This window comes from Sphingobium yanoikuyae (assembly GCF_013001025.1).
Classification (GTDB): domain Bacteria; phylum Pseudomonadota; class Alphaproteobacteria; order Sphingomonadales; family Sphingomonadaceae; genus Sphingobium; species Sphingobium yanoikuyae_A.
This window is the reverse complement of the sequence record NZ_CP053021.1, coordinates 5077062-5132413: the sequence shown is the minus strand read 5'-3', so window position 1 is coordinate 5132413 and position 55352 is coordinate 5077062. Positions and strand designations below refer to the sequence as shown.

The following is a 55352-nucleotide window of genomic DNA, read 5'->3' as shown; positions in this document are numbered from 1 at the left end:
CGTCGGCGGGCTATTTCGTGGCCCATGGCGGCGACGCCGGGGTGCAGTTGCGCGGAGTGATGACCGACTATGCGCTCAAGGTCGAGATGCATGAGAGCGTCGGCAAGGACGGCATGATGTCGATGCAGCCGATCGAGAGCGTCGATGTGCCGGCCAAGGGCACGGTGGCCTTCGCGCCGGGCGGCAAGCATTTGATGATCTGGGGCGTCAACGATACCGCGATCAGCCGGGGCAAGATGCAACTGACCTTCCTGATGTCGAACGGCGACCGGTTGCTGGTCGATGCGGTGATCCGCAAGCCCGACGGCAGCGCACCGACGGCGCCTGCAGCGGGCAATGCGACGGAAGAGCATAAGGCGCATTGACCAGCCGTCCGCTGACCGTAGAGGAGGCCGCGCTCGCCCGGACGATGTTCGGCGACGCGATCGCCTATGACCGGGTGCGCGTCCACAACCGGAAATGGTGGCCCTTCCAGCCGCGCGCGGTGACCATGGCGCCCGATGGCGATCTGTGGTTTCATCCCGAAGGCGGGTTGTTCTGCGACGATTTCTGCGCCAGCCCGCTCAACCTGCAGGGCCTGTTCATCCATGAGATGACCCATGTCTGGCAGGCGCAGCGGTCGGGCAAATATTGGCTGCCGCTGATGCGTCACCCCTTCTGCCGCTATGATTATGCGATCGAGCCGGGCAAGCCGTTCGCCCGATATGGCATCGAGCAGCAGGCCGAGATCGTCCGCCATGCCTTCATCCTGCGCCAGGGTGGCCGGGTGGAAGGCAAGCCGGGGATCGCGGTTTATGAGGCGCTGTTACCGTTTGCCGTGACCTGATCGCTTCCCTCATCCCCCATGGCAGCTGCGACAGCCGTCGGGGACGACGCTGCGGCTGAGCGAGGCGGTGGAGAAGATATCGGCTTCGGGCAGGCTGTGGCTGTAGGTGAGGACCGCGCTGGTCAGCCGCTCCGTCGCGTCGTCATTGGCGTCATGGATCGTCGCCGCGATGATCGCGCCGTCGTCGAGCACATCATAGGTGCGCAGATTGCCGTCATCGGCCACCGCGATGCGGGATACAGGGCCATAGCGACCGCCGGTCTCCCGCCCCAGAAACTCCTTGGCGACCAGCTTGCGGTTGGCATCGACGCCACAGGCGGCCGCCGCGAGTGACGGCGAAGTTGACACTTCACCAGTGCGCACGTCGAGATGCTGCGCCTCCCCGGTCGCGCAATTGGCGACGATGCGGTCGCGCGGGGTTTCGACCCGGTGACGGTCGCCCTGATGATATTCGGCCGCCCATTCCTTGAGCTGCACTTCCTCGCTGGGCGTCACCACATTCCAGGTGCAGACCGCATATGTCGCTTTCGTTGTCCGCGTCAGCGCCAGCACCGCGTCCACATCTTGGGGCGGAGCCGCAGCCGTCAGCAGCAAGGGCAGCAGGATCATCCCCTGACGTCCAACAGGTTTCCGCATCGCCGGCACCTCCTTGATCGATCGGCACCCAAGCTAGAGCCTGATCGCGCGCTGGCAATGGGCAAAGAAAAAGGGCGGACCAGATGGCCCGCCCTCTTCAGATTTCCGGCATGATGCCAGCGGCTTAGTATACGCGCGCCTTCGGCTTGATATACTCGGCCTCGTCGGTCATCGTGTAGTCGTGGACCGGACGATAATCGAGCGTCACCTTGCCGCCCGAACCACCCCAGCCTTCGAACCAGCTGATGGTGTGCTTCATCCAGTTTTCGTCGTCGCGGTTCGGGAAATCCTCATGGGCATGGGCGCCGCGCGATTCCTTGCGGGCCTCGGCGCCTTCCATCGTGCAGATGGCCTGGCTCATGAGATTGTCCAGTTCCAGCGTCTCGATCAGGTCGGTGTTCCAGATCAGCGAACGGTCGGCGATCTTGACGTCCTGCAGGCGCTTGTTGACCGCCTGCATCTTGACGACGCCGTCGGCCAGCAATTCGCTGTCGCGGAACACGGCAGCATGCTTCTGCATCGTGCGCTGCATGTCCATGCGGATGTCCGCCGTCGAGGTGGTGCCGTTGGCGTTGCGGTAGTGATCGAGGCGCGACAGCGCCAGATCGGCCGCATTGGCCGGCAGCGGCTTGTGCGGGGTGTTGGGCTTGAGGTTGTCCTTGAGGAACAGGCCGGTTGCGCGGCCGAACACGACAAGGTCGATCAGCGAGTTGGAGCCCAGGCGGTTCGCGCCATGGACCGACACGCAGGCCGCTTCGCCGACCGCGAACAGGCCCGGCACCACGACTTCCGGATCGTCACCGACCTTCGTCACCACCTGGCCATGATAGTTACAGGGGATGCCGCCCATATTGTAATGGACCGTCGGGGTCACGGGCAGCGGCTGGCGGGTCAGGTCGACACCGGCAAAGATCTTGCCGCTTTCGGTGATGCCCGGCAGGCGCTCAGCTAGAACCTTGGGGTCGATATGGTCGAGGTGCAGGAAGATATGATCCTTGTGCTCGCCGACGCCACGGCCCTCGCGCATTTCCATCGCCATCGAGCGCGACACGACGTCACGCGACGCCAGATCCTTCGCCGACGGGGCATAGCGTTCCATGAAACGCTCGCCTTCGGAATTGGTGAGGTAGCCGCCTTCGCCGCGCGCGCCTTCGGTGATCAGCACGCCCGCGCCGTAGATGCCGGTCGGATGGAACTGGACGAACTCCAGATCCTGCAGCGGCAGGCCGGCGCGCAGCACCATGCCGCCGCCGTCGCCGGTGCAGCTATGGGCCGAGGTGGCCGAGAAATAGGCGCGGCCATAGCCACCGGTCGCCAGCACGACGGCGTGGCTGCGGAAGCGGTGGATGCTGCCATCTTCCATGCAGATGGCGATGACGCCGCGGCACTCCTTGCCGTTCGGGCCATCTTCCATGATCAGGTCGATGGCGAAATATTCGATGTAGAAGTCGGCGTCATACTTCAGGCTCTGCTGATAGAGAGCGTGCAGCATGGCGTGACCGGTACGGTCGGCGGCGGCGCAGGTGCGCTGCACCGGCGGGCCGGCGCCCATATTCTGCATGTGGCCGCCGAAGGGACGCTGATAGATGGTGCCGTCCTGGTTGCGGCTGAACGGCACGCCGGCATGTTCCAGCTCGATCACCGCCGCCGGCGCTTCGCGCACCATATATTCGATCGCGTCCTGGTCACCCAGCCAGTCCGACCCCTTGACGGTGTCGTACATGTGCCAGGTCCAGTGGTCGGGGCTGTTGTTGCCGAGCGAAGCGGCGATGCCGCCCTGCGCCGCCACGGTGTGGCTGCGGGTCGGGAACAGCTTGGTGATGCAGGCGGTCTTGAGACCCGCTTCGGCGCTGCCCATGGTGGCGCGCAGGCCCGAGCCGCCAGCACCCACGACGACCGTGTCGTAGGTATGGTCGATGATCTTGTAGGCTTCGCTCATTACTTGACGACCCCGATGAAGGCGATCTTGGCGATCGCGAAGACGCCCGCGGCAGCGCCGGCATAGGCATAGAAGTTCAGCAGCAGCATCGAGAAGAAGGCCAGGCCCTTGTCGTGGACATAGTCCTCCAGCATGACCTGCATGCCCAGACGCAGATGCATGAAGATGCTGACGACCATCAGCATCAGCGGCACGGCGACCAGCGGATTGTGGATCCAGTTGACCACGCTCTCATAATCGAGGCCGGGCAGCGCGATCAGGCTGAAGAGCAGCCACAGAACCAGCAGCAGATTGCCGATGGCGGTGTAGCGCTGTGCCAGCCAGTGGTGCGCGCCATGCTTGGCCGAGCCAAGACCGCGGACGCGGCCGATTCCGGTTCCGGTACCCATCAGAATTTCCCCAGGCAGATCGCGGCCCAGAAGGCGGCGGTAGCGATCGTCGACAGCACGAAGGTCAGGATCGACCAGGTCTTGCTGGTCTTCAGGTCATAACCCGCACCCATGTCGAGCACGAAGTGACGCAGACCCGAGAAGAGGTGCTGGAAGAAGAACCAGGACAGGCCCGCCATGACCAGATAGCCGATCGGCGAGGTCGCGCAGGTGACGAAGGTGGCATAGGCTTCCGGGCCGGTCGCGGCGGCCATCAGCCACCAGATGAGGCCAAGAGCACCAGCGGTGGCCAGGCCATTGCCCGTCACGCGGTGAATGATGGAGACGGCCATTGCCGGCCCCCATTTCCAGATCGTCAAATGCGGCGAGAGCGGCCGGCTTGTGGTTCGCGCCATGTCTACCCAGGTCCCTGCTATGTCCTTTGAGTCCGCTCCCCTTAGGAGCGAAGACGCCGAAGGGCAAGCCGCGCGGACCATGTCGATGCGCGCGCCCAAATAAGAAGTGATTAACCAAATGGCGCTATCACCGCCTGGTTCGTCCTGACACCTATTTGGGGTTCTGCAATCCATGACTTCCGCCACCACGCCCAGGAACGCCATCGCCCAGATGCTGGCCGAAGTGGACCCCCGCGGTGATCTGGCCCGTGGCATGGCCGAAATCGAGCAGCTGGTTGCCGACGATGCGGTGATTGCCGCGCGCACCTTCTTCTCCACCTATATGGACAGTTCGGGCCTGCGAAACCGGTTGCAGCCCACGACGCTGGCGAAGATCGAGACCGCCGCGCATGAATATGTCCGCCAGAAGCTGCGCCATTACAGCGCCGGCGATTGGGCGCTGTCCTCCACCGCCTGCGTCCGCCACGCCCGCAAGCACGGCATTTCCGTGCGCGGCGTGCTGCTGCCCGTCGCCGCGGCCAACGAGAAACTGACCGATATCATCTGGGAACGCGCAGCCGACGACGCCACCCGGCGCCGGCTGGTCGACATCATGGCGCAGGTCGGCATGGTCGATGCCGGGCTGATGGCCAATGTGATCGCGATCGACGATGCCGAAAGCCAGCGCAATGCGCGCCAGCAGTTCGGCGTCCTGTTCGAGCAGCGCATCATGGGCGAGATCGACGGCGCGTCGCAGCTGGGCGAATCGCTGCGCGAACAGGCCAAGGATGCCTCCGCCGCGACCCGCGGCATGCTGGGCAAGGCGTCGGAAGTCGCCGCCGCCGCCGAACAATCCGCCCTTGCGATGCGCGAGGCCGCCCGCACCTCGGCCGGCCTGATCCGCGCGATCGAGGACGCGCGCACCGAGGTCGAAAGCGCCGCCGAAGTGGCGCAGCGCGCCGCGTCGCAATCGGGCGACGCCGTTTCCATGTCGGCCACCCTGTCGGACCATGCCAAGTCGATCGAATCGATCCTGGGCCTGATCCGCGACATTGCCGGCCAGACCAACCTGCTGGCGCTCAATGCCACGATCGAGGCCGCCCGTGCCGGTGACGCCGGGCGCGGCTTTGCCGTGGTGGCGCAGGAAGTGAAGAGCCTGGCCAACCAGACCGCCCGTGCCACCGACGAGATTGCCGGCAAGATCGCCGCCATCCAGGCATCGACCCGCCAGTCGGTGGAGACCAACGAGCGCATCCGCGACACCGTCGGCGAAGTGCAGGCCAGTGCCCAGCGCATCCGCCACGCCATGGACGCCCAGGCCCAGACCGTGACGATGATCACCGCCGCCGTCGACGAGACCGCGCTGGCGGCCGACTCGATGTCGACCACCATTTCGGCGATCCGCCAGGACACCGAAGTGGTCGCATCGGAAATCGACCAGCTGGAACGCGGCTTCATGAGCGTCGAGGGCAAGCTGTCCAGCCTGCGGCATGCCTCCAGCGACTTCGGCCGCCAGGTCGCCTGACCCTTTTCCTGCCGCTGCCGCTGGTCTAAAGGCGGCGGCATGAATGATGTCGCTGCGCCAGCCGCCCAGAGCTGGAAAGTCACCCTGCCCTGCACCCGCGCCGAAGCGGAGGCGCTGGACGGGGACATCGCCGCCTTCGCCCTGATGGAGCATCCGCCGGTGCTGATGACCAGCGAGGCGGAGCCGGACGACGAGAATAAGTGGCAGCTCGACGCTTATTTCGAGGGCAAGCCGAGCCCGGCGGCGATCAAGCTGCTCAAGACCCTGGTGCCCAGCGCATCGGGCATCAAGCCGCAGGTGGAAGCGCTGCCCGACGAGGATTGGGTGACGATGAGCCAGCAGGGGCTGGAACCCGTCACCGCCGGCCGCTTCCATGTGCGCAATGTCGCCAGCGATCCCGAACAGCCCGGCCATGTCAATTTCCTGATCGAGGCGAGTCGCGCCTTTGGCACCGGCCAGCATGAGACCACCGCCGGCTGCCTGGCGATGATCGACCGGATGCGCAGCGTCGGCATGCGCTTTCGCAATGTCGCCGATATCGGCACCGGCACCGGCCTGCTCGCCTTTGCCGCGATGACATTGTGGCCGCGCGCCCATGCGATTGCTTCCGACATCGATCCGGTGGCGGTCGACATCAGCCGCGAGAATGCCGTGGCGAACGGCATTGCCCTGGGCGGGGGCGCCGGCCAGCTGGCGCTCTGCACCGCCGCCGGCGTGGATCATCCCGCGCTGGTCGGTCGCGCGCCCTATGACCTGCTGATCGCCAATATCCTGGCCGGGCCGCTGATCGAACTGGCGCCTTCGCTCTGCGCTTTGGTGGAGGATGGCGGCACGATCGTGCTCGCCGGCCTGCTCAACGAACAGGCCGATGCGGTGATCGCCGCCTATCGCGCGCAGGGCATGCGCCTCGCCGAACGCAGCGATCGCGGCCATTGGCCGACTTTGCGCCTGCGCAAGCGCCCGCAAATCGGCTGGAAACGCCCCCGCCGTATCAATGCCGCCGCGCGTGGCGAAGCCCCCGGCTTCGGCAGCATCTGACTTTTCGACTTATCCACAGGAGACGCTTTCATGGTCCTCACCCGCCAGACGATCATCCATGACGGTCCGGGCGGCGCGTTTGAAAGCGTCGCCGTGGTCGACGATGCCGCCGCTGGCCCGCTGCCGGGCATCCTGCTGGTGCCCAACGTCCTGGGCACCAAGGAAGCCGACTTCCTCTATGCGGAGAAGGTCGCGGCGCTGGGCTATGCGGTGCTGGTCGCCGACGTCTTTGGGCAGGGCAAGCGCACCACCCGCGAGGATCCCGATGCCGGGCGCTACATGAACGAACTCAACGCCGACCGCGCGCTGCTGCGTGACCGGATGCTGGGCGCCCACGCGCTGCTCAAGGATATGCCGGCGGTCGACGCCGCCCGCACGGCCGCGATCGGCTTCTGCTTCGGCGGCAAAAGCGTGCTCGACCTGGCCCGCGCGGGCGCAGACATTGCCGGCGGCGTCAGCTTCCACGGTGTCTATGAGGCACCGCCCTTCCCCAACGCCACGATCACCGCGAAGCTGCTGATCTGCCATGGCTGGGAAGATCCGATCGCGCCGCCCGAGGCGACCGTCGGTCTGGCGAAGGAACTGACCGAGGCGGGCTGCGACTGGCAGATTCATGCCTATGGCCACACCGGCCACGCCTTCACCGACGAAAGCGTCCATATGCCCGAAAAGGGGCTGGCCTACAGTCCCGACGCCGACCGGCGCAGTTTCCGCGCGATGGTGAATTTCCTCGACGAACTGTTCGGCTAAACCGCCAGCAGCTTTTCCACCGCTGCCGCGATCGCGAACAGGCGCTGGTCCTGCCCGGCCCGCGCCATCAGCATCAGGCCGACCGGCAGGCCGCCCTCGCGCGGCAGCGGCAGGGAAATGGCGCATAGGTCGAAGCTGTTGCCGAGGCCAGTATTGCGCAGCAGCAGCCGGTTGCGGGCGACGAAGGCGTCGGCATTCTCCACCTCTGCCTGGGTCGGCGCGACGATCGGCGTGGTCGGCAGCACCAATATGTCCAGTCCGGTCAGGCGCGCGTCCATCGACCGCACCAGCGCGGCGCGCTCCGCCAGCATCTGCTTATGGCGTTCGGGCGTCACGTCACGGCCTGCCTGCATCCGCGCCAGCACGATCGGATCAAAATCCTGCGCACGGGTCGCGATTCGCTCGCGATGGATGGCATAGGCCTCGACCGAGGCGATCGGCACCGGCGACTGGAGCGCCTGCATCGCATCGAATTGCGGGAAGACTTCGTCGCTGAGCGTCATGCCCGCCTTGCCCAGTCGCGCCAGCGCATCGGCGAAACGCGCCGCGACGGTCGCGTCAAGATCGGCCAGCGGCAGGCCCTGCGGAATAGCGGCGCGCAGCCCCTTGAGCGGCGCGCGGTCGAGCCGGCGGGGCGCCTCGCCCGCCAAGATCGCATCGGTGCGGAAACAGGCGTCGACACTGGTCGCGATCGGCCCGATCGAATCGAGCGTGGGCGACAAAGGGAAGGCGCCGTCGGTCGGCACCCGTGCCTTGGTTGGCTTGTAGCCGACGACGCCGCACAGCGCGGCAGGGATGCGGCAGGAGCCACCGGTATCGGTGCCGATAGCAATTTCGCACATCTGATCGGCCACCGCGACGCCGCCGCCGCTGGTCGATCCACCCGGCACGCGGGCCCGGTCGGCCGGATTGCCCGGCGTGCCATAATGGGGATTCACGCCGACGCCGGAAAAGGCGAATTCGACCATGTTGGTCTTGCCGACGATCACCGCGCCGGCCTGCTTCAGCCGGGCAACGACCGGCGCATCCATGGTAGCGGGCGGGGCATCGGCCAGGATCAGCGAACCGGCGCGGGTCGGTTCACCCGCGACATCGAACAGATCCTTGATGCTGACGATCGCGCCGTCGATCGGCGAGAGCGGCGAAGCGGCGCGGGCATCGGCCGCGTCCGCCGCCGCCCGCGCGCTGTCCGCATGGAGGGTGAGATAGGTGCGCCCGCCCTCCCCCGCCGGGTCGGCGATGCGCGCGAGCGCGGCTTCCAGACGCTCGCGCGACGGGCGGGATTTGGCAATGGCCGGCGCGCCGACAGTGCCGAGCGCCATGGCGCCACCGGCGCCGTGCAGGATCGTCCGTCGCGTCACGCCGCCATGCTCCATCTATTGCCCCCCGATCAGCCCGGTCAGATATCCTCGATCATCTCCGCCAGCACCGCCAGGCAATCCTTGCCAAGTTGTGCCGAACGGGCCGGCGACCAGCCGAAATCGGCGTCGGGCAGATCGTCATTATCCTTGAACGGCATTTCCAGCGTCATCGCGACCGCGCCGAAGCGTTCGGCCAGCTGGTTGGTCGACATGGCGAGATTGGCCTTGCCGCCGCTCGCCACCGGATAACCGAGGCGCGTCTGGAAATCGGGCGTGCGGGCCGCCAGCGTGTCGCGATAGCGATGATAGAGCGAGAGCTGTCGGTCGGTGATCGAGGGAATGCCCTCGAAGCCGGCCAGGAACACCGCCGGGATCGCCTCGTCGCCATGCACGTCCATGGCGAAATCAACGCCGGTCTCGTCCATCGCGGCGCGCACCAGATAGACTTCCGGACTCTTGTCCATCGACGGCTCATGCCATTCGCGGTTGAGATTGATGCCCGCCGCATTGGTGCGGAGATGACCGCGCCGGCTGCCGTCCGGATTCATGTTGGGGACGATGTGGAAGGTCGCCTTCTGGCGCAGATAGCGCGCCACCGCATCCTCGTCGTCGGTCAAGCGCTCCAGCGCGCCTTCCATCCACCACTCGGCCATGCTTTCGCCGGGATGCTGGCGGGCATAAAGCCAGACATTCTTGGGGCCTTCGCCGACGCTCAGCATGTCGAGCGGCTGGCCATCCAGCGTCAGGCCCAGTTCGCGATGCTCGACGCCCGGCTGGCAGGCGGCCCAGGCGACCAGATCATGATGGCGCTCCATCGAATAGGGCGCGAAATAGGCGAGCCAGACGGCATTGCTGTCGGGCGAGAGGCGGATCGTCAGCGTGCCGTCGGCATAGTCGGTATCGGCCTGAAGCCAATTCTCGCGATCCTCGCTCATCCGCGCCTTGTAGCCCGGCCAGCCGTCGGGATAGGCCGAGCCCGCGCAGTTCACGATCACCAGTTCCACTTCACGTCCGACGGCGCCCGCCAGACGGAAATGGAACCATTGATAGAAGTCGCTGTCCTTGTCCTTGACGATTTCCAGCTCGGCGCGGACGCCGTCGGGAGTGTCGGTGATGGAAAGAACGCGGATGTTGCCGCTGTCGAAGGCGCTCGAAATGGAGATGGTCATTTGACCGTTATAGTGCGCCCGGATTCGCCCGGATAGCCCCCGAGGAGGGCGGCAGCGAGCTTTTGCGCGACGGCGCGCGGCTGCGACTCGGGCGTGCCTTCACGCGATTCGGTCGAGGCGCGGCCTTCCCAGATGGCGGCCTGATCGCTGCGACGGCGAATCTGGATCTGCAATTCGGTGGAAACGATATCCTTGGGCTTGCCCGACAGATTGATGCCGACGCCCAGACCGAGGCCGGAATAGCCGCCGCTGCCCAGCGCCCCGCCGACGCCTACGCTGACCGGCTTGTCATTGCGCGCGGTTCCGGTCGGGCGGAAGCTGCGGCGGAAGCCGACCAGCGCGACATAGTCGCTGCCCGCATCGCCCGCATTGGTGAAGCCGACGCGCTGCAGCTCCTGGCTCACCGCCCCGGCATAGGTGCGGAATTCGAGGCCAACGTCCGGATTGCCGGGGATTTCCTGTACCGCGATCGATCCAGTCTGTGCCGGGCTGCCATTGTGGAATCGCGTCACCTCCACCGACGGCACCGTCGCGCAGGCGGCGAGCGACAGGGCAAGACAGGAGGAGAGGATGATCTGTTTCAACATGCGATTGCACTCCAACGGGACTATGTCCAACACGCCGCCGACATAGCATTCCCTTCCAACGGGTGAAGCCATGACTTGGCTGCATGCAGGATGAACGGTGGCAAAAGGCGGTGGCCTGCGCTTGACTTTCGGCCGCCTCCCCCATAGGGGCTGCGCTTCGATTTTTCCAATCAGACATGATTCCAGAAGGCTGACAATGAAGATCCGCAACTCGCTCAAGTCGCTCAAGGGCCGCCACCGGGACAACCGCGTGATCCGTCGTCGTGGCCGGACCTACGTCATCAACAAGACCAACCGTCGCTTCAAGGCCCGCCAGGGCTAAAAGCGCGGACGGATCGGCTCGCCGATCCTCCGGACCTTCCAAAGGTCTTATTGAGCGCCCGATCCCATGGATCGGGCGCTCAACGTGTTGGCGCGGCATTTTCACGCGAATCGATTCGCGGCCATGAAAAAAAGCGCGGCCGCCCGAATGGGGCGGCCGCGCCGAATCGATCATGCCAAAGCCGTCAGGCCGGCAGGCTGGGTGTCTCGTCGCGCCCCTTCAGCTCGTCGCCGCGCACGGTCGCCACATGCAGCACATTGGTCGAACCGGGCGTGCCGAAGGGCACGCCGGCCAGCACCACGATCTTGCCGCCCTTGGCGCTCATGTCGTGGCGCAACGCCATGCGGCGCGCCTTGCCGATCATTTCCTCGAAATTGCCGATATCCTTGGTGCGGATCGCATGGACGCCCCAGGTCAGGCCCAGCTTGCGCGCGGTATCGGATCGCGGCGTCAGCGCCAGGATCGGTGCAGACGGCCGCTCGCGCGCCACGCGGCGCACGGTGCTGCCCGATGAGGTGAAGCAGGTGATGACGCTGGCGCCGACGACCGGCACGATGCCGGCGGCAGCCTCCGCCAGGGCGTCGGCGGTGGTCGGGTCGGGCCGCGTTTCGGTGAAGTGCAGACGGGCGAAATAGCCCGGATCGCGCTCCACGCTATGGGCGATGCTGTCCATCATCGACACTGCCTCGACCGGCCAGTCGCCCGCCGCCGTTTCGGCCGACAACATGATCGCGTCGGCGCCGTCATAGACCGCGGTCGCCACGTCCGACACTTCGGCGCGGGTCGGGGTCGGCGCCTTGATCATCGATTCGAGCATCTGGGTCGCAACCACCACCGGACGGCCCATGCGGCGCGCTGTCGCGACGATCTGCTTCTGCAGCGGCGGCACCGCCTGCGGCGGCAGTTCCACGCCCAGATCGCCACGCGCGACCATCACGCCGTCGGCCATCTCGATAATCTCCTCCAGCCGCTGCACGGCCGAAGGCTTCTCGATCTTGGCCATCAGAGCGCCATGGCCACCCATCAGCTTGCGCGCCTCGGCCAGATCCTCGGGCCGCTGGACGAAGCTCAGGGCGATCCAGTCGCAGCCCTGATCGACCGCGAAGCTGAGGTCACGGCGATCCTTGTCGGTCAGCGCCGGCACCGGCACGACCACGTCGGGCACATTCACGCCCTTGCGGTTCGACAGCGTCCCGCCGATTTCCACGATGGTATCGATTCGCGTGTCCGTGACCGCCTTCACCCGCAGCACCAGCTTGCCGTCATCCAGCAGCAGCCGGGTCTCGGGAACCAGCGCGGCGTAGATTTCGGGGTGCGGCAGGTTCACGCGCTCGACGGTGCCCGGCGTGTCATCCCGATCGAGGACGAAGGCCGCTCCGGTTTCCAGCACCACCAGCCCCTTCTCGAACGTGCCCACGCGCAGCTTGGGGCCCTGAAGGTCGGCCAGAATCGTGGTCGGCCGGGAAAATTCCTTTTCCAGCTCGCGGATCGTGGCGATGCGGGCGGCATGATCCTCATGCGCGCCATGGCTCATATTGACTCGAAAGGCGTCGGCACCCGCGACAAACAATGCGCGGATCATCTCTGCGCTCTCGCTGGCGGGACCGAGGGTCGCGAGGATGCGAACCTTGCGCGAGCGGGGCGATAGTCGTGTCATGTCTTCTCCTGGCCGTATTGATCGCCTCTGGCTTGCCAGGGCGTCGTTATCGATTATCCGTGCTGCACGACAGGATGATGTAGATTAAGCGAAAGGTTCCGCCTGTGTCCGCTACCATACTCAGTGACGCCGTCGCTGCAACCGCCTTCCGTCGGCTGATCGCGCATTTGCAGCATCGGACCGACGTGCAGAATATCGATCTGATGGGCACGGCCGGCTTCTGCCGCAACTGTCTGGCCGACTGGATTGCAGAGGCCGACGGCGATCTGACCCGCGACGACGCCCGCGCAATCGTCCACGGCATGCCCTTTGCCGAATGGAAGGCCCGCCATCAGGGCGAGGCGACGCCGCAGCAGATCGCAAAGATGCAGGAGAGCGTGGCGAAGAACGCGGACAACCATTAAGCGTTCGGCAGATCCTGCCGGACCGGCGCCGCGCGCCAAACGCAGTCCGAATTTCCCGAATGGAGCCTGATTCACGGTATCGGCGGACGCGCAAAGCGCTTCCACCTCGCCCGATCAGGCTCTAGGAGCGTCCACCAACCGATTCACACTGACACGGAGATTCCCATGAGCGAGGGCAATATCGCAGCCGACCAGCTGCGCCTTCTGATCGAGCGCATCGAGCGCCTGGAAGAAGAAAAGAAGGGCATCGGCGACGACATCAAGGACGTCTATCTGGAAGCCAAGGCGACCGGTTACGACCCCAAGATCATGCGCCAGATCATCCGCCTGCGTAAGATGCAGCCGCATGACCGCCAGGAAATGGAAGCGATCCTGCAGACCTATCTGTCCGCGCTGGGCATGGAATAAGGCGGTCCACGCTTTATTCCCGACCGGTGCATGCCACCGGACCTTGCCGAGGGGTGCTGTCGACCTACATCTGGTCCAGCCCCCTCGCGCCAGGGGCGCCACCAAAATGAGAGGACGTCCCTTATGACCGACATCATCGTCAGCACCACCAGCCGCCTGGAAGGCCGTCCCGCCCAGGATTATCTGGGCATCGTCACCGGCGAAGTGATTGTCGGCGCCAACCTCTTCCGCGACCTGTTCGCCAGTGTGCGCGACATCGTCGGCGGCCGATCGGGCGCCTATGAGGATGTGCTGCAACGCGCCCGCAGCGAAGCGATCGAGGAGATGCAGGGCAATGCCCGCAAGCTGGGCGCCAATGCCGTGGTCGGCGTCGACCTCGACTATGAGGTGATCGGCGCCAATGGATCGATGCTGATGGTCTCCGCCTCGGGCACCGCGATCCGCTACTGATCGCCGCGCCTCCGCCATCCTCTAGCGTTGCAGGATGGCGACGCGCTCGCTAGAGAGCGCGCTTCGGTTTCACAGAAAATGTCAGGAGAAGGCCGTGGCCGGCCATTCCAAATTCAAGAACATCATGCATCGCAAGGGTGCGCAGGACAAGAAGCGCTCGTCGATGTTCTCCAAGCTGTCGCGCGAAATCACCGTCGCGGCCAAGATGGGCATGCCCGATCCGGACATGAACCCGCGCCTGCGCCTGGCGGTCAACGCCGCCAAGGCCCAGTCGATGCCCAAGGACAATATCCAGCGCGCGATCGACAAGGCGATCGGCGGCGACATGGAGAATTACGAGGAAATCCGCTATGAGGGCTATGGCCCCGGCGGCGTCGCCATCATCGTCGAGGCACTGACCGACAATCGCAACCGCACCGCGACCAATGTCCGCACCGCCTTTGCCAAGAATGGCGGCAACCTGGGCGCGTCGGGCGCGGTGAGCCATGGCTTCGACCGCCTGGGCCTCATCACCTATCCCGCCAGCGCCGGCGATGCCGACGCCGTCTTCGAAGCCGCGCTGGAAGCGGGGGCGGACGATGTCTCGTCGAACGAAGACGAGCATGAGATCTGGACCGCGATGGACGCGCTGCACGAAGTCGCCAAGGCGCTGGAAGCCAAGCTGGGTCCGGCAGAGGGCGCCAAGCTTGCCTGGAAGCCGCAGACCACGCTGGAAGTCGACGAAGCCAATGCCGCAACGCTGTTGAAGCTGGTCGACACGCTGGAAGATGATGACGACGTCCAGACCGTCTGGGGCAATTATGAAGTCTCCGACGCTGTGATGGAGAAGCTGGGCTAAGATGCCCGGCTCCCGTTCGCTTCGGGCGAGATCGCGCAGCGCCGATGCGCGCCGGTCTTGCCCGATGCGGACGATCCTGCACCCATGATCATACTTGGCCTCGACCCCGGCCTCGGCACCACAGGCTGGGGCCTGATTGCCGCCGACGGCAATCGCCTGACCCATGTCGGCAACGGCCAGATCAAGACCGACAGCGCGATGTCGCTGGCGACGCGGCTGATGGCGCTCGATCTGGCGCTGACCGACCTGATCCTCGAACATCGGCCCGATGGCGCCGCGGTCGAGGAGGTGTTCGTCAACGTCAATCCGCAATCGACGCTGAAGCTGGGCCAGGCGCGCGGCGTCATCCTGCTGAATGCCGCGCGCTCCGGCATGGAAGTGGGCGAATATGCCGCCCGCCTCGTCAAGAAATCGGTCGTCGGCGTCGGCAACGCATCGAAGGACCAGGTCCATGCCATGGTCCAGCGGCTGCTGCCCGGCGCCAAGATCGTCGGGTCGGACGCGGCCGACGCCCTTGCGGTGGCGATCACCCATGCCCATCATCTGGCAAGCGCCCGGCGGATGCCCGCGCGCTGACCTGCCATCGGAGACCATCGCGACCATGACCGACCTGCCCCACGCCCGCTACATCATCGTCCCGCATGACGGAGCGTGGAAGATCAACCTCAACAACAGCTATTATGGCCCCTTCGCGACGCAGCAGGCGGCGATCGACAGCGCCACCGAAACGGCGAAGAAGGCAGCGGCAGGCGGCTATCCCGCATCGGTCCTGCTGATGAACGGCACCGCGTTCGACACGGCCTGGACCAGCATCGAAAACGACGACACCTGATTTTTACATATTTCGGGAACTCTTCGTCCCTTTCCGCATTTATCGACACCAGCATAAGCGGGCGCAGGGATGAGCAAGAAGATTCTGATCGTCGAGGACGAGATTTTCGTCGCGTTGGAAATCGAACAGATTGTGCAGGATGCCGGCTTCGATGTCGGCGGCATCGCGGCCGACCGCGAGGCGGCGATGGCCGCCGCCGAATCCTGCGACATCGCCCTGGTCGACCTCAATCTGCGTGATGGCCCCACTGGTCCTGCCATCGGCATGGAATTGGCCAGCCGCTTCGGCATCAAGGTCATCTATGTGACCGCCAATCCGGCGCAGATCGGCACGGCGTCCGTTGCGGCGCTGGGCGTCGTCACCAAGCCCTTCCGCGCGCAGAGCATTGCCCAGACCGTGCGCCTGGCGGCCACCGAAGCAGCCGACCTCGCCACGGCGGAAATTGCCGGCTTTACGCCCTTCCCGCCGCAGCGCGGTGCATCGAGCGTCGCGGTATCCGCAGGCTGAGCCGAAGCCCTTCGGGGCACCATTGCCGTTCGAGTTGACCACCCAGCTGACGCTCGACGCTAAGCGCGATCAGGCGACTGCCAAAGCCTTCGCTGGCGATCGGCGCCACACTCGGTCCGCCCTCTTCGCGCCAGTCGAGCCGGATATCCTCATCCTGCGTCACCACATGCAGCGCGATAAAGCCATTAGGCGTCGATAGCGCGCCATATTTGGCGGCATTGGTCGCCAGTTCATGAAACAGCAGCGCCAGCGGCGTCGCCGAGCGATCATCGATCGGCGGATTGTCGCCCGACAATTGCAGTCGTTCCCGGCCACCATAGGGCGCAAAAATCTCCTCCAGCACGCCATGAAGCGACGCCTGCTCCTCCGCCATGCTGACGCCGCCGCCATGGGTGCGGACGAAGTCATGCGCCCGCCCCAGCGCCAAGATACGGTCGCGCAGGTCGTCCGCCCCTTCCTGCATGCCCGGACGCTCGCGCGCTGACAGGCCAATGAGGCCGGCAATGACGGAAAAGATATTCTTGATCCGATGCGACAACTCATGCGCGATCATCTCGCGCTCTTCGAGCATCAGCTTCTGTTCGTGAATCTCGGTGCAGGTGCCGATCCAGCGGATGATCTGCCCCTGCGCGTCACGGATTGGCAGGGCGCGCCCCAGCGTCCAGCGATAGAGGCCGTCGCGGTGCCGCAGCCGATATTCGATTTCATAGGGATCGCCGCTCGCCAGCGAATGGCGCCATTTCTCCCAGGCCTTGGGCTGGTCATCGACATGGAACATGCCGTTCCAGGCATCGCCATCGGTCGATCCGGCCTGCACGCCGGTATATTCATACCAGCGCGCATTATAATAATCATGATAGCCGTCGGGCAGGGTCGACCAGACCATTTGCGGCATGGTGTCGGCCAGGGTACGGAACATGCGATCGCTGTCCGCCACCGCTGCCGCGTCGAGCCGCTGCTGGGCGATCACGTCGCGATCGCGGCGGCGTCCTTCCAGTTCCACCATCACCTGCCGCGCCAGCAGCGACAGCCCCTGGCGCTGCAGCGGGGTCAGGTCATCGCGCGGCACCGTATCGATGACGCAGAGCGCACCCAGCGGCTCGCCATCGCCGCCGACCAGCGGCGCCCCGGCATAGAAACGGATATGCGGCGCACCGGTGACCAGCGCATTGTCGATGAAGCGCGCATCCTGGGTCGCGTCGGGCACGACGAAGATATTGTCGCCCAGCATGGCAAGGGCGCAGAAGGAGACGTCACGCGGCGTCTCCTCCGCATCCAGCCCGACCCGCGCCAGAAAGCGCTGCCTTACATCCTCGACAATGCTGACGAGCGCGATCGGCGCCCCGCATAGTTGCGCGGCGAAGCTGGTGATATCGTCAAGGGTACGGAAACCGCCGGCGTCGAGATCATAAAGCGCCAGCAGCGCCGCCCGATCCGTTGCCAGGCCGCGTCCGTCAGCCATCGCTGACCCGCTCGATGTCGGCGCCGACGGCCGAGAGCTTTTCCTCCAGCCGCTCATAACCGCGATCGAGATGATAGACGCGGCTGACGATGGTCTCGCCTTCGGCGGCAAGGCCGGCCAGGATCAGGCTCATCGAGGCGCGCAGATCGGTCGCCATCACCGGCGCACCGACCAGCTTGTCGACGCCGCGTACGACCGCAGTGCGGCCGTTGACGCTGATGTCGGCACCCATGCGCGCCAGTTCAGGCACATGCATGTAGCGATTTTCAAAGATCGTCTCGGTCAGGACCGATGCGCCCTCCGCCTTGGTCAGCATCGCCATGAACTGCGCCTGCATGTCGGTCGGGAAGGCCGGGAAAGGCGCGGTCGACAGGGTCAGCGGCTTGAGCTTGCCGTCGGACGAAACGCGGATGCCGTCGCGATGCTCGTCGACCTGCACGCCCGCGTCGCGCAGCGCGGCCAGGATGGCGTGCATGTCGTCGGCATTGGCGCCGATCAGGTCGAGCGAACCGCCGGTGATCGCCGCAGCACAGGCATAGCTGCCCGCCTCGATACGGTCGGGCATGACACTGTAGGTCGCGCCGTGGAGACGATCGCGGCCATGGATCACCAGCTTGTCGGTGCCCACGCCCTCGATATCGGCGCCCATCGCGATCAGCAGCTTGCAGAGATCAACAATCTCCGGCTCGCGCGCGGCATTTTCCAGGATGCAGGTGCCCTTGGCAAGCGAGGCCGCCATCAGCGCATTTTCGGTCGCACCGACCGACACCACCGGGAAGGTATAGATGCCGCCGGGCAGGCCGCCATCGGGCAGGCTGGCGCGGACATAGCCGGCCGCGATCTCGATGATCGCGCCAAAGGCTTCGAGTGCCTTGAGGTGCAGGTCGATCGGCCGGTTGCCGATCGCGCAGCCGCCGGGCAGCGACACCCGTGCCTCGCCGGCGCGGGCGAGCAGCGGGCCGAGCACCAGGATCGACGCGCGCATCTTGCGCACGATGTCATAGGGCGCCTCGGTCCAAGTCACGCGACCGGCGCGCATCGTCATGACGCGGCCGAAATCCTCCGGACGGGCGCCCTCGATCATGGTCGACACGCCAAGCTGGTTGAGCAGATGGCCGAAGCTGTCGACGTCGGCCAGGCGCGGCAGATTGCGCAGCGCGACGGGCTCGTCGGTCAGCAACGCGCACGGCAGCAGCGTCAGGGCAGCGTTCTTAGCGCCGGAGATGGGAAGGCGGCCACTGAGTTGCTTGCCGCCGCGAATGTGAATGCGGTCCATTGGCTAGGTTTCATAGCGTCTATTGCGCGCCGTGCAAGGCGCGCGCGCGGTCGTTCGGCGTGAAAAACGGGCGGAGCCGGGCGTAGCGGAAGACTATTTTCGCGGATCGCCACAACCTTGATCGAGTTTAGTGCGCCTTGCCGAAATGCAGCCAAAAGGAGGTTGGGGCGTTCTGCCATCGTAACAACAATTTCAAGAAGAAGGTGTATTGGTGGCGACGAGCTGTTTCGCGGAAAGACTGGCCAAGACGGTTCCCCTGTCCGACGCAGAAAAAGCAGCATTGGCTCGGCTGGAAGAAAATCCCCGCAAGATCAAGCGCGGGGCCATGATCCAGCGCGTCAACGAGACGATCACTGAGTTGTTCGTGCTGCGCGAAGGTCGGGTCATGAGCTATGTCATCCTGCCCGATGGCAGCCGCCAGATATTGCGCGTCTACTTCCCCGGCGATTTCATCGGTTCGGCCAGCACCATCTACAGCAAGGCCCCGGAATCCCTGGTCGCCCTGTCGGACGCTATCGTCTGCCCGTTCGACAAGCATGCGCTGCGCCGGTTGCTGGAGGAATATCCCCGCGTCGCCGCCCTGCTGTTCCTGCTGTCCAATGCGGAACGGGTGGCGATGACCGATCGGCTTGCCTCGCTGGGCCGCACATCCGCCAGGGCGCGGGTCGCCTCCTTCCTGCTCGACATGTTCGACCGGCTGCGCGTGACCGACGACAGCATCACCGACAGTTTCGACCTGAAGCTGACGCAGGAGGAGATTGGCGACGCGATCGGCCTGACATCCGTCCATGTGAACCGGATGATCCGGCAGATGGAGCAGGAAAAGCTGATCAGCCGCGCCAATGGCCGGATCACGCTGGTCGACATGGCCCGGCTGGAAGAGATCGGCCATTATACCAATCGGCACAAGCATATGGACCTGGACTGGCTGCCCGCGATGGGCTGACGCGCCGCGCGTCAGGCCAGCAGTTCGACATCCCAATAGAGCCAGTCGTGCCAGCTTTCGTGGAGATAGCCGGGCGGAAAGGCGCGACCATGTTCCTGCAGCTGCCAGCTGGTCGGCCGGATCGGCTGGACATGCAGTTGCATACCCGCTTCGCGCGGGGTGCGCCCGCCCTTCTTGAGATTGCAGGGCGAACAGGCGGTCGCGACATTTTCCCAGGTGGTGCGGCCACCCGCGCGGCGCGGCACGACATGGTCGAAGGTCAGATCCTGCGTCGTGCCGCAATATTGGCAGCTGAAACGATCGCGCAGGAACAGGTTGAACCGGGTGAAGGCCGGATGCTCCGAGGGCCGCACATATTGCTTGAGCGCGATGACCGAGGGGATGCGCATCTGCAGGCTGGGGCTGTGGACTTCCCGCTCATAGGAAGAGACGATGTCCACCCGCTCCAGAAAAATCGCCTTGATGGCAGTCTGCCAGGGCCACAGGCTCAGGGGATAATAGCTGAGCGGTGTATAGTCCGCATTCAAAACCAGCGCCGGGCAGTTTTCCGGATGCCGTATCAGGTCGGGATGGTACATAGTCGCCTCTACCCCCTTGCCGACGCCGCTGATCGACCAACAACGTGACAAGAGCATGACAGCATTAACGAATATCCGCCGTCAAGAGCCTGTATGACTCAATCCACCGCACCACAGCATCTTGTGAGTCGTTTCGCGCCGAGCCCCACCGGTCGATTGCATGTCGGCCATGGCTGGTCGGCGCTGATGGCGATGGACCTGGCACGGGCTGCGGGTGGCACCTTTCGCCTGCGGATCGAGGATATCGACGGCACCCGCAGCCGGCCCGAACATGTCGACGGGATTGTCGAGGATCTGCGCTGGCTGGGCGTGGCATGGGATGGTCCGATCATCTTCCAGTCGCAGCGCCTGGCCGACTATGACGCGGCGCTCGACCGACTGCGCGCGATGGACCTGCTCTACCCCTGCTTCTGCACGCGCGCCGATATCCAGGCGAGCCTGACCGCGCCGCATGGCCCGGAAGGCCCGGTCTATCCCGGCACCTGTCGCGCCCTGCCGAACGCGGAGCGCGCGCAACGCATCGCGGCGGGCATGCCCCATGCCTGGCGGATCGACATGCAGGCGGCGGTCGCACGGGCGGGGACGCTCCACTGGGCCGCCCTGCCCTATCCGCCCGATCCCCACGCCGCGCCGTGCGAGATTGCCGCCGATCCGGCGGCGGCGGGCGACGTCGTGCTGGCGCGCAAGGATGCACCGGCCAGCTATCATCTGTCCTGCACGCTGGACGATGCCGCCATGGGCGTCACCCATGTGCTGCGCGGCAATGACCTGCGCGCCGCGACCGATATCCATCGCCTGCTGCAGGCGCTGCTCGACCTGCCAAGTCCCGCCTATATCCACCACCCGCTGCTACTGGGCGCCGATGGCAAGCGACTGGCGAAGCGGGACGGGGCGATTGCGCTCGCCGAACTGCGCGGCGCCGGCATGGACCCGCAGCGCCTGGCCGATGATCTGCGCGCCGGGCGCTTTCCGGTTGGCATCACCGCCGGAGCGGCCTAGCATCCCCCCATGACCACCGTGCTCGTCATCGCCCTGATCCTTGCCATGGCCGCGACCCTGTTCGCGCTTGTCCGCGGCATCATCGCCTTCCTCCAGGCGACGAAGGAGGAACTGAACCTGCCGGAGGGGGCGCCGCGCCCGTCCAGCCTGAAGCAGAACCGGATGATGATGAACCGCATCCTGTTCCAGGCCGGCGCCGTCATCATCATCGCCCTGTTGCTGATGATGAAGGGCAATGGCTGAGGGCTGATGGTCAAGCTCAACAAGATCTACACCCGCACCGGGGACGCGGGCACCACCGGTCTGGTCGATGGGTCGCGCCTGCCCAAGCATGCGCCGCGCATGCAGGCGGTGGGCGACGTGGACGAGGCGAACAGCGCGATCGGGCTGGCCATCCTGGCGATCGGCGACAGGCCAGAAGCGGCCTGGCTGACCACCATCCAGAACGATTTGTTCGATCTGGGCGCGGACCTCGCTACGCCGATCCCGGATGGCGCGGACGAGCCCTGGGCGCTGCGCATCATTGCCGGGCAGGTCGCGCGACTGGAGCAGCAGATCGACGACATGAACGCCGATCTGGCCCCGCTCGACAGCTTCATCCTGCCGGGCGGCAGTCCGGCCGCCGCCGCGGTCCACCTCGCCCGTGCGACCACCCGCCGGGCCGAGCGCAGCGCGACGGCCGCCGCCGTCGATGTCGCACTCAATCCGCAGGCGCTGGCCTATCTCAACCGCCTGTCCGATCTGCTGTTCGTGCTTGCCCGCCGGCTGAACGACAATGGTGCACGGGACGTTAAATGGGTGCCGGGCGCGTCAAGACAGGTCTGATTTCAACGGCCTGACTACCATCGGACACGCTTTGCCTTGCAGCGCAACATTAACCCTATTCATTCAGAGCGCGTTTAGCCAATTCTCCAAATTTGCGGGTTATTCGCAATTAGTGAGAGGGCCAAGATGCAATTCTATCTGGCAACATCCTTCATCTTTCCGCGCAGCCTGCGCCTGCGCCTGTTCGCACTCTGCTTCGTCGCGACCCATCTGCCGCTGATCGGCTATATCAGCTGGGGCATGGCCACCGGCCGGATCGCACTGGCCGAGTTCCTGCTGCTGCTTGGCGCCACGCTGGTCGGCACGATCATGGCGCTGATGGGGATCGGCGCGCTGCTGAGCCCGATCCATGCGCTGGCCGATACGCTGCGCCCCGACAGTGAAGAGGCGCCGGTCCTGCCCGAAGTCGGCGACGTGATCCGCACCCTCTATGCCGGCGTCCACCGCGCCGCGACATCGACCCGCGCGCAGATGGACGAACTGCAGGTGGCGGCGCATGAGGATCCGCTGACCGGCATCGCCAACCGGCGCGGCCTGCTGGCCCAGATCGAAGAGCTGCCGGTCGAGAAGCGCCAGGGCTGTATCGCGATCATCGACATCGATCATTTCAAGCAGGTCAATGACCGGCTGGGCCATGACGAGGGCGACCGGGTGCTGCGCGATTTCGCCACCCGCCTGTCGGCCCAGATCCGGCGCATCGACATGGTCGCGCGCTGGGGCGGCGAGGAATTTGCCGTCTTCTTCCAGAATTGTATCGAGGATGAGGCGAGCTGGTCGCTGGCCCGCCTGGCCGAACAGATTCGCGAGCATCCGCTGGGTGATGTCGATGGCCTGCCGATCACCTTTTCCGCCGGCATCTGTCGCTGGAAGGGCGAGGAGATGGACGAGGTTCTGCGCCTTGCCGACCAGGCGCTGTACGAAGCCAAGGCCAATGGTCGCAACCAGCTGCGCCGTGCCCGGCCGGAGCGCACTGCCGCCTGATTCTGAACCACGGCGGGCCGGCAAGGAACCGACCTGCCCGGTCATGCGCTTACCCCTTGCGAGAGCGGTGCAACCGTATCGAAAGGGGCGTGCATGGCCAAAATCTGGATCCAGCCCGGACAGGACGCGCTGGCGGAACGCTATCGCGCCGTCCGCGCCCTGACGCAGGCGCTGGCGACGCCCCTGTCCGACGCGGATGCCACGGTGCAGTCGATGCCCGACGCATCGCCCGCCAAATGGCATCTGGCCCATGTCAGCTGGTTCTTCGAAACCTTCGTCCTGCGCGATCATGTCGAGGGCTATCGCCCGTTCGACGACCGCTTCGCCTATCTGTTCAACAGCTATTATGAGGCGGAAGGCCCCCGCCATGCCCGGCCGATGCGGGGCATGCTGACCCGGCCGAGCCTGAACGAGGTGCGCGCCTATCGCGCCCATGTCGATGCCGCGCTGCTGGCCGCCATGCCGCATCTGCCGGAGGCCGCCTGCACGCTGGTGACGCTGGGCCTGCAGCATGAGCAGCAGCATCAGGAATTGCTGCTGACCGACTTGCAGCATCTTTTTTCGCTCAATCCCATCGCCCCTGCCCTGTTCGATGCACCCAGGGCGATGCCCGCGCCGGTGCCCGGACCGCTGCACTGGATCGAGGGGCGCGAGGGGCTGGTCGAGATCGGCGACGACGGCAAGGCCGGTTTCGCCTTCGATTGCGAGGGGCCGCGCCACAAGGTCTTCCTGCGCCCCCATGCTTTGGCCCACCGCCCTATCACCAATGGCGAATGGATCAGCTTCATCGAGGATGGCGGCTATCGTGACCCGGCGCTGTGGCTTTCGGATGGCTGGGCCTGGGTCCAGGCGGAAGGGATAGAGGCGCCGCTCTACTGGCAGCGCGGCGAGAAGGGCTGGACCCGTTTCGGCCTGGACGGACGCCAGCCGGTCAATCCGGCCGCCCCGGCCTGCCATATCAGCCTGTATGAGGCCGACGCCTATGCCAGTTGGGCGGGCGCGCGCCTGCCGACCGAGGCGGAATGGGAAAGCGCGGCGCTCAACATCGCGCCGACCAGTGGCGAACAACTGGACGGCGCCGCCTGCCCCCGCCCCCGCGCCGCCGAAGACGGCACCAGCCTGACCCAGATGTTCGGCGATGTATGGGAATGGACCGGCAGCGCCTATCGCCCCTATCCCGGCTTTCGCACCGCCCCCGGCGCAGTCGGCGAATATAATGGCAAGTTCATGTCCGGGCAGTTCGTGCTGAAGGGCGGCAGCTGCGCCACCCCGCGCGGCCATGTCCGCGCCAGTTACCGCAATTTCTTCCACCCCCATCAACGCTGGCAGTTCACGGGACTGCGGCTGGCCAAGGATCTGTAAGCCCCATGCTGCTGACACACGACATGCCCGCCGCCCGCACCATCGACCCGGCATTCCGTCGCGACATATTGGCCGGCCTTGCCCGATCGCCCAAGGCGACCCCGCCCATCTGGTTCTATGACCGGCGCGGGTCGGAATTGTTCGAGGATATTACCGACCTGCCCGAATATTATCCGACCCGCACCGAAACCGCGCTGCTGGCCGGCCATGGCGATGATTTCGCCGCCGCCATCGGCGCCGGTCGGGCGGTGGTGGAATTCGGCGCCGGCAGCGCGCGCAAGACACCGCACCTGCTGCGCGCGATCAATCCCGCCGCCTATGTGCCGATCGACATCAGCGGCGATTTCCTGCGCACCAGCAGCGCCGAACTGGCGAGCGCCTTTCCCGGACTGCCGGTGCTGCCGCTGGTCGGCGACTTCACGGGCACATTGGCCCTGCCCGATGCGATCGACGGGCTGCCGCGGCTCGGCTTCTTCCCCGGCTCGACGATCGGCAACAGCGAACCCGACACCGCCGTCGACCTGCTGCGCGCGATGCGCAGGTTGTTGGGTGACGAGGCCATGCTGCTGATCGGCATGGACCGGATCAAGGAGCGCGATCGGCTGATCGCCGCCTATGACGATGAAGCCGGCGTCACCGCCGCCTTCAACCGCAACCTGCTGGTGCGGATCAACCGCGAACTGGAGGGCGACTTGCCGGTCGAGGCCTTTGCCCATCGCGCCATCTGGAATGACGAGAAGGCGCGGATCGAGATGCATCTGGAAGCGACCGAACCGCTGCATTTCCATGTCGCGGGCCAATGTTTCCACATGAAGGCCGGCGAGACCATTCATACCGAGAGCAGCCATAAATATGGCGCGCGCGACGAACGGCTGCTGCTGCGCGCGGGCGGATGGGAACCCATGGCCGAGTGGATGGACCCGGACGGCCTGTTCGCGCTGGTGCTGGCGAAGGCGGGGTAGAATCTGCCGGGGAATTTCACGCGACAGTCGAAGTTCACAGTGTCGTGGGGCTGATTCCGGCCAAATGCGCCGGCCATGCGCCTGCCCCGCGCCGGTGAAGCGACAGTCGCGCGACAATCGGGTCAGGGCGACGCGCCTTCGACGCGACACGGACGCCACAACGAGGCGACAGTGAAGCGACACTGGACGGCTGAAGCGCCATGGTGCGGGGCGGAACTGGGGCACGGCTTCCATCGCCCAGGATAGATCAGAGAAAGGCTGAGTAGGAAAGCGAGGGTGAGGCTGTCGCCGCTGCCGGGCAACTGGCATCGGGGCCGAAGATGCGATATGATAAAATCATATCGGAATGGAGGCAAGCATGGCCGCGAAAGCAATCACCGTGACGCTGGGCGAAATGACATCCCATGCCGAGCGCCATCTGGCATCCGGCCGCTATGCATCCATGAGTGAAGTCATGCGCGCCGGTCTGCGCGCGCTGGATCGCGAAGAGGCTGTGCTGGACGAACTGGTGCGCGTCCGCGTGGCAGAAGCGCTGGCCGATCCGCGTCCCCCGATGCCACTCGACAAGGCATTTGCGCAGGTCAGGGCCGCGATCGACAAGGCATGAGCCATCATGTCCAATTGTCGGCATTGGCGATCGAGGATCTGATTGCGATTCACCATTGGGTGCGTGCGGAAGCCGACCTCGCCACGGCCGACCGCTATCTGGCCCGGATCGAGGAGCGCGTTGCCGCACTGTCCGACTTCCCCGATCGCGGATCTCCACGCGATGATCTGATCACGGGCCTGAGGACGTTGACCTTCGAGCGCCGGCTATTGATCGCCTATCATGTGGACGGAGAAATGGTCACCGTCCAGCGCGTCATCCATGCGGTCCGCGATCTGGGGCCGATGCTTCAGACACCCTGAAGCCGCCCCCAGCCTATTCCGTCGCGAGCAGCAGGTCGCGCAGGTCGTGCAGGCTGGGCAGGACCGCGCTGGCCGCCAGGACCAGTTCCTCGGTCGGCGGCAGGAGATCGGGGATCATCACCGTCGCCATGCCCGCTGCCACGCCGGCGCGGACGCCGGCATGGCTGTCCTCCACCGCGACGCAATCGGCCGGATCGACGCCCAGCCGCTCAGCCGCCAGCAGATAGGGCTGCGGGTCGGGTTTGGGCCGGTCGACGTCGTTGCGGGTGACGACGGTCTGGAAATAAGGAAGCAGCCCGGCCTTCTCCAGCCGCTGCTGGGCATAGGGCGCCATGGTCGAAGTCGCGATCGCCATCGGGATGCCGGCCCTGGCAAGATGATCCAATATGATCTCCGCGCCCGGCCGCAGTGGAATGCCCGCCTCCAGCGCGGCGACGAACAGCGCGTCACTGTCGGCATAGAATTGATCGACCGGGAACTCCGGCCCCATGCGGTCGGCCAGCATCCGCAGATTTTCGTCGCGATGGATGCCGACCATCGACAGCAGCATCTCGTCCGACATCGGCCAGCCCATCGCCGCGCCGGTGCGGGCGAAGGCGTCGCGATGCGCGGCCTCCGTATCCAGCAGCGTACCGTCCATGTCGAAGATGACGGCGCGGATCGGGTTGGGCAGCGCAGCGGCGGCTTGCGGCGGCGCGTCGGAAAGGGATGCGGTGCTTGCCATGCCCATCATATGGTGGGTGCGCTGCAATATTTCCATTGCAAAGCGCGCCATCGGGGCTGCAATTTTCCTATTGCAGCCGCGTCCTATTCGACGACCTGCGCGGTCCAGACGGGGATCCAGCGCCAGGCGCCACGGCATTCGCCCATGCTGGTCGCTTCGGTCAGGCGGAAGCGGCTGCCATCCCAGACATAGGTCTGGCTGGTGCCGCAATCGCCGATGCCGCGCCCCTTGGCGAAGCTTTGCAGCAGCGACTTTTCAGGCGCCCAACCGGCATTGACCAGGGTGGGATGGCCGATCTCCTCCGTGCCCCAGCCGGGTGCATAGTCGAACGGCGCGAAGCGGAAGCTGCGACGGCCCGGAATGCCGCTGGCGATTACCGGCACGGTGGTGAAATTATAGGCGCCAGAGCCACAGGGAACCAGGATCAGCGTGTCATTCTTCGACAGGCGATGCAGTTCGGACTGGCCATTGGCCATCTCGTCGGTGCAGCCGGTGAACTTGCCGAGCGCGGTCCGCTCCTCGCGCCACAGTGCGGCCGGGGCATCGCCGGTCGCGATGACCGCGCGATGGATCGCCGGCGTCGGCGGCGCGACGCGCACCGCCAGCGGACCGAGCGGCCCGGTCGCGACCAGCGCGGTGGTGGTGCCGGCCCGGCCCTGGCGCGCATCCATGTAGCGGATCGCCGCGCCCGCGCCCGCAAGCGAGGGACGACCGAGCGACCGGTTGCCGGTGCGCACTTCCATCGTGCTGCCGCGCGCCATCGCGATCGCCAGCGCCGACGCCTGCGGCCCGCGCAGGGTGGCGTCGCCATCGCGCGCGGTCACCGTCGCGACCTTGCGGCCGTCGACCAGGAAGCTGACGTCGGAGGAACCCTTGGCATCGCGGCTGACCCAGACTTCGGCCGCGGCATCGGGACCAGCCGAACGGGCGACGCCGACCATCACCGGATTGTCGGGCCAGTCGCCACCGGGCAGCAGCGACACCGCCTCGCACCGGTTGCGATTGTCGCAACCGATGGTCCAGTCCTTGTAGGTTTCAAGCGTGCCAGGCTTGGGCGCGGGCGCGTTGGTCTGCGCCGTTGCCATGCCAATGGCGCCGATGGCCGTTAAGACGGCCGCGAAAAATCTAAGTTCCCCCATCGGTTAACCATAACCGATTTGTTAAGCCGGGGGTAGGGCCTCTGTTAAGTAATCGAAATGATTTGGTTAAAGGCTTAACATCAACCCGGCCAGCGCGGCGCTCATCAGATTGGCCAGGCTGCCGGCGACCAGCGCCTTCAGCCCCAGCTTGGCGATCATCGGCCGCTGATTGGGGGCAAGGTTGCCGGTCACCGCCATCTGGATCGCGATCGAGCTGAAATTGGCGAAACCACATAGGGCAAAGGTGATGATGGCGATGGTCGAGGGCGACAGGCCGTCCTGCACCTGGCCGAGATTGATGTAAGCGACGAATTCGTTGAGCACGACCTTTGTGCCGAACAGGCCGCCGGCCACCTGCGCCTCGTTCCAGGGAATGTTGAGCAGATACATGACCGGCGAGAAGACATAGCCGAGCAGCTGCTGGAAGCTGAGTTCGGGATAGCCGAAGATGCCGCCGATACCGCCGAGGATGCCGTTGGCGAGTGCCACCAGCGCGACGAAGGCCAGCACCATGGCGCCGACGGCGACGGCCAGCTTGACGCCGGTCTGGGCGCCCTGCGCCGCCGCCATGATGATGTTGGCGGGCTTTTCCTCGTCATGGGTGGCGACGGGCATGGGTTCGCCCGGCGTGGTTTCCGCGTTCAGCACCGCCGCGACCGCAGCCGCGCGGCGCGTTTCGGGCAGGTGGATATCATCCTCCAGCGGCAGTTCCGGTTCGCATTCCGGTTCGTCGGGCATCATGATCTTGGCCATCAGCAGGCCGCCGGGCGCCGCCATGAAGCTGGCCGCGAGCAGATAGTCGATCTTGATCCCCATCGAGGCATAGGCGGCGAGGATCGTGCCGGCGACGCCCGCCATGCCGCTGGTCATCACCGCGAACAGCTGCGGCCCGTTGAGGCCGGCGAGATAGGGACGGATCACCAGTGGGCTTTCGCTCTGGCCGACGAAGATGTTGGCCGCGGCGCACAGGCTTTCCACCTTCGACACGCCCGTCACCTTCTCGATCGCGCCGCCGACCCAGCGGACGATGAACTGCATGATGCCCAGATAATAGAGGATCGACACCAGGCTGGCGAAGAAGATGATCACCGGCAGTGCGGCGATGGCAAAGCTGGCGCCGCCGATTTCGGGCTTCGCCAGCGGGCCGAAGATGAAATTGGTCCCCGCCTGGGCATAGCCCAGCAGATTGGCGACGCCGTGCGACATGCCCGCGATGATGGCGCGTCCGGCCGGCACATAGAGCACCAACAGTGCGATCCCCGCCTGCAGCAGGAAGGCCGCGCCGACCACGCGCAGCCGGATCGCGCGGCGGTTGGAAGAGAGGGCAAAGGCAATGGCAAGAATCAGCAATATGCCGGCGAGGCCGATAAGAAGATGCATGAAGCGCTTTCGCGGGAATGGGCAAACCGCGCGACTATACAGGGCCAGCGCGCGGAAACCAGCAGGGAATCCCGCCCCGCGATATAAATGAGATAGCCTCGCTTTTTTCGCCCAAATCGATCAGAACCATGGCGACACAGAAGATGCGATGGGGAGAGGCGATGCTGATGGATACCGACAAGCCCGGTGCCGCTACGGAATGGCGGCGTCATTATATGCTGCCGATCGCGGCCGCGCTCGGCTATGCCACCAGCGTCATCCATATCTATGGGCTTGGCCCCTATATCCAGCCGATCAGCGACCAGTTTGGCTGGACGCGGACGCAGGTGACGGTGGGCCTGACCCTGTCCACCCTGGTCCAGGCCGTCTTTTCCGTGCCGATCGGCCTGATGGTCGACCGGCTGGGGCCACGCATCTTCGGGCTGGTCGGCGTGCTGCTGACCTGTGGCGCCTTTGCCCTGCTGGGCACGGCGACCGGCAGCCCCGGCCAATGGTATCTGCTCTGGGCGCTGCTGGCGCTCGCCACCCTGCCGGTGCAGGCGACGATCTGGACCAGCGCCGTCGCCACCCGGTTCGAGGCGTCACGCGGCCTGGCCTTTGCCATCACCCTGTGCGGCGCATCGATCGCGGTCGCCATCTTTCCGCTGATGGGCAGCTGGCTGATCGGCCAATATGGCTGGCAACGCGCCGCGCCGATCCAGGCGGCGATCTGGGCGGCGTGCAGCTTCCCGCTGATCTTCCTCTTCTTTCGTGGCGCGCGTGATCGGCGGCGCGGAGAAGCCGTTGTGGCCACCGCTGCGGCACCCGCTATCGGCGCCACGCTGGCCGAAGGGGTGCGCTCATCCATCTATCACCGCCTGCTGCTCGCCAGCCTGCTCTTCACCTTCACCATCATCGCGCTGGTCGTGCATTTCGTGCCGATCCTGACCGATCGCGGCGCGGACCCGATGCGCGCGGCCGGCATCGCATCGGTCGTGGGCCTCTGCTCGATCATCGGCCGGCTGGCGACCGGCCTGCTGCTCGACCGATTCCGTGGATCGCTGGTCGGTGCCGGCGTCTTCCTGCTGCCGGCGGCCGCCAGCCTGCTATTGCTGGGCGCCGGAAACAATGTCGCACTGCTGATCGCGGCGGCCGCGCTGATCGGCCTGACACTGGGCGCGGAGGTCGACGTGATCGTCTATCTCACCACCCAGCATTTCGGCCTCAAGACCTTTGGCGGCCTTTATGGCGGACTGCTGATGGCACTATCGGTTGGCACCGCCACCGGGCCATTGGGCGCGTCGGCGATTTTCGACCGATTCGGCAATTATGCGCCCTTCCTGTGGATAACGCTTGTCCTGATGGTCGGCAGCAGCCTGGCGCTTGCCAGCCTGCCGCGCCCGGCCTTTGCCCGGCCGCGCGGCCATTGAAGGGACCATTGACATAAAGCGCTACAAAGCCGCCACGTCGAGACATCGCGAGGATATATGGCGCGCCTAGTCCTGCCCTTCTGACAGTCCACAGACGACAGAAGGGTAGAGCGAGATGATGCAGGATGGCGCGCATGACGACCATGGCCATGGCCATGGCCTGGCCGATGACCTGGCGCAGATGCGCAAGCTGGCTGGCGAGGCGATCGGCCGCCGCCGCACGCTGCGCCTGCTCTTTTCGGCCGGCAGCGCCGCGCTGATCACCGCCTGCGGTGGCGGCGGCAGTGACAGCGACACTGACACATCGACCGCCACGCCGACGCCCACCCCTACCCCGACGCCAACACCCACGCCGACCCCGACGTCGAGCAGTTGCATCGCCGATCCGGAGGAAACCAACGGCCCCTATCCGGCGGACGGATCGAACAGCAGCAATGGCAGCGTCGTCAATGTGCTGGACGATACCGGCATCGTGCGCACCGACATACGGTCGAGCTTCGGATCGTCGAGCGGCACCGCCGAGGGCATCTATATGCAGCTGACCATCACGGTGGTGAACGTCAATGGCAGCTGCGCGCCGCTGGAGGGCTATGCCGTCTATATCTGGCATTGCACCCGCGACGGCCTCTATTCGCTCTACACCGTGCCAGGCGAAAATTACCTGCGCGGCGTGGGGGTGACCGATGCCAATGGCCAGGTGACCTTCACCAGCATCTTCCCCGGCTGCTATGACGGGCGCTTCCCGCATATCCATTTCGAGGTCTATCCCAGCCTCGCCAAGGCGACCAGCTATGCCAACCGCGTGCTGACGTCGCAGTTCGCGATGCCGACGGATGCCTGCAACACGGTCTATGCGACCAGCGGCTATTCCAGCAGCAAGACCAATTTCGCCAAGATCACCACCAGCAGCGACAATGTGTTCGGCGACAACACGTCGGCCCAGGTCGCGGCGATGACGCCCACCATGACCGGCGATACGACCAATGGCTTCACCGGCACGGTGACGGTCGGCATCGCCATCTGACAGGAATTATGCGGATGACTTTGCAGGGATCGCCTTCAATCGATATGCTGACCGCCAATATGGACGGATCGCGCATATTGGTGGTCGACGATGATGCGGACATCCGCATCCTGTTGTCGGATTTTCTGGAGCAGCATGGCTTTGCCGTGACCGCGGTCGCGGACGGCGTGGCGATGGATCAGGCGCTCGCCGTGCAGACATTCGACATCGCGGTGCTGGACGTGATGATGCCGGGCGAGGACGGGCTGTCGATTCTGCGCCGGCTGGCCGCGAACGGCGACCTGCCGATCATCATGCTGTCGGCGATCGGCGGCGATATCGACCGGATCGTCGGGCTGGAAATGGGGGCGGAGGATTATCTGCCCAAGCCGTGCAATCCGCGCGAACTGCTCGCCCGCGTCCGCACCGTGCTGCGCCGCAATCGCCGCCAGACATCGGAACCGCAGGTGCCCGCCGGGCAGCGGCTGCGCTTTGCCGGCTGGCAGGTCGACATGGGCGTGCGCCTGCTGACCGACCCTGACAATGTCGTCGTCACCTTGACCGATGGCGAGTTCCGCCTGCTGCGCGCCTTCATCGAGCATCCGCGCCGGGTGCTGAGCCGCGACCAGTTGCTCGACTATTCGGCCGGCAGCGACGCGGAAAGCTATGACCGGGCGATCGATGTCCAGGTCAGCCGCCTGCGCCGCAAGCTGGAGCGTGGCGAGATGGGCGACGAACTGGTCCGCACGATCCGCAACGAAGGCTATATGTTCACCGCCGAGGTCCGCCCGGCGTGAACCCGGCGATGCTGCCGGGCGCCGGCGAGCGGGGGCGCTACAACCCCTCGATCCTGACCCGGATCGTCTTTCTGGTCGCCGCGACCCTGTTGCTGGCGCTGGGCGCGATGATGCTGGTCGCCTTTCGCGGCCCCCCGCCCCATGCCCGGCCGATGATGCTGGTGGAGGCGACCGGCCTGCTGCGCGGCGGCACCCAGCCGCCCGGCAGCTGGCAGATCAGCCGCTATCAATCGGATCGCGCCCCCGCGCCCGACGCGGGGCAGGAAAGCAACCGTGCGGGGGCCGAGCGCATTGCCGGCCTGCTGGGCGTGCCGGCCAATGCGGTGGCGCTGATCCAGGAACGGCCGCCGATCGGCATGCCGCGCCCCGGACCGGAGATCGGGCCCCGACCCGACATGGGGATGGAGTTCGACCCCGGCCGGATGATGCTGCGCGGCAGCTTTGCCCTGGCCGTGCGCGAGGATGGCAGGAACTGGTCGGTGCTGCTGGGTCGGCAGGGGCCGAACTGGCGCTGGTATGCGATCACCCTGTCGCTGATGGCGGGCATCTTCATCCTGCTGCTGCTGCCGGCCTATTGGGTGGCGCGGCGCATTACCCAGCCGATCCGCCTGCTGGCCGAAGGGGCCGCGCGCGAGCGGCCGGAACGCGCCGAGCCGCTGCCGATCGGCGGCCCGCCCGAAGTGCGCGCCATGGGCATCGCCTATAATCACATGCGCGCGCGGATCGCCGATTATGTGTCGGAACGCACCGCCATGCTGGTGGCCATCGCCCATGACCTGCGCACGCCGATGACGCGCCTGTCCTTCCGCCTGGAACAATTGCCCGACGGCCCGCGCGCCAAGGCGCAGGCCGACGTGCAGGAAATGCGGGCGATGGTCACCGACCTGCTCGACTTCATGCGCGAAGGGACCGAAGGGCGCCAGCGCGCGCGCATCGACCTGTCGGCGATAGTCGAGACGCTGGCCGACGACCTGGCCGACATGGGCCATGATGTCGTCGTCACCGCCAGCCAGCGCGCCGTGATAGAGGGCGACGCGCTCGCGCTGCGCCGCTGCATCGGCAACATGGTCGAGAATGCGGTGCGCTATGGCGGATCGGCGCGGGTCAGCCTGCGCGTCGAGGGTAGCCGGGCGATCGTCGATGTGGTCGATTCCGGCCCCGGCGTTCCGCCCGAGATTCTCGACCGGCTGTGCGAGCCTTTCTATCGCGGCGAAGCGTCGCGCAATCGCGAGACCGGTGGCGTGGGCCTGGGCCTGTCGATCGCCCGCACCATTGCCGAGGGACATGAGGGTAGCATCGGCTTTGCCAACCGGGCCGAGGGCGGATTGCGCGCCACGGTGATCCTGCCGCTCGACCGCTAAAGCATCATTCCCTTCAGTTCCTGCAGCACCATCGCAGTCGGCATCGACAGGAACATCGCCACCAGAAAGGGCGCCAGCGTCGCCGCGATCAGGATCAGCAGGCTGCGCAGGTCGACCGGCAGGAAGCGCATGGCATAGACGTTGGAGACCACGCCATAGAGGTCGGCCGCCGCCGAAAAATCCGGCGCGGAGAGAAGATCGGGCTGTTCCTTCGCGCTGCCATCGAACCAGCGATCCTCGAACGACCGGCCCAGCGCCACCGCCAGCGCGCCATAATGCATCGCGTTGCGCCGCCAGGCCCGCGCCATGACCGGGCGGAACACGCCGAGCGGCGCAACGCACAGCAGCAGCACCAGCGCCACCGTGCCACCGATCAGGAAGCCGCCGGTCATCGGCGTCGCAGCGCCCTGGAGATGGACGTTGGCGAAACGGCCCGCGGTGATGCAGCCGATCCCCAGCGCAAAGGTGCCGAAGGCCCGGACCGACTGGGCCAGAAAGCCCAGGCCGCCGGCATTGTCGGGATGGGCGACGACCAGCCGCAGGTCCATGGCCGCGACCTTGTGCAGCAGCCGCGTCCACACGAGGATGCGCCAGAGCCAGCCCATGAGCAGTGTGAGCAACAGCGGCAGGCTGACCAGCATATGCCACCAGCCGGCCGCCGATAGCCGCCCCGGCCCGGCGATGGTCCAGGCCGGCAGGCCATGGTTCGAAATGCCGGTCGCGAACAACCACAGGATGATCGCATAGGCGGCGAGCAGCACCAGCAGTTCGGCGACCGGCGCACGCACCGCCGCGCGCGCTCTGGCCAGTTCAGCCTTCAATCCGTCCCCGGCATCGGGCGGGATCAGCCCGGAAATGGCGAAATGGCGCACCACCGCGCCCAGCCGCCGCGCGGTTTCGACATGGGCGACCAGCAGAAGCGGCACGGCAAAGGCGAAGCGGGCATGCGCCCCGACGTCGCGCAGGAAATGGCGCAGGTCGCCAGCCCGGTCATGGCCCGGCAGGACGAGGATGAGCAGCAGGAGCGCCAACCAGCCGATCGCCAGCGCAAGCAGGGCGCGGGCGCGCACCGTGGGCAGGGCCGGCACCGACAGACGGACAAGGCCAGGCAGCCCGCGCGGCGGCCCCCATTCGAACAGGTCGTGCCCTTCGGCGTCCGCTTCGTTGGTCACTTGCACGCCCTTCCGCTTCGCCTCGGCCCATGAGAACCGCGACGATAGGAAGCATGCCCTTCCCGCCTATCGGGATTTATGCTGAGCCGACCGGAAAATGGCGGCCGTCACGGGTTGGCGGACTTGCCGTCCTTCTTGGCCTTGTGCGCCTTGAGCAGCGCGTCGATCTCGACGATCCGCTCGCGTTCCGGCGTGCCCTTGGGCAGGCCCTTGAGGCGGCATTCGGCCCATAATTTGCGCCGCTCGGATTCCAACGCCTTGAGATAGAGATCGGCCATTGCAGCCTCCTGGATAAAGGAAAAGGGCCGGCGCCTCGCGACACCGGCCCTTTCATATCTTGTCTAGCCGGAAATCAGGCGGCCTTAATAGGGCCACCCTGATAAATCAGGCAGCCTTCGAACGGCTCATGCGCTTGCGCTCGTTCGGGTCGAGGTAGCGCTTGCGCAGACGGATGGTCTTGGGCGTGACTTCGACCATTTCATCGTCGTCGATGTAAGCGATCGCCTGTTCCAGCGTCATCTTCTTCGGCGGGGTCAGGCGGACGGCGTCGTCCTTGCCGCTGGCGCGGAAGTTGGTCAGCGCCTTCGACTTCATCGGGTTGACTTCGAGGTCTTCCGGCTTGGCGTTTTCGCCGATGATCATGCCTTCATAGAGGGCTTCGCCCACGCCGACGAACAGGATGCCGCGATCTTCCAGCGGACCCAGCGCATAGGCATTGGCTTCGCCGGCGCCGTTCGAGATCAGGACGCCATTCTTGCGGCCTTCGATCTTGCCCTTGTGGGGGCCGTACTTCTCGAACAGGCGGTTCATGATGCCGGTGCCGCGCGTGTCGGACAGGAATTCGCCATGATAGCCGATCAGGCCGCGCGAGGGCGCCGAGAAGGTGATGCGGGTCTTGCCGCCGCCCGAGGGACGCATGTCGGTCATCTCGGCCTTGCGGATGTTCATCTTGTCGACGACCGTGCCCGAGAATTCATCGTCCACGTCGATAACGACGGTTTCGTAAGGCTCGGTCTTGCCGCCATTCTCGTCTTCGCCGAACAGCACGCGGGGACGCGAGATGCCCAGTTCAAAGCCTTCGCGGCGCATGGTTTCGATGAGGACGCCCAGCTGCAGTTCGCCACGGCCGGCGACTTCGAAGCTGTCCTTGTCGTCCGATTCCGTCACCTTGATGGCAACGTTGGATTCGGCTTCGCGGGCCAGACGATCGCGGATCATGCGGCTCGTCACCTTGCTGCCTTCACGGCCGGCCATCGGCGAGTCGTTCACGGCAAAGCGCATCGACAGGGTTGGCGGATCGATCGGCTGCGCCTTGATCGGGGTGCTGACCTGCGGGTCGGAAATGGTGTTGGCCACAGTCGCGACGGTCAGGCCGGCGAGCGAGATGATGTCGCCTGCCTTGGCTTCCTCGACCGGCACGCGGTCCAGGCCCTGGAACGACATGATCTTCGACGCGCGGCCGGTTTCGATCACGTTTCCTTCGGCATCCAGCGCGTGGATCGGCTGGTTGACCTTGACCGTGCCCGACTGGACGCGGCCGGTCAGGATACGACCCAGGAAGTTGTCGCGGTCGAGCAGCGTCACGAGGAAGCTGAACGGCGCATCCTGGTCCAGCGACGGCGGCGGGACATGGTCGACGATCTTCTGGAACAGCGGCTCCAGCGTGCCTTCACGACGCTGCGAATCCTCGCTGGCATAGCCGTTGCGGCCCGATGCGTAGAGGACGGGGAAGTCGAGCTGTTCGTCGGTGGCGTCGAGCGTCACGAACAGGTCGAACACTTCGTCCAGCACTTCCTGGATGCGCTCGTCGGGTCGGTCGACCTTGTTGACGACGACGATCGGCTTGAGGCCGAGCGCCAGCGCCTTGCCGGTCACGAACTTGGTCTGCGGCATCGCGCCTTCCGACGAATCGACCAGCAGGATCACGCCGTCGACCATCGAGAGGATGCGCTCCACTTCGCCGCCGAAGTCGGCGTGGCCGGGCGTATCGACGATGTTGATGCGGGTGCCGTTCCATTCGACCGAGGTGGGCTTCGCCAGAATGGTGATGCCGCGTTCCTTTTCCAGGTCGTTCGAGTCCATGGCGCGCTCTTCGACGCGCTGGTTGTCGCGGAAGGTGCCGGACTGGCGGAAAAGCTGGTCGACGAGCGTGGTCTTGCCATGGTCGACGTGCGCGATGATCGCGATATTACGCAGGGACATGTCTTGCCTTTGGGATATGGGGCTCCCCTGGCCGACACAAGGCCGCGCAGAGGCTTCGGGCGCGCCCCTACAGGAAATGACGCGATGCGGCAAGGGCAGCGGAAGGATCGACCGGAGGGCAGATGAATATCCTGTCATGTTATGATGTTTCCCTTGCCCCGCTGTGGCAGCCGCCTATGACACCGCGTCAGGTTCGCACCCTGAAAAGAAAAGGACACCCCATGCGGCTGACCGCCACCCTTGGCTTTGCTTCCCTCCTCGCCCTTTCCCTGTCCCACCCCGCCCTCGCCCAGAAGGATGGCGCGCCCGACGCCGCCAAGCAGCATGCCGAGCAGACGGCAGACGAGATCGCCAAGAACTGGGCCAGCGCCCCGGTCGAGGAAGTGACCAAGACCAGCAAGGGCACGGCGAGCGTCGACGGCAAGTCGATCGCCTACACCGCGACCGCCGGCACGCTGACCATCCGCGATGCGCAGGGCAAGCCGACCGCCAGCGTCTTCTACACCGCCTATACCGCGCCGGGTAAGCATCGGCCGCTGACCTTCTTCTACAATGGCGGTCCCGGTTCGGCCTCGCTGTGGCTGCGCATGGGCAGCTTTGCGCCCGACCATGTCCGCACCGGCAATCCCGAAGCGGTCGCGCCCGCGCCCTTCGATGTCGGCCCCAATCCCGACAGCCTGATCGGCAGCACCGACATGGTGTTCCTGGACGCGGTGGGATCGGGCTATTCGCGGCCGCTGGGCGACGCCAAGGGCGCAGATTTCTATGGCGTCGACCAGGATGTCGATGCCTTTGCCAAGGCGATCCTGCGCTACACCACCAAGAATGGCCGCTGGGGCGACCCCAAATATATTTTCGGCGAAAGCTATGGCACCACCCGATCGGGCGCGCTCGCCTATCAGCTGGAAGATCGCGGCATGGCGCTGAACGGCGTCATCCTGCTGTCGTCGATCATGAACTATGGCATCCGCCAGTCGGGCTTCGACACCATCCATATCGGCTATCTGCCCAGCTATGCGGCGACCGCCTGGTATCATAACCGCGTCCCCGGCGGCCGCCCGGCCAGCCTGGAAGCCTTTGTCGAGGAAGCGCGCCAGTTCGCCAACGGCCCCTATGCCGCCGCGCTGCTGAAGGGCCAGGACATCAGCGCCCAGGAGGAAGAAGCCGTCGCCCAGCAGATGAGCCGCTTCACCGGCCTGTCGGTCGATTATTTGAAGCGCGCAAACCTGCGCGTCAGCCTCAGCCGCTTCCGCAAGGAATTGCTGCGCGGCGGGCGCGAGACGCTGGGCCGGTTCGACAGCCGCTACAAGGGGATCGACGAGGATGCGGCGGGCGAGGATCCCGAATATGATCCGTCCGACACCGCGATCAGCGGCCTCTATGTCGGCAGCTTCCTGGATCAGCTGACCAACAAGCTCGGCTATCAGACCGATCTCAGCTATCGGCTGAGCGCGCGGGAAGGCGGCGCCTTCAACTGGGACTGGAGCCATGAGCCGCCGTCGGGCCGCAAGCAGAATGTCGCCGACGTCACCGCCGACCTCAGCACCGCGATGCGCATCAACCCGCATCTGCGCGTGCTGTCACTGAACGGCTATTATGACATGGCGACGCCCTTCTTCTCGACCGAGCGCGACCTCAAGCACATGATGCTGGAGCCGGCGCTGCGGCCGAACCTGCAGTTCAAATATTATCCGGCGGGCCACATGGTCTATCTGAACCCGGAAGCGCTGCACCAGATGCGGCTGGATATGGAGCGCTACTACGCCGAGGGCGCGCGCTGATCTGATTTCCCGTCGTCATTCCCGCGAAGGCGGGAACCCATCTCCTGACTTGGCGCATAGTTGCATCGTCGGGAGATGGATCCCCGCTTCCGCGGGGATGACGGCGAGGGTCAATAGCGCAGCTTCGGATACCAGTCGGCCGGCCGCCCTTCGGGCGTCAGGTCGAGGATCGACCAGAGCGCGGCGATGTCGGGCGCGTCGCGGGGATCCTGGCCCGGATCGGCCATCTCCCGACCCATCTCGCTCATCCAGAAGAGCCGCACCTGATCGCCGTCGCGGCGATAGACGATCAGCGCAGGATATTCGCCGTCAGGCTGGAGCAGGTCGAGATCGCGCGCATAATCGTCGCCGATCGTCTGGATGAAGTCGGTGTTGCGCCAGCCCCGCTCCTGCGCGAAGGCGAATTGCCGTTCGACCGGGCTGCGGCTCAATATCTTGTAGGCAACGCGCTGCTTGATGTCGGCGGCATTGCCATCGACCGCGCCGATCCAGTTCGTACACATCGGGCAGGGTCGCTCGCGTTCGGGCCCATACATCCAATAATAGCTGACCAGCACATCCTTGTCGCCGAACAGGTCGATCAGGCCGACCTCGAAGCCCTGTTCGTCCTTGAAGCGATAATCCTTCGTGATCAGCGGGCCGGGCGGCAGCGCCTGGCGCTGGGCGGTCAGGCGGGTCATGTGGCGGCGAAATTCGATCTCCGCCGCCAGCAGATCCTGCCGCGCCTTGGCATAGTCCGCGCTTTCGCCCGGAAATGCCGGCTGGCGATGCGCCGCCATGTCGGCGGCCGCTGTCAATTGTTCGTCCATGGCCTCTCTCCTCCCGCGCCGAACGCGGCGCGGGAGGAGAAGGTTCAATGGTCGCTGGCAGCGAAGGCACCGATGCCGGTTTCCGCCCGCACCCGCTGGGCCGGATAGCCGGCCTCGTCCACCGCCGCGCGGGGCGAGCGGTCGAGCCGGGAGATCAGCCAGATGGCGATGAAGCCGGCCGGGACCGAGAAGATCGCCGCCGAGCTATAGGGGAAAGGCGCCAGGCCAAGGCCGAAGGTGGTGGTCCACACCGCCGGCGACAGCAGCGTCAGGACGAAGGCCGTCAGCAGCCCGATCGTGCCGCCCCAGGCCGCGCCACGGGTGGTGCAGCCGCTCCACAGCAGCGACAGGATCAGCACCGGGAAATTGCCCGATGCCGCCAGCGCGAAGGCGAGGCTGACCATGAAGGCGACATTCTGCTTCTCGAACACCAGCCCCAGCAGCACCGCCAGCGCGCCCAGCGCCAGGGTCGTGATCCGCGAGACGCGCAGTTCGTCGGCGGAGTTGGCCCGTCCCTGTTTCAGCACCGTGGCATAGAGGTCATGGCTGACCGCCGAGGCGGCCGACAAGGTGAGCCCCGCCACCACCGCCAGGATCGTCGCGAAGGCGACGGCCGAGATGAAGCCCAGGAAGGCGTTGCCGCCGACCGCGTGGGCGAGATGGATCGCGGCCATATTGCCACCGCCGCGCAGCGTGCCGTCCGCCATCTTGTAGCCGGCATCGGTGCCGACCAGAATGATCGCGCCGAAGCCGATGATGAAGGTGAGGATATAGAAATAGCCGATCCAGCCCGTCGCCCACAGCACCGACTTGCGGGCTTCCTTGGCGTCCGGGACGGTGAAGAAGCGCATCAAGATATGCGGCAGGCCGGCCGTGCCCAGCATCAGCGCGAGGCCGAAGGAGATGGCCGAGACCGGATCCTTGATGAAGCCGCCCGGCGCCATGATCGCGCGGCCCTTCGCTGCCGCTTCGACCGGGGTGGCACCGGCCGCCTGCGCAGCCGCGCTCTTCACCTCGACCGCGCGGGCGAACAGCGCTTCGAGCGAGAAGCCGAACTGGGCCAGCACCATCAGCGCCATGAAGCTGGCGCCGCCCAGCAGCAGCACCGCCTTGATGATCTGGACCCAGGTGGTCGCGCGCATGCCGCCGAACAGCACATAGAGCATCATCAGCGCGCCGACGATCACCACCGCCACCGCATAGGGCAGACCGAACAGCAATTTGATGAGCTGCCCCGCGCCCACCATCTGGGCGATCAGGTAGAAGCTGACCACCAGCAGGGTGGAGATGGCCGCGAAACTGCGCACCGGCGGCTGGGCGAAGCGGTAGGAGGCGACGTCGGCAAAGGTGAAGCGCCCAAGGTTGCGCAGCCGCTCCGCCATCAGGAACAGCAGGATCGGCCAGCCGACGAGGAAGCCGGTGGAGTAGATGAGGCCATCATAGCCGTCGGTGAAGATCTGCGCCGATATGCCGAGGAAGGAGGCGGCGGACATATAGTCGCCCGCCATGGCAAGGCCGTTCTGGAAACCGCTGATGCCGCCGCCCGCGGTGTAGAAGTCCGACGCGGTGCGGGTGCGCGCGGCCGCCGCCTTGGTTATCCACAGGGTCAGGCCGACAAAGGCGACGAACATCGCGATCGCCACCCAGTTGATCGGCTGACGCTGCGCCTCCCCTTCCAGTGCGGCGGCGAAGGCGGGAGCGGGCATCAGGGCAAGAACGGGGGCGAGCGCGCCGGCAAGCCGCGCCCTCATGCGCCATGATCCTTGAGGATGGCGGCCATCTGTGCGTCATGATGACGGTTGGCATAAGCGACATAGAGGCCGGTCAGCGCGATCGCGAGCAGGATGAGGCCGAGGCCGATCGGAATGCCGATCGAGGTGACGCCATCGCCGATCGGCATGCCCAGCAGCGCCTTGTCGAAGGCGATCAGCGCCAGATAGCCGACAAAGGCGGCGAAGATGATCGCCGAAAGCCACCAGCCCAGCCGCGCCCGCCGCGCCACCAGTTCGATATAGCGGGGATCGGCCCCCACCGCCGCGATCAGCGCCTCGTCCGTGCGCCCAGCCTCTTGCGTCATCCATGCTCCCCTGTTCTTGACCGCCATGCTAGCCGGGCGGCGAGCGATTGCAATGGCATGGCCCGAGCGCCTATATCTGCACGGAGAGAGACTTGCGGCCTTACTGTTTTATGCACATATGACAGTCAGGCCGATCTGGCCCCTGGGAGATGACATGGCTTCGACCGCGCCGACCGCGACCGCTGATACGCTGAACCTCACGCCGCCCGATCCGGTGCCGGTGGTAGCGCCCGAAAAGGCGGCGGGACTGGTGCCGATCGACGAGGAAAAGCGATCCAAGCTGGACGAGAAGGTCGATGCCTTCATCGACGATCTGGTGGCGCAGGACGCCAATTCGCCTGCCTTCGGCCAGCGCGTCGACCAGCTGACCAATATGGGTCGCAAGGAAATTGCCGAGGCCGCCGGGCACAGCAACCGCTTCCTCGATCGGCCGGTGCGCGCGATGGACAGCGACAACAAGGTCGGCGCGGACCTCGCTGAACTGCGCCGCACGGTGGAGGATCTGGATCCCGGCAAGCGCGGCAGCCTGACCGCGCCCAAGAAGCTGTTCGGCATCATCCCGTTCGGCAACAAGATGCGCGACTATTTCGACAGCTACAAATCGAGCCAGACGCATATCAATTCGATCCTGGGATCGCTCGCCAGCGGCAAGGATGTGCTGATCAAGGATAATGCCGCGATCGACGTGGAACGCCAGAATATGTGGCAGACCATGGGCAAGCTGGAACAGATGATCCACATCAGCAAGACCATGGACGCGCGCCTCGAGTCCAAGGCGCTGGAGCTGGATTCGACCGATCCGACCAAGGCCAAGGCGATCCGCGAGAGCGCGCTCTTCTACATCCGCCAGCGCACCCAGGATCTGCTGACCCAGATGGCGGTCACGGTGCAGGGCTATCTGGCACTGGACCTGGTGAAGAAGAATAATGTCGAGCTGGTGAAGGGCGTGGATCGTGCCAGCACCACCACCGTCGCCGCGCTACGCACCGCCGTGACCGTGGCGCAGGCGCTGGTCGGCCAGCGGCTGGTGCTGGAACAGATCACCGCGCTCAACACCACGACGGCCAATATCATTGATTCGACCGGCGAACTGCTCAAGAGCCAGACCGCGCAGATCCACGAGCAGGCCGCCAGCAGCACCATCCCGATCGAGACGCTGCAGCGCGCCTTCCAGAATATCTACGACACGATGGACAATATCGACACGTTCAAGCTCAAGGCACTCGAAAACATGAAGACGACAGTCACTGTGCTGTCGAACGAGGTGGAAAAGTCCAAGGGCTATATCGCGCGCTCCGAGGGGCAAGCCCAGGCCGCCAAGGAAGCGCGCGCGGAAAACCCGCTGCTGAGCGCGATCGAGGGATAAGGATGCGCCCCACCCTGCCCCTTTTCCTGGAGTTGATGGCATGAGCCGGTCCGACCGCGTGCTGGCCGATGCCGAGGCGGTGCTGCGCCGCCATAGCGAGCGCGGCAAGAGCCTGACCAGCCGCGCGCGCGAACGGCGCAACGCATCGATCATGCGGCGGCTGGGCCGGATCGCGGGCGCCGCCTTCGCGATCATCATCGCGGCCATGATCGCGGGCTGGTTCATGCCGCTGGGCACCAGTGGCGTGATGATCGTGCTCGGCCTGCTGCTGATCACCACATTGTTCTTCGCGTTGTTGCCGGGCGAGCGGGCGGTCAGCCCGGACAAGCTGGCGGACACGGCGTTGACCGCCCTGCCGCTCAAGACCGAAATCTGGCTGGAGAATCAGCGCAAGGCGCTGCCCGCGCCAGCGGTCACCCTGGTCGACAGCATCGGCGTCAAGCTGGAGACGCTGGCGCCGCAGCTCGAACGACTGGGCGAGCAGGATCCCGCCGCGCACGAGATTCGCAAGTTGCTGGCCGATCATCTGCCCGAACTGGTCACCGGCTATCAGTCGATCCCCGCGCAGCTGCGCCGCGAGGAACGCAATGGCCGCGTGCCCGAGAAGCAGCTGATCGAGGGACTGTCGGTAATCGATGCCGAGATCGGCCGGATGAGCGAGCAGCTGGCGAGCGGCGATCTCGACAAGCTGGCGACCCAGAATCGTTTTCTGGAGCTGAAATATCAGGAGGCGAAGGAACTTGGCGCCTAGCGCCGTCTTCCTTCCTGCATGATCCACCTCACCCTCATCATCGTCGACTTCCTGACGGGCCTGCTGGCCGCCGGGGCCTGGGCGCTGGCCTCGGCCGGCGGCGCGATCGCGGCCGTGGTGGGCGGCGGGGTGCTGGGGCTATCGCTGTTCCGGCGCTGGCGACGGCGGGGCTGACAGCCGCTGCCTGTGCCGGAGGAGACCGGCGATCCCGCCCGCCTCCGGCACATCCACACTGCCTGATCTAGAAGCGGAAGGTCAGGTAGGTGGCGGCGTAATAGAGGTCGCGGCCGGGTTTGAACTTTTCCGACACGTCGCCATAGATGGTGTAGAAGCCCAGCGTCATGAACGGGTTGAGCGCATATTGGCCGGCCGCCGTCGCGCGCTTGCCGAAGAAGCGGCTGTCGCTTTCGTCGCCGCGCCGCAGCACCTGGCCGCCGAGAGAATAGACGCCATCCTTGGTGGAGGTGCGCCACAGACCTGCCACCGAGAGGTCGAGCGTCAGCTTTGCGGTCGGCTGGATCGACAGTTGCGGCTGGATGATCGTCAGATTATGCGGGCCAAGGTCGCCATTATAGGTGAGCGGCTTGGGGAAGAGTGGCGCATAGGTGCCGATCTTGCCGTCATTGGGGTTCTTGTCGCCCGAGCCGGCATCGACGCGCAGCGCCAGCTTGGGCTTCCATCCGCCCTGCCAGCCATAGGCGGCGGTGCCGGTGACATAATAGGCATCGATGTCGAGATCGCCGAACGAGCCCCATTGGCGGATGCCCTCGACATCGATGCTCCAGGCATCGCGCCTGCCGGCATAGCGCAGCGACAGGGTGCGGCGCTGGTCGCGGGCGGCGGCTTCGCTGTCGAAGGCGAGGCTGGCGCGGTCGGAAGAGACGAACAGTGCTTCGGCGCGGCCGGTGCGGGCACCGGCGCCGAAGCTGCGGCCGGCATGAAAGCCGGTCAGGTCATAATCATGGTTGGTTTTGTCATCGAAGGTGCCGAGCTTTTCCAGCACGGTATGACCGGTGAGGAAGCCGCCATCCCATGGTCCCTGGGTCGCCATGACGCGCAGCAGGTCGAGCGAGCGGCGAGTGTTGGCGCCTTCGCGCATGTCGAACACGGTCTGGTTGCCGATGCCGATTTCCTGCCGGCCGAGGCGGGCGGTGATGCGACCCTTGCCGACCGGGACATGCGCCTCGACAAAGGCCTGATTGAAATCGAGCCGGCCTTCCTCGATCGGGGCGACGACGGAATCGAGGCCGGTGCTGGTTGCATGTTCGAGATCGACGAAAGCGCGGAACAGACCTTCGACCTGGAGATCGCCCCAGATGCGGCTGCGCTGCTGGAAATTGCCATCATCATCCTGCGGGCCGCGGCCCCAGCGCTCGCCCAACCGCAGTTCGGGGCGCAGCCGCAGTTCGCCGCCGAGCGTCGCATAGGTGTTGCCGACGATCGGCAGATATTTGAGGCGGGTCCACAGGTTGGCGTCGCGCACGTCGCGGAAGCCGGAATAATCCTCGTCATGGTTGATCGGGCGGAAGGCGGGTTTGGGCGCCTTGGGCCGCTCGCTGGTCTGTGATGGCGGCAGTTGGGCTTCGGCCGGCGCCGCATCCTTCTGCGCGACGTCGACAGGAGCGGGCGGCGGGGACGGGGCGGCTTGTGCTGCGGAGGCGGCCAAGACGGGCGCCAGGAGATCGAACATGCATACTCTCCGAATTTGGGTTTTTCTGGTTATGCGGTGGCCTGGTCCGGCCGTTTTGCGACAAGGCTCTGGAGCAGGTGGACGGCGAGACCGAAGATCAGGCCCCAGAAGGCGGAGCCGAGCCCGGCCAGCGTCATGCCCGATGCGCTGACAGCGAAAGTGACAAGGGCGGCGTCGCGTCCTTGCTCGGCACGTAGCGCGGTGCTGAGCGAATTGGCGACGACCGGGAACAAAGCGAGGCCCGCCAGCGCGGCGATCAGCGTCTTGGGCAGGGTGGCGAACAGCGCCAGCACGGTGGCGGCAAAGGCGCCGAAGACGAGATAGGTGACGCCGCCCGCGATGCCGGCCATGTAGCGGCGGGCGGGATCGGGATGGGCGTCGGGGCCAAGGCAGATGGCGGCGGTGAAGGCGGCGAGGTTGAGGCCGTGGCAGCCGAACGGAGCCAGCGCGATCGAGGCGATGGCGCTGGTCGAGACGATCGGCCGGGCGGCGGGCTGGTCGTAACCGGCGGCGCGCAGGATGGCGATGCCGGGCAGGAACTGACCGGTCAGCGCGACCACCGCCAGCGGCACGGCGATGCTGGCGGTCGCGGCCCAGTCGAAGCGCGGCGTCGTCCAGACCGGCATGGTGAAGTGCGGCGTACCGATCGATCCCGACAGGCCGCCGCTGAGCGCGGTGATCGCGACGCCCGTTATCAGCACCGCGACCACGGCATAGCGCGGCGCCAGTACACGACCGGCGAAGAAGGCGGCGATCATCGCGATCAGCATCAGCGGCGCGGATGGCACGGCGCCAATCATATCGACAACGAAACGAAAAAGGATGCCGGCCAGCATCGCGGCGGTGATCGCGGCGGGCAGCCGCTGCATCAACCGGTCGAAGGCGCCCGACAGGCCGACCAGCAGCACAGCGAGATTGGCGATGATATAGGCGCCGATCGCGGTCGCGAAATCAGTCTGCGGCAGCATCGTCACCAGCAGCGCCGATCCGGGTGCCGACCAGGCGATGACGATCGGCACGCGCCAGCGCCAACTGAGCGCGATGCCGAGCAGGCCACTGCCGATCGAGATCGCCCAGATCCAGGAGGCGACGAGGGCGGGTTCGAGGCCCTGCGCCGCCTGGAAGATGATCACCAGCGGGCCGGCATAGGATATGGTGGTGGCGATGATCCCGGCGATGATCGCCGGGATCCAGCCGGTCTGGCTTGCAGTCATGATGGTCCGATCACGCCGCCAGGGCGTAGCTTTCCCGGTTGGCCTGCTGGCGACGGCTCAGCATGAAGACCAGGGTGGCCAGCACCGAGACGAGGCCCGGAATGGCGAAGGCGACGAAGTTGAGCGTCATCGGCAGTTGCGCCGCGAGCAGCACGCCGCCCAGCATCGGCCCGACGATCGCGCCGACCCGGCCCATGCCCGATGCCCAGCCAAGTCCGGTCGAGCGCACCGACAGGTCGTAGAAATCGGCGACGCTGGCATAGAGCAATATCTGCGTGCCGGTGGTACCGGCGCCGGCGACGAAGATCAGCAGATAGAGGATCGGCATCGGTCCGTTGAGGCCGAGCAGGCTGATGCAGATCGCGCCGAGCAGGAAATAGGCGATGACCACCTGGGGCAGGCCGAACCGGTCGGCCAGGCGTCCGCCGGCGATCGCGCCGAACATGCCACCGAAATTGAGTGCCAGCAGGAAGGACAGGCTGGACCCGAGGCTGTATCCGGCGCTGCGCATCAGCTGTGGCAGCCAGGAGCCGAGCGCATAGACCATGAGCAGGCAGCAGAAGAAGCAGAGCCACATGGACAGCGTGCCGAGCGTGCGATTGTGCTGGAAAAGGGCGGCGATGCTGGTTTTGGCGGCAGCGCCCTGCGGCTGGATCAGCAGGCCGTCGAGGCGCTGGCCGGGCGACAGCCGCTGGAGGATGGCGCGGGCCTGTTCCTGGCGCCCCTGCCGGACGAGGAAGCCAGCCGATTCCGGCAGGCCGCGCAGGACGAGCGGCAGGAGGATGAGCGGCACGGCGGCGGCAAAGAACATCGCCTGCCAGCCGAACAGCGGCAGCAGCCAGATGCCGAGGCCCGCGGCCGCCATGCCACCCACGGCATAGCCGCTGAACATCAGCGCGACGAGCGTGCTGCGCATCCGCTTGGGCGCATATTCATTGGTCAGTGCGACCGCATTGGGCATCAGCCCGCCACAGCCAAGGCCGGCAAGAAAGCGCAGCACGCCGAACATGGTTGGCGTCGTGGCAAAGCCGTTGACGAAAGTGGCGGCGCTGAACAGCGCGAAGCAGATGGTGATGCAGGTCTTGCGGCCGATCCGGTCGCCCAGAGGACCGAAGAAGAGCGCGCCCGACATCATGCCGAACAAGGCCCAGCTGGCAAGCGACCCGGCCTGCGGGGCGCTAAGTCCCCATTGGTCCATCAACTGCGGAAGGACGACGCCGTAAATGAAGACGTCATAGCCATCGACTATAAGCAGGATGGCACAAGCAATGATGATCTTGAGATGTAGGTTTCCGAACCTGGCTTCGTCGATGTGACGATTTATATCGATACCCTGCATATCGATTCCTCTCCCTTATTGATGGGTATGATTTCCCGGGAAAGTGAAGGACATGCAGGGCGGCGCCAAATACCAATTAAGTCCCGTTGAAATACGCTCTCATGACCGTCATTTTGGAAGCGGAGCCGCACAGAACCTACACCAAAACTGAGGTCCGGTGTAATTGAAACTGATGATGCACCTGATGGGTGTGCCGCGAGCCGATCGACGACGATTGATCATGCTCTCATCCGCGGATTGACTACCGCATTTCCCATTTCCGTCGTGGGCCTTCCTCTCTCTAAGCACGGGCATCGGTCGAAACCTGCCCCAACGTACGCCGAGGGTTACCCATCTTGCCTGGTCTTCGCGGCACGCCCATCAGGTCCAATAACTTGAGATGCCGTCGTCATGCGGGCTGCATACGTCGCCCGATGTCCCAGACAAATCCCACCAATTCGCGAGCGATCGCCGTGATGACCTTCGGCAAGGGCTTCCCGGACGCAGCCAACATCCGGTAGCGCTGGCACAGTCGGACTTGTGCTTTCCAGGCGATGGCTTTGACTTCATCCGGCAGTCCCTCGACCCGGGCTCGATAGCGGCGTTCTTCCCGCGCTGGCAGTCGATAGGACCAGGCCGCCTCCACCAACATTGCTCGCGCTTCGCGGTTGCCGGTCTTCGTTATTGCGCCTCGGCGCGTCCGGGCACCACTCGACGCTTCAGACGGGACCAGCCCCAGCCAACCCATGAGCTGTTTTGGGGTATCGAACCGACCAAGGTCGCCTATTTCTGCAACTAAGGTGGCGGCGACAATCAAGCCGACACCCCGCAAGGCCTGCAGAGCCTGAACCAACGGCGCCAGCGACCAATAGGGCAATGCCTCCACCAGCATTGCATCCAGTCGGTCGCAGCGCTGCTGTGCTTCCTCGATCCGGCGGATGCTCTCGCCGAATACGAATTGCTGGTGAGGTGCATCAAACGCCTGCTCACCGAGCCAGCGCCAGTGCGCCTTGGTCCAATTGGATCGACCGGCGAACTTGCGCCCATGGCGCAGAAGGAAGCTCAACAACATCTGCCGGCCAGCAACCAAATCGTGTTTCGCCTGGCGTCGCCCACGAATCAGATCACGGATAGCCTCGTGTGCCTCGTCCGGGACCCAGATCGCCGTCAATTCACCAGACCGTAGCAATCGGGCGAGCGTCATCGCGTCACGTCGGTCGGTCTTTATCCGGTCCGCAGGTTTGCGCGGCATGACCGATGGCGCAATCACGCTACATTCCGCCCCCAGATCGACTAACTGACGATGAATTCCGTAGCCACAGCCGCCTGCTTCATAACAGAAATGCAGCGCGACATCCGGGCTGCTCAGTCGGGCCACCAGACGCCGGATCGAATCCTGCGTGTTGGGTATGGTCCCGTAGAACCGGATTTCTCCAGTCCGACCGTCATCGGCGAGCGCAACTGCAATCGTCTCTTTATGGACATCGAGACCGACAAACTTGCTGATCGACATTGTCCTTCTCCTTCCTGACAAGCTGAGCTTACGCCCCACCTGCCTCGAAGCGCGAGGCGAATGACGGTCATTGGGTCTAAGGGTATGGCGGGCGCTTCGGTGGCTTCAAAGCTCCTCGGTCAGGGCGGCCGGCACCTCATAGCCCCATTGCGCATATTGGCGCGCGATCACCGACGCCATCAGCGCCAGTTCGGGTGAACGGTCGCCGGGGCGGTGGCTCATGATGATCGGGGAGGTGGCCGGCTCGATCAGGTCGCGAAAGGCGACATCGTGGCTGCGGGCGCGATGGACCGATTCGGGGACGATCGCCATCCCCTCCTGCGCCGCGACCAGGCCGATGGCGATCTGCAGTTCACGCGCTTCATGGACGATGCGCGGTTCGATCGCATGGTCGCGGAACAGCGATATGACCTGGTCGGCATAGCTGGGGCGCGGCGCGCGTGGATAGATGATTTGCGGCTCGTCGGCCAGATCACGGATCGAGATCGGTCCTTCGCCGCGGGCCAGCGGGTGGTCCATCGGGAAGGCGGCGACCATCTTCTCATTGCGCAGGATGATGCGACGGACGGCAGTATCCTCGAACCGGATGCGGCCGAAGCCGACATCGATGCGTCCGTCCTTCAATGCGGCGATCTGTTCCAGGGTGGTGCTTTCCACCATGACCAGTTCGACGTTGTCGGCGACCTTGCGAAATTCGCGGATCAGTTCGGGCAGGCGGGCATAGATGGTCGAGGCGACGAAGCCGATCACCAGCCGCCGGCGCTGGCTGGTGGCGGCGGTCTTCACCATCGTCTCGACATCCTCCATCCGCGCCAGCAACTGCAGCGCCTGGGCGTGGAGCAGGCGCCCGACATCGGTCAGCCGCAGCGGGCGGCTGGCGCGGTCGAGCAAAGGCGCGCCGACATGCGCCTCCAGTTGCTGGATCGCACGGGACAATGGCGGCTGGGCAATATGCAGCCGGTCGGCGGCGCGGTTGAAATTGCCTTCGTCGGCCACCGCCACGAAATAGCGCAAGAGGCGCAGGTCTATCACTGACTTATACCTCCAGAGTATGGCCCCTTAACCGCATTGATCTTTGAAACCGGCGCAGACGAGGCATAGCTATCCCATGAAACGTAAGCATTTGGGAGAGTCGCCGCAATGGCTGGATTTAGCCACGCCGATACCTTCATCGTCGATGTGCCGACGATCCGCCCGCATGTGCTGGCCATGGCGACCATGCACGCCCAATCGATGGTGATCGTCCGCCTGACCGATGCCGACGGTATCGAGGGGATTGGCGAGGGCACCACGATCGGCGGCCTCAGCTATGGCGAGGAAAGCCCCGAAAGCATCAAGTCGGCGATCGACACCTATATCATCCCCGTCCTGGAAACCTGCGACCTGGCGCAGGTCGGCGCGACCATGGCCAAGGTCGCCCGCTGCGTGCGCGGCAATCATTTCGCCAAATGCGCGGTCGAAACCGCGCTGCTCGACATGGCCGGCAAGCGGCTGGGCATCGCCGTGTCCGAACTGATCGGCGGTGGCCGGGTGCGCGACAGTCTGCCCGTCGCCTGGACGCTGGCCAGCGGCGACACCGCGCGCGACATTGCCGAGGGCGAGGAGATGCTCGACCGCCGGCGCCATCGCATCTTCAAGTTGAAGATCGGCAAGCGCGAAGTGCGCGACGACGTCGCCCATGTCGGCGCCATCTGCAAGGCGCTGGGCGACCGCGCCAGCGTGCGCGTCGACGTCAACCAGAACTGGTCGGAGGCGCAGGCCAAGATCGGCATGGCCATGCTGCATGATGTCGGCTGCGACCTGGTCGAACAGCCGATCGCTGGCGACGCGATCGCCGCAATGGCGCGCCTGTCGAAGAACCAGCCGGTGCCGCTGATGGCGGACGAGGCATTGAATGGTCCGCGCAGCGCGATGCGGATCGCCTCGGCCCATGCTGCCAGCGTCTTCGCGCTCAAGATCGCCCAGTCGGGCGGCCTGTTCGCAGCGGCTGACGTGGCCGCGATCGGCACGGCGGCCGGCATCGGCCTTTATGGCGGCACAATGCTGGAGGGCGGTGTCGGCACGGTCGCGTCGGCCCATGTCTTTGCCACCCTGCCGGACCTTGCCTGGGGCACCGAATTGTTCGGTCCGCTGCTCCAGACCGAGGACATATTGCGCGATCCGCTTGGCTATGCCGACTTCTCGCTCGCCGTGCCGACCGGGCCGGGCCTGGGCATCGCCTTTGACGAGGACAAGCTCGCCTTCTTCCGGCGCGATCGCACGTCGCCGATCCTTCACGCCGTTACCGCAGGAGCCTGAAACCCATGCTGTTCATGGTCGAAATGGACGTCAACATCCCGCTGGATTTCGATGCGGCGGAAGCCGCCAGGATCAAGGCCGCGGAAAAGGCCTATTTCCAGACGCTGCAGGCCGCCGGCACCTGGCGCCATATCTGGCGCAAGGTCGGCCTCTATTCCAACGTCTCGATCTTCGATGTCGAGAGCAATGCCGCCCTGCACGACACGCTGATGGCGCTGCCGCTCTACCCCTTCATGACGATGAAGATCACGCCGCTCTGCCGCCATCCGTCCTCGATCCATGAGGATGATCGCTGATCGTCCGACACAGACCGCAAAGCTTAAGAGAGAAAAATATGGGTACCAGCTTCGTAGAAACACCGGAAATCCAAAACCTGCTCGACCGTGTCGCGGGGCTGGACTGCGACGGTGGCAACGCCCGCATGAAGGGCATCGTTCGCGACCTGATCCAATCCTGCATGACCGTCATCGCCCGCTATGATGTCAGCGAGGATGAGGTGTGGAACGCCGTCAACTTCCTGCAGGGCGCGGCGGGCGCGGGCGAACTGGGCCTGTTGATGCCGGGCGTCGGCCTGGAACATTTCATCGATCTCTATATGGACGCCAAGGATGCCGAGGCCGGCAAGTCGGGCGGCACCCCGCGCACGATCGAAGGGCCGCTCTATGTCGAGGGCGCGCCGATCGTCGAGAGCGGCGCCTATCTGACCGACGATGCCGACGATACCGACACGCTCTACATGACCGGCCGCATCATCGGCCCCGATGGCGAGGCGGTGACCGACGGGCTGGTCCATGTCTGGCATGCGGACTCGCACGGCTTCTATTCGCATTTCGACCCGACCCATGAACAGACGCCGTTCAACAATCGGCGCCGGCTGAAGATAGCGGCGGACGGCACCTATGCCTTCTCGTCGAAGATGCCGAACGGCTATTCGGTGCCGCCGGGCGGCGCGTCCGACACGCTGATGAAGGCGCTCGGCCGGCACGGCAATCGCCCCGCCCATGTGCATTTCTTCATCGAGGCGCCCGGCTATCGCCGCCTGACGACACAGATCAATTTCGGCGACGATCCGTTTGCTGCCGACGATTTCGCCTTCGGCACCCGCGAAGGGTTGCTGCCGGTGCCGAACCGCCAGGGCGACAGCGCGCATATCGCCTTCGATTTTCATCTGCAGCGCTCGGACGATGAGGGCGACGAGGCCTTCTCGACCCGCAAGCGGCTGGTGGTGGATGCCGTCGAACCGGTCACGGAACCGGCCTGAGAGGAGAGAGGATCATGACCAGCCCCATGGCTTTCCTGCGCGACCGTGTTGAAACTGCGGTCGTGGACGATCCGGAAACCGGCATCTTTCGCTGCCGCCGCGACGTCTTCACGGACCCGGAACTGTTCGATCTGGAGATGAAATATATCTTCGAGAGCAACTGGGTCTATCTGGCCCATGAGAGCCAGGTCGAGAAGAAGAACGACTATTTCACCACCTGGATCGGCCATACGCCGGTGATCCTGACGCGGGCCAAGGATGGCGGCCTCAATTGCGTGGTCAATGCCTGCGCCCATCGCGGCGCCAAGCTGTGCCGCCGCAAGCGTGGCAACCAGCCGCTCTTCGTCTGCCCCTTCCATGGCTGGAGCTTCAAGACCGACGGCAAGCTGTTGCGCGCCAAGGATGCCAGCACCGGCGCCTATCCCGACAGTTTCGATCATGAAGGGTCGCACGACCTGACCAGGGTGCGGGTCGAAAGCTATCGCGGCTTCATCTTCGGGTCGCTCAATCATGATGTCCTGCCGCTGGAGGATCATCTGGGCGAGGCCAGGGTCATCATCGACCAGATGGTCGATCAGGCGCCCGAGGGTCTGGAAGTGCTGACCGGCAATTCCACCTACACCTTCCATGGCAACTGGAAGATGCAGATGGAAAATGGCTGCGACGGCTATCATGTCAGTTCGGTCCACGAAAATTACCAGTCGACCATGGGCCGCCGCGCCGAGGGCGGGACCAAGGCGGTCGACGCCAATGGCTGGTCGAAGGCACCCGCGAGCGGCGTCTATGGCTTCGAGCATGGCCATATCCTGCTCTGGACGCAGGTGCTGAACCCCGAGGTCCGGCCGGTCTGGAACTATAAGGACCAGCTGGTCGAGCGACTGGGGGAGGACAAGGCCCGCTTCATTCTGGAGCAGACGCGCAATCTGGCGCTCTATCCCAATGTCTTCCTGATGGACCAGTTTTCGACCCAGATCCGTGTCGTCCGCCCGATCGACGTGCATACGACCGAGGTCACCATCTATTGCTACGCCCCCAAGGGCGAGAGCACCGAAGACCGCGCCCATCGCATCCGCCAATATGAGGATTTCTTCAACGTCACCGGCATGGGCACGCCCGACGATCTGGAGGAATTTCGCAGCTGCCAGTCGGCCTATGAGGGGGCTGGCGAATTGTGGAATGACTTGAGCCGTGGCGCGACCCGCTGGATCGCCGGGCCGGACAGCAACGCGACCGCCATGGGCATGAACCCGCTGCTGTCCAGCGAACGTAGCGAGGATGAAGGCTTGTTCGTGCGCCAGCATGAATTCTGGGCGCAGATCATGCTCGACGGCATGGCCCGCGAAGCCGGTGCGCCGATGATGGAGGCCGCAGAATGACACTGGTGCTCGACACGAAGCGCGCGGCGCTCTCCTATCAGGATATCTGCGCCTTTCTCTATCGCGAGGCACGGCTGCTCGACGATCGCGAACTGGACGCATGGCTCGAATGCTATTCGGAACAGTGCGAATATTGGATGCCGGCCTGGACCGACGATGACGCGCTGACCACCGATCCGCACAGCGAAATCTCGCTCATCTATTATGGCAACCGCAAGGGGCTGGAGGATCGCGTCTATCGCTTGAAGACCGAACGGTCGTCGGCGAGCACGCCGGAGGCACGCACCTCGCACTTCCTGGCGAATATCGAGGTGATCGAGACGCGGAGCGATGCGATCGACCTGCGCTACAACTGGCACACGATGAGCCATCGCTACCAGAAGACGCAGCAGTTTTTCG

Annotated in this window: 60 protein-coding genes (2 of these 60 cut by a window edge); 35 read left to right on the top strand and 25 right to left on the bottom strand. The window is 65.3% G+C overall.

Annotation, left to right across the window (positions count from 1 at the left end; genetic code table 11):
• Both HH800_RS24815 and HH800_RS24810 read left to right on the top strand, forming a co-directional pair.
• Positions 1-365 carry the 3' portion of a copper chaperone PCu(A)C gene (locus tag HH800_RS24815; protein WP_169863025.1) on the top strand. 121 nt of this gene lie to the left of the window's left edge, so only the last 365 of its 486 coding nucleotides appear in the window; its start codon lies beyond the left edge, outside the window; its stop codon occupies positions 363-365.
• Positions 362-826 (top strand): vgr related protein, encoded by a 465-nt coding sequence (locus HH800_RS24810; protein ID WP_169863023.1) that lies wholly within the window; start codon positions 362-364, stop codon positions 824-826. The genes HH800_RS24815 and HH800_RS24810 overlap by 4 nt, the downstream gene beginning before the upstream one ends.
• Before the next feature lie 9 nt (positions 827-835).
• Here HH800_RS24810 and HH800_RS24805 read toward each other — a convergent pair whose 3' ends face one another.
• From HH800_RS24805 to sdhC, 4 genes are all read right to left on the bottom strand, one after another.
• Positions 836-1462: a hypothetical protein gene (locus tag HH800_RS24805; RefSeq protein WP_169863021.1), complete on the bottom strand. Its 627-nt coding sequence runs from the start codon at positions 1460-1462 to the stop codon at positions 836-838.
• 124 nt (positions 1463-1586) lie between these two features.
• Positions 1587-3401 carry a succinate dehydrogenase flavoprotein subunit gene (sdhA, locus tag HH800_RS24800; protein WP_010339302.1) on the bottom strand — a complete coding sequence of 605 codons (1815 nt, stop codon included), beginning with the start codon at positions 3399-3401 and terminating at the stop codon, positions 1587-1589.
• The gene (gene sdhD / locus HH800_RS24795) at positions 3401-3790 is read right to left on the bottom strand and encodes a succinate dehydrogenase, hydrophobic membrane anchor protein (protein WP_004210192.1); all 390 of its coding nucleotides are present in this window, start codon (positions 3788-3790) and stop codon (positions 3401-3403) included. The genes sdhA and sdhD overlap by 1 nt, the downstream gene beginning before the upstream one ends.
• On the bottom strand, positions 3790-4185 hold the full coding sequence (gene sdhC / locus HH800_RS24790; protein ID WP_037490915.1) for a succinate dehydrogenase, cytochrome b556 subunit: 396 nt from the start codon (positions 4183-4185) through the stop codon (positions 3790-3792). The genes sdhD and sdhC overlap by 1 nt, the downstream gene beginning before the upstream one ends.
• A gap of 211 nt (positions 4186-4396) precedes the next feature.
• Between sdhC and HH800_RS24785 the strand changes: the two genes are divergently transcribed.
• From HH800_RS24785 to HH800_RS24775, 3 genes are read left to right on the top strand one after another with little or no spacing between them, the layout of a single operon-like run.
• The gene (locus tag HH800_RS24785) at positions 4397-5689 is read left to right on the top strand and encodes a methyl-accepting chemotaxis protein (RefSeq protein WP_010339301.1); all 1293 of its coding nucleotides are present in this window, start codon (positions 4397-4399) and stop codon (positions 5687-5689) included.
• 39 nt (positions 5690-5728) lie between these two features.
• Positions 5729-6727 carry a 50S ribosomal protein L11 methyltransferase gene (locus tag HH800_RS24780; protein WP_004210185.1) on the top strand — a complete coding sequence of 333 codons (999 nt, stop codon included), beginning with the start codon at positions 5729-5731 and terminating at the stop codon, positions 6725-6727.
• A gap of 30 nt (positions 6728-6757) precedes the next feature.
• Positions 6758-7477 (top strand): dienelactone hydrolase family protein, encoded by a 720-nt coding sequence (locus HH800_RS24775; RefSeq protein WP_169863019.1) that lies wholly within the window; start codon positions 6758-6760, stop codon positions 7475-7477.
• Here the strand turns inward: HH800_RS24775 and HH800_RS24770 are convergent.
• From HH800_RS24770 to HH800_RS24760, 3 genes are read right to left on the bottom strand one after another with little or no spacing between them, the layout of a single operon-like run.
• Positions 7474-8838 carry an amidase gene (locus HH800_RS24770; RefSeq protein WP_235681974.1) on the bottom strand — a complete coding sequence of 455 codons (1365 nt, stop codon included), beginning with the start codon at positions 8836-8838 and terminating at the stop codon, positions 7474-7476. The two genes, HH800_RS24775 and HH800_RS24770, sit on opposite strands and share 4 nt — an antisense overlap.
• A gap of 38 nt (positions 8839-8876) precedes the next feature.
• Positions 8877-10007 (bottom strand): M14 family metallopeptidase, encoded by a 1131-nt coding sequence (locus HH800_RS24765; protein WP_169863015.1) that lies wholly within the window; start codon positions 10005-10007, stop codon positions 8877-8879.
• Positions 10004-10594: a DUF4136 domain-containing protein gene (locus tag HH800_RS24760; RefSeq protein WP_004210178.1), complete on the bottom strand. Its 591-nt coding sequence runs from the start codon at positions 10592-10594 to the stop codon at positions 10004-10006. Before HH800_RS24760 ends, HH800_RS24765 begins: the two co-directional genes overlap by 4 nt.
• 196 nt (positions 10595-10790) lie before the next feature.
• Here HH800_RS24760 and ykgO point away from each other — a divergent pair, with 196 nt between their 5' ends.
• Positions 10791-10916: a type B 50S ribosomal protein L36 gene (gene ykgO / locus HH800_RS24755; protein WP_004210176.1), complete on the top strand. Its 126-nt coding sequence runs from the start codon at positions 10791-10793 to the stop codon at positions 10914-10916.
• A gap of 184 nt (positions 10917-11100) precedes the next feature.
• Here ykgO and pyk read toward each other — a convergent pair whose 3' ends face one another.
• Positions 11101-12573 (bottom strand): pyruvate kinase, encoded by a 1473-nt coding sequence (gene pyk, locus HH800_RS24750; protein ID WP_080726918.1) that lies wholly within the window; start codon positions 12571-12573, stop codon positions 11101-11103.
• A gap of 104 nt (positions 12574-12677) precedes the next feature.
• On the opposite strand from pyk, the gene HH800_RS24745 reads away from it, so the two are divergent.
• The 7 genes from HH800_RS24745 to HH800_RS24715 all read left to right on the top strand — a co-directional run bounded on the left by HH800_RS24745 (position 12678) and on the right by HH800_RS24715 (position 16012).
• Positions 12678-12977 carry a DUF1244 domain-containing protein gene (locus tag HH800_RS24745; protein WP_169863013.1) on the top strand — a complete coding sequence of 100 codons (300 nt, stop codon included), beginning with the start codon at positions 12678-12680 and terminating at the stop codon, positions 12975-12977.
• 165 nt (positions 12978-13142) lie between these two features.
• Positions 13143-13385 (top strand): DUF2312 domain-containing protein, encoded by a 243-nt coding sequence (locus HH800_RS24740; RefSeq protein ID WP_004210171.1) that lies wholly within the window; start codon positions 13143-13145, stop codon positions 13383-13385.
• Positions 13386-13508: 123 nt separating this feature from the next.
• Complete coding sequence (locus tag HH800_RS24735; RefSeq protein ID WP_004210170.1) at positions 13509-13835, top strand: heavy metal-binding domain-containing protein; 327 nt, start codon at positions 13509-13511, stop codon at positions 13833-13835.
• A gap of 94 nt (positions 13836-13929) precedes the next feature.
• On the top strand, positions 13930-14673 hold the full coding sequence (locus HH800_RS24730; RefSeq protein WP_004210169.1) for a YebC/PmpR family DNA-binding transcriptional regulator: 744 nt from the start codon (positions 13930-13932) through the stop codon (positions 14671-14673).
• A gap of 84 nt (positions 14674-14757) precedes the next feature.
• Positions 14758-15249, top strand: a complete 492-nt coding sequence (gene ruvC, locus HH800_RS24725; protein WP_004210168.1) for a crossover junction endodeoxyribonuclease RuvC — start codon at positions 14758-14760, stop codon at positions 15247-15249.
• Between the two features lie 25 nt (positions 15250-15274).
• Positions 15275-15505: a DUF2188 domain-containing protein gene (locus HH800_RS24720; RefSeq protein WP_004210167.1), complete on the top strand. Its 231-nt coding sequence runs from the start codon at positions 15275-15277 to the stop codon at positions 15503-15505.
• Positions 15506-15574: 69 nt separating this feature from the next.
• Positions 15575-16012, top strand: coding sequence for a response regulator (locus HH800_RS24715; RefSeq protein WP_037515798.1), 438 nt, complete (start codon positions 15575-15577; stop codon positions 16010-16012).
• Here the strand turns inward: HH800_RS24715 and HH800_RS24710 are convergent.
• Both HH800_RS24710 and murA read right to left on the bottom strand, forming a co-directional pair.
• Complete coding sequence (locus tag HH800_RS24710; protein ID WP_169863011.1) at positions 15957-17474, bottom strand: PAS domain-containing protein; 1518 nt, start codon at positions 17472-17474, stop codon at positions 15957-15959. The genes HH800_RS24715 and HH800_RS24710 overlap by 56 nt on opposite strands.
• Positions 17467-18750: a UDP-N-acetylglucosamine 1-carboxyvinyltransferase gene (gene murA / locus HH800_RS24705; RefSeq protein ID WP_169863009.1), complete on the bottom strand. Its 1284-nt coding sequence runs from the start codon at positions 18748-18750 to the stop codon at positions 17467-17469. Before murA ends, HH800_RS24710 begins: the two co-directional genes overlap by 8 nt.
• Positions 18751-18958: 208 nt before the next feature.
• Between murA and HH800_RS24700 the strand changes: the two genes are divergently transcribed.
• Positions 18959-19696: a Crp/Fnr family transcriptional regulator gene (locus HH800_RS24700; protein ID WP_169863007.1), complete on the top strand. Its 738-nt coding sequence runs from the start codon at positions 18959-18961 to the stop codon at positions 19694-19696.
• 11 nt (positions 19697-19707) lie between these two features.
• Here the strand turns inward: HH800_RS24700 and HH800_RS24695 are convergent, their stop codons facing one another.
• Positions 19708-20274 carry an HNH endonuclease gene (locus tag HH800_RS24695; protein ID WP_004210158.1) on the bottom strand — a complete coding sequence of 189 codons (567 nt, stop codon included), beginning with the start codon at positions 20272-20274 and terminating at the stop codon, positions 19708-19710.
• A gap of 93 nt (positions 20275-20367) precedes the next feature.
• On the opposite strand from HH800_RS24695, the gene gluQRS reads away from it, so the two are divergent.
• From gluQRS to HH800_RS24655, 8 genes are all read left to right on the top strand, one after another.
• Positions 20368-21273, top strand: a complete 906-nt coding sequence (gene gluQRS, locus HH800_RS24690) for a tRNA glutamyl-Q(34) synthetase GluQRS (protein WP_169863005.1) — start codon at positions 20368-20370, stop codon at positions 21271-21273.
• A gap of 9 nt (positions 21274-21282) precedes the next feature.
• Positions 21283-21516, top strand: a complete 234-nt coding sequence (locus tag HH800_RS24685; protein WP_004210155.1) for a twin transmembrane helix small protein — start codon at positions 21283-21285, stop codon at positions 21514-21516.
• A 6-nt stretch (positions 21517-21522) separates the two neighbouring features.
• A complete protein-coding gene (locus HH800_RS24680; protein ID WP_169863003.1) occupies positions 21523-22098 on the top strand; it encodes a cob(I)yrinic acid a,c-diamide adenosyltransferase in 576 nt (191 codons plus the stop codon).
• 126 nt (positions 22099-22224) lie between these two features.
• Positions 22225-23079, top strand: coding sequence for a GGDEF domain-containing protein (locus HH800_RS24675; RefSeq protein WP_169863001.1), 855 nt, complete (start codon positions 22225-22227; stop codon positions 23077-23079).
• A 93-nt stretch (positions 23080-23172) separates the two neighbouring features.
• Positions 23173-24441 carry an ergothioneine biosynthesis protein EgtB gene (gene egtB / locus HH800_RS24670; protein ID WP_169862999.1) on the top strand — a complete coding sequence of 423 codons (1269 nt, stop codon included), beginning with the start codon at positions 23173-23175 and terminating at the stop codon, positions 24439-24441.
• Between the two features lie 5 nt (positions 24442-24446).
• Positions 24447-25403: an L-histidine N(alpha)-methyltransferase gene (gene egtD / locus HH800_RS24665; protein ID WP_169862997.1), complete on the top strand. Its 957-nt coding sequence runs from the start codon at positions 24447-24449 to the stop codon at positions 25401-25403.
• 358 nt (positions 25404-25761) lie between these two features.
• Positions 25762-26010 (top strand): ribbon-helix-helix domain-containing protein, encoded by a 249-nt coding sequence (locus HH800_RS24660; RefSeq protein WP_099231618.1) that lies wholly within the window; start codon positions 25762-25764, stop codon positions 26008-26010.
• A complete protein-coding gene (locus HH800_RS24655; protein ID WP_125985711.1) occupies positions 26007-26312 on the top strand; it encodes a type II toxin-antitoxin system RelE/ParE family toxin in 306 nt (101 codons plus the stop codon). Before HH800_RS24660 ends, HH800_RS24655 begins: the two co-directional genes overlap by 4 nt.
• A 13-nt stretch (positions 26313-26325) precedes the next feature.
• On the opposite strand, the gene HH800_RS24650 is transcribed toward HH800_RS24655, so the two are convergent.
• From HH800_RS24650 to HH800_RS24640, 3 genes are all read right to left on the bottom strand, one after another.
• Positions 26326-27087: an HAD family hydrolase gene (locus HH800_RS24650; RefSeq protein ID WP_235681973.1), complete on the bottom strand. Its 762-nt coding sequence runs from the start codon at positions 27085-27087 to the stop codon at positions 26326-26328.
• Positions 27088-27119: 32 nt separating this feature from the next.
• Positions 27120-28175: a DUF1176 domain-containing protein gene (locus HH800_RS24645; protein ID WP_169862995.1), complete on the bottom strand. Its 1056-nt coding sequence runs from the start codon at positions 28173-28175 to the stop codon at positions 27120-27122.
• A 66-nt stretch (positions 28176-28241) separates the two neighbouring features.
• The gene (locus HH800_RS24640) at positions 28242-29555 is read right to left on the bottom strand and encodes a NupC/NupG family nucleoside CNT transporter (RefSeq protein WP_004210148.1); all 1314 of its coding nucleotides are present in this window, start codon (positions 29553-29555) and stop codon (positions 28242-28244) included.
• Positions 29556-29683: 128 nt separating this feature from the next.
• Between HH800_RS24640 and HH800_RS24635 the strand changes: the two genes are divergently transcribed.
• The 4 genes from HH800_RS24635 to HH800_RS24620 all read left to right on the top strand — a co-directional run bounded on the left by HH800_RS24635 (position 29684) and on the right by HH800_RS24620 (position 34125).
• Positions 29684-30964 carry an MFS transporter gene (locus tag HH800_RS24635; protein WP_235681972.1) on the top strand — a complete coding sequence of 427 codons (1281 nt, stop codon included), beginning with the start codon at positions 29684-29686 and terminating at the stop codon, positions 30962-30964.
• Positions 30965-31079: 115 nt separating this feature from the next.
• On the top strand, positions 31080-31988 hold the full coding sequence (locus HH800_RS24630; protein ID WP_169862993.1) for an intradiol ring-cleavage dioxygenase: 909 nt from the start codon (positions 31080-31082) through the stop codon (positions 31986-31988).
• Positions 31989-32032: 44 nt separating this feature from the next.
• Positions 32033-32764 (top strand): response regulator, encoded by a 732-nt coding sequence (locus HH800_RS24625; RefSeq protein WP_169862991.1) that lies wholly within the window; start codon positions 32033-32035, stop codon positions 32762-32764.
• Complete coding sequence (locus HH800_RS24620; RefSeq protein WP_235681971.1) at positions 32761-34125, top strand: sensor histidine kinase; 1365 nt, start codon at positions 32761-32763, stop codon at positions 34123-34125. The genes HH800_RS24625 and HH800_RS24620 overlap by 4 nt, the downstream gene beginning before the upstream one ends.
• Here the strand turns inward: HH800_RS24620 and HH800_RS24615 are convergent.
• The 3 genes from HH800_RS24615 to typA form a co-directional block, all read right to left on the bottom strand.
• Positions 34122-35297, bottom strand: a complete 1176-nt coding sequence (locus tag HH800_RS24615; RefSeq protein WP_235681970.1) for a hypothetical protein — start codon at positions 35295-35297, stop codon at positions 34122-34124. The two genes, HH800_RS24620 and HH800_RS24615, sit on opposite strands and share 4 nt — an antisense overlap.
• Before the next feature lie 107 nt (positions 35298-35404).
• Positions 35405-35575, bottom strand: coding sequence for a hypothetical protein (locus tag HH800_RS24610; protein WP_004210141.1), 171 nt, complete (start codon positions 35573-35575; stop codon positions 35405-35407).
• 106 nt (positions 35576-35681) lie between these two features.
• A complete protein-coding gene (typA, locus tag HH800_RS24605; protein WP_004210140.1) occupies positions 35682-37499 on the bottom strand; it encodes a translational GTPase TypA in 1818 nt (605 codons plus the stop codon).
• Between the two features lie 221 nt (positions 37500-37720).
• Here typA and HH800_RS24600 point away from each other — a divergent pair, with 221 nt between their 5' ends.
• Complete coding sequence (locus HH800_RS24600; RefSeq protein WP_169862988.1) at positions 37721-39280, top strand: S10 family peptidase; 1560 nt, start codon at positions 37721-37723, stop codon at positions 39278-39280.
• Positions 39281-39390: 110 nt separating this feature from the next.
• Here the strand turns inward: HH800_RS24600 and HH800_RS24595 are convergent, their stop codons facing one another.
• Genes HH800_RS24595 through HH800_RS24585 form a run of 3 tightly spaced genes read right to left on the bottom strand, consistent with a single transcriptional unit; the run spans position 39391 to position 42166 of the window.
• Complete coding sequence (locus tag HH800_RS24595; RefSeq protein WP_169862986.1) at positions 39391-40089, bottom strand: DUF899 family protein; 699 nt, start codon at positions 40087-40089, stop codon at positions 39391-39393.
• Between the two features lie 44 nt (positions 40090-40133).
• Complete coding sequence (locus HH800_RS24590; RefSeq protein ID WP_169862984.1) at positions 40134-41840, bottom strand: cation acetate symporter; 1707 nt, start codon at positions 41838-41840, stop codon at positions 40134-40136.
• Entirely contained in the window at positions 41837-42166 is a 330-nt protein-coding gene (locus tag HH800_RS24585) for a DUF485 domain-containing protein (protein WP_169862982.1), read from the bottom strand. Before HH800_RS24585 ends, HH800_RS24590 begins: the two co-directional genes overlap by 4 nt.
• A gap of 154 nt (positions 42167-42320) precedes the next feature.
• Between HH800_RS24585 and HH800_RS24580 the strand changes: the two genes are divergently transcribed.
• From HH800_RS24580 to HH800_RS24570, 3 genes are read left to right on the top strand one after another with little or no spacing between them, the layout of a single operon-like run.
• The gene (locus HH800_RS24580) at positions 42321-43532 is read left to right on the top strand and encodes a toxic anion resistance protein (protein ID WP_004210135.1); all 1212 of its coding nucleotides are present in this window, start codon (positions 42321-42323) and stop codon (positions 43530-43532) included.
• Between the two features lie 40 nt (positions 43533-43572).
• Complete coding sequence (locus tag HH800_RS24575) at positions 43573-44283, top strand: hypothetical protein (RefSeq protein ID WP_169862981.1); 711 nt, start codon at positions 43573-43575, stop codon at positions 44281-44283.
• 18 nt (positions 44284-44301) lie between these two features.
• Positions 44302-44457, top strand: coding sequence for a hypothetical protein (locus tag HH800_RS24570; RefSeq protein WP_004210133.1), 156 nt, complete (start codon positions 44302-44304; stop codon positions 44455-44457).
• 67 nt (positions 44458-44524) lie between these two features.
• Here HH800_RS24570 and HH800_RS24565 read toward each other — a convergent pair whose 3' ends face one another.
• The 5 genes from HH800_RS24565 to HH800_RS24545 form a co-directional block, all read right to left on the bottom strand.
• Positions 44525-45973: an alginate export family protein gene (locus HH800_RS24565; RefSeq protein WP_169862979.1), complete on the bottom strand. Its 1449-nt coding sequence runs from the start codon at positions 45971-45973 to the stop codon at positions 44525-44527.
• Between the two features lie 29 nt (positions 45974-46002).
• Positions 46003-47187: a benzoate/H(+) symporter BenE family transporter gene (locus HH800_RS24560; RefSeq protein WP_169862977.1), complete on the bottom strand. Its 1185-nt coding sequence runs from the start codon at positions 47185-47187 to the stop codon at positions 46003-46005.
• 10 nt (positions 47188-47197) lie between these two features.
• Positions 47198-48526 (bottom strand): MFS transporter, encoded by a 1329-nt coding sequence (locus HH800_RS24555; protein WP_169862975.1) that lies wholly within the window; start codon positions 48524-48526, stop codon positions 47198-47200.
• A 388-nt stretch (positions 48527-48914) separates the two neighbouring features.
• Positions 48915-50018 carry an IS110 family transposase gene (locus tag HH800_RS24550; protein WP_015063481.1) on the bottom strand — a complete coding sequence of 368 codons (1104 nt, stop codon included), beginning with the start codon at positions 50016-50018 and terminating at the stop codon, positions 48915-48917.
• 105 nt (positions 50019-50123) lie between these two features.
• Positions 50124-51047 carry a LysR family transcriptional regulator gene (locus HH800_RS24545; protein ID WP_169863440.1) on the bottom strand — a complete coding sequence of 308 codons (924 nt, stop codon included), beginning with the start codon at positions 51045-51047 and terminating at the stop codon, positions 50124-50126.
• 111 nt (positions 51048-51158) lie between these two features.
• On the opposite strand from HH800_RS24545, the gene HH800_RS24540 reads away from it, so the two are divergent.
• The 5 genes in view from HH800_RS24540 to benB are tightly spaced (at most 38 nt apart) and all read left to right on the top strand, a layout consistent with a single transcriptional unit that may run on beyond the window.
• Entirely contained in the window at positions 51159-52316 is a 1158-nt protein-coding gene (locus tag HH800_RS24540) for a muconate/chloromuconate family cycloisomerase (protein WP_169862973.1), read from the top strand.
• Positions 52317-52321: 5 nt separating this feature from the next.
• Positions 52322-52612, top strand: coding sequence for a muconolactone Delta-isomerase (gene catC, locus HH800_RS24535; protein WP_037511893.1), 291 nt, complete (start codon positions 52322-52324; stop codon positions 52610-52612).
• Positions 52613-52650: 38 nt separating this feature from the next.
• On the top strand, positions 52651-53577 hold the full coding sequence (locus HH800_RS24530; RefSeq protein WP_169862971.1) for a dioxygenase: 927 nt from the start codon (positions 52651-52653) through the stop codon (positions 53575-53577).
• A 26-nt stretch (positions 53578-53603) separates the two neighbouring features.
• On the top strand, positions 53604-54953 hold the full coding sequence (locus tag HH800_RS24525; protein ID WP_169863439.1) for a Rieske 2Fe-2S domain-containing protein: 1350 nt from the start codon (positions 53604-53606) through the stop codon (positions 54951-54953).
• A protein-coding gene (benB, locus tag HH800_RS24520) for a benzoate 1,2-dioxygenase small subunit (protein ID WP_169862969.1) crosses the window boundary here: on the top strand, positions 54950-55352 show its 5' portion. Its footprint extends 113 nt past the window's final position; only the first 403 of its 516 coding nucleotides appear in the window; its start codon is at positions 54950-54952; its stop codon lies off the right edge, out of view. The genes HH800_RS24525 and benB overlap by 4 nt, the downstream gene beginning before the upstream one ends.

Bases quoted from the DNA above. Each gene is read 5' to 3' on its own strand.
- catC (WP_037511893.1), top strand. From the start codon at position 52,322: ATGCTGTTCATGGTCGAAATGGACGTCAACATCCCGCTGGATTTCGAT.
- HH800_RS24530 (WP_169862971.1), top strand. From the start codon at position 52,651: ATGGGTACCAGCTTCGTAGAAACACCGGAAATCCAAAACCTGCTCGAC.
- HH800_RS24650 (WP_235681973.1), bottom strand. From the start codon at position 27,087: ATGGCGCGCTTTGCAATGGAAATATTGCAGCGCACCCACCATATGATG.
- sdhA (WP_010339302.1), bottom strand. From the start codon at position 3,401: ATGAGCGAAGCCTACAAGATCATCGACCATACCTACGACACGGTCGTC.
- HH800_RS24760 (WP_004210178.1), bottom strand. From the start codon at position 10,594: ATGTTGAAACAGATCATCCTCTCCTCCTGTCTTGCCCTGTCGCTCGCC.
- murA (WP_169863009.1), bottom strand. From the start codon at position 18,750: ATGGACCGCATTCACATTCGCGGCGGCAAGCAACTCAGTGGCCGCCTT.
- HH800_RS24715 (WP_037515798.1), top strand. From the start codon at position 15,575: ATGAGCAAGAAGATTCTGATCGTCGAGGACGAGATTTTCGTCGCGTTG.
- HH800_RS24555 (WP_169862975.1), bottom strand. From the start codon at position 48,526: ATGCAGGGTATCGATATAAATCGTCACATCGACGAAGCCAGGTTCGGA.
- HH800_RS24785 (WP_010339301.1), top strand. From the start codon at position 4,397: ATGCTGGCCGAAGTGGACCCCCGCGGTGATCTGGCCCGTGGCATGGCC.
- HH800_RS24570 (WP_004210133.1), top strand. From the start codon at position 44,302: ATGATCCACCTCACCCTCATCATCGTCGACTTCCTGACGGGCCTGCTG.
- ykgO (WP_004210176.1), top strand. From the start codon at position 10,791: ATGAAGATCCGCAACTCGCTCAAGTCGCTCAAGGGCCGCCACCGGGAC.
- HH800_RS24780 (WP_004210185.1), top strand. From the start codon at position 5,729: ATGAATGATGTCGCTGCGCCAGCCGCCCAGAGCTGGAAAGTCACCCTG.
- HH800_RS24560 (WP_169862977.1), bottom strand. From the start codon at position 47,187: ATGACTGCAAGCCAGACCGGCTGGATCCCGGCGATCATCGCCGGGATC.
- HH800_RS24740 (WP_004210171.1), top strand. From the start codon at position 13,143: ATGAGCGAGGGCAATATCGCAGCCGACCAGCTGCGCCTTCTGATCGAG.
- egtB (WP_169862999.1), top strand. From the start codon at position 23,173: ATGGCCAAAATCTGGATCCAGCCCGGACAGGACGCGCTGGCGGAACGC.
- HH800_RS24805 (WP_169863021.1), bottom strand. From the start codon at position 1,462: ATGCGGAAACCTGTTGGACGTCAGGGGATGATCCTGCTGCCCTTGCTG.
- HH800_RS24710 (WP_169863011.1), bottom strand. From the start codon at position 17,474: ATGGCTGACGGACGCGGCCTGGCAACGGATCGGGCGGCGCTGCTGGCG.
- HH800_RS24625 (WP_169862991.1), top strand. From the start codon at position 32,033: ATGCTGACCGCCAATATGGACGGATCGCGCATATTGGTGGTCGACGAT.
- HH800_RS24775 (WP_169863019.1), top strand. From the start codon at position 6,758: ATGGTCCTCACCCGCCAGACGATCATCCATGACGGTCCGGGCGGCGCG.
- HH800_RS24565 (WP_169862979.1), bottom strand. From the start codon at position 45,973: ATGTTCGATCTCCTGGCGCCCGTCTTGGCCGCCTCCGCAGCACAAGCC.
- HH800_RS24630 (WP_169862993.1), top strand. From the start codon at position 31,080: ATGATGCAGGATGGCGCGCATGACGACCATGGCCATGGCCATGGCCTG.
- HH800_RS24655 (WP_125985711.1), top strand. From the start codon at position 26,007: ATGAGCCATCATGTCCAATTGTCGGCATTGGCGATCGAGGATCTGATT.
- HH800_RS24600 (WP_169862988.1), top strand. From the start codon at position 37,721: ATGCGGCTGACCGCCACCCTTGGCTTTGCTTCCCTCCTCGCCCTTTCC.
- HH800_RS24660 (WP_099231618.1), top strand. From the start codon at position 25,762: ATGGCCGCGAAAGCAATCACCGTGACGCTGGGCGAAATGACATCCCAT.
- typA (WP_004210140.1), bottom strand. From the start codon at position 37,499: ATGTCCCTGCGTAATATCGCGATCATCGCGCACGTCGACCATGGCAAG.
- HH800_RS24550 (WP_015063481.1), bottom strand. From the start codon at position 50,018: ATGTCGATCAGCAAGTTTGTCGGTCTCGATGTCCATAAAGAGACGATT.
- HH800_RS24680 (WP_169863003.1), top strand. From the start codon at position 21,523: ATGGTCAAGCTCAACAAGATCTACACCCGCACCGGGGACGCGGGCACC.
- HH800_RS24695 (WP_004210158.1), bottom strand. From the start codon at position 20,274: ATGTACCATCCCGACCTGATACGGCATCCGGAAAACTGCCCGGCGCTG.
- HH800_RS24525 (WP_169863439.1), top strand. From the start codon at position 53,604: ATGGCTTTCCTGCGCGACCGTGTTGAAACTGCGGTCGTGGACGATCCG.
- HH800_RS24675 (WP_169863001.1), top strand. From the start codon at position 22,225: ATGCAATTCTATCTGGCAACATCCTTCATCTTTCCGCGCAGCCTGCGC.
- HH800_RS24765 (WP_169863015.1), bottom strand. From the start codon at position 10,007: ATGACCATCTCCATTTCGAGCGCCTTCGACAGCGGCAACATCCGCGTT.
- sdhC (WP_037490915.1), bottom strand. From the start codon at position 4,185: ATGGCGCGAACCACAAGCCGGCCGCTCTCGCCGCATTTGACGATCTGG.
- HH800_RS24540 (WP_169862973.1), top strand. From the start codon at position 51,159: ATGGCTGGATTTAGCCACGCCGATACCTTCATCGTCGATGTGCCGACG.
- HH800_RS24735 (WP_004210170.1), top strand. From the start codon at position 13,509: ATGACCGACATCATCGTCAGCACCACCAGCCGCCTGGAAGGCCGTCCC.
- pyk (WP_080726918.1), bottom strand. From the start codon at position 12,573: ATGACACGACTATCGCCCCGCTCGCGCAAGGTTCGCATCCTCGCGACC.
- HH800_RS24610 (WP_004210141.1), bottom strand. From the start codon at position 35,575: ATGGCCGATCTCTATCTCAAGGCGTTGGAATCCGAGCGGCGCAAATTA.
- HH800_RS24580 (WP_004210135.1), top strand. From the start codon at position 42,321: ATGGCTTCGACCGCGCCGACCGCGACCGCTGATACGCTGAACCTCACG.
- ruvC (WP_004210168.1), top strand. From the start codon at position 14,758: ATGATCATACTTGGCCTCGACCCCGGCCTCGGCACCACAGGCTGGGGC.
- HH800_RS24640 (WP_004210148.1), bottom strand. From the start codon at position 29,555: ATGCATCTTCTTATCGGCCTCGCCGGCATATTGCTGATTCTTGCCATT.
- egtD (WP_169862997.1), top strand. From the start codon at position 24,447: ATGCTGCTGACACACGACATGCCCGCCGCCCGCACCATCGACCCGGCA.
- HH800_RS24685 (WP_004210155.1), top strand. From the start codon at position 21,283: ATGACCACCGTGCTCGTCATCGCCCTGATCCTTGCCATGGCCGCGACC.
- HH800_RS24585 (WP_169862982.1), bottom strand. From the start codon at position 42,166: ATGACGCAAGAGGCTGGGCGCACGGACGAGGCGCTGATCGCGGCGGTG.
- sdhD (WP_004210192.1), bottom strand. From the start codon at position 3,790: ATGGGTACCGGAACCGGAATCGGCCGCGTCCGCGGTCTTGGCTCGGCC.
- gluQRS (WP_169863005.1), top strand. From the start codon at position 20,368: ATGACTCAATCCACCGCACCACAGCATCTTGTGAGTCGTTTCGCGCCG.
- HH800_RS24590 (WP_169862984.1), bottom strand. From the start codon at position 41,840: ATGAGGGCGCGGCTTGCCGGCGCGCTCGCCCCCGTTCTTGCCCTGATG.
- HH800_RS24575 (WP_169862981.1), top strand. From the start codon at position 43,573: ATGAGCCGGTCCGACCGCGTGCTGGCCGATGCCGAGGCGGTGCTGCGC.
- HH800_RS24595 (WP_169862986.1), bottom strand. From the start codon at position 40,089: ATGGACGAACAATTGACAGCGGCCGCCGACATGGCGGCGCATCGCCAG.
- HH800_RS24720 (WP_004210167.1), top strand. From the start codon at position 15,275: ATGACCGACCTGCCCCACGCCCGCTACATCATCGTCCCGCATGACGGA.
- HH800_RS24635 (WP_235681972.1), top strand. From the start codon at position 29,684: ATGGCGACACAGAAGATGCGATGGGGAGAGGCGATGCTGATGGATACC.
- HH800_RS24645 (WP_169862995.1), bottom strand. From the start codon at position 28,175: ATGGGGGAACTTAGATTTTTCGCGGCCGTCTTAACGGCCATCGGCGCC.